Origin of the sequence: Mariniphaga anaerophila (assembly GCF_900129025.1) — a bacterium.
GTDB classification, from domain to species: domain Bacteria; phylum Bacteroidota; class Bacteroidia; order Bacteroidales; family Prolixibacteraceae; genus Mariniphaga; species Mariniphaga anaerophila.
The window spans coordinates 1-57,671 of the sequence record NZ_FQUM01000014.1 but is presented as its reverse complement, the minus strand read 5'-3'; the positions used below and the strand labels follow the sequence as shown (position 1 = coordinate 57,671).

General features: G+C 41.8%; 43 protein-coding genes and 1 pseudogene (1 of these 44 running past the window's edge). 33 read left to right on the top strand and 11 right to left on the bottom strand.

The window, feature by feature from the left end; genetic code table 11:
* The 8 genes from topA to porK (BUB08_RS18455) all read left to right on the top strand — a co-directional run.
* Positions 1–82: the 3' end of a type I DNA topoisomerase gene (gene topA, locus BUB08_RS18490; protein ID WP_073003420.1), read on the top strand. It extends 2,270 nt beyond the left edge of the window; the window shows 82 of its 2,352 coding nt (coding positions 2,271–2,352); its start codon lies beyond the left edge, outside the window; its stop codon occupies positions 80–82.
* Between the two features lie 148 nt (positions 83–230).
* Complete coding sequence (locus BUB08_RS18485; protein ID WP_073003401.1) at positions 231–1,367, top strand: arginase family protein; 1,137 nt, start codon at positions 231–233, stop codon at positions 1,365–1,367.
* Between the two features lie 117 nt (positions 1,368–1,484).
* A complete protein-coding gene (locus BUB08_RS18480) occupies positions 1,485–2,435 on the top strand; it encodes a PorP/SprF family type IX secretion system membrane protein (RefSeq protein WP_073003400.1) in 951 nt (316 codons plus the stop codon).
* Between the two features lie 21 nt (positions 2,436–2,456).
* On the top strand, positions 2,457–3,797 hold the full coding sequence (gene porK / locus BUB08_RS18475) for a T9SS ring complex lipoprotein PorK/GldK (protein ID WP_073003399.1): 1,341 nt from the start codon (positions 2,457–2,459) through the stop codon (positions 3,795–3,797).
* Positions 3,798–3,827: 30 nt separating this feature from the next.
* Positions 3,828–4,799 (top strand): type IX secretion system motor protein PorL/GldL, encoded by a 972-nt coding sequence (gene porL, locus BUB08_RS18470; RefSeq protein WP_073003398.1) that lies wholly within the window; start codon positions 3,828–3,830, stop codon positions 4,797–4,799.
* Positions 4,800–4,819: 20 nt separating this feature from the next.
* Complete coding sequence (porM, locus tag BUB08_RS18465) at positions 4,820–6,430, top strand: type IX secretion system motor protein PorM/GldM (protein ID WP_073003397.1); 1,611 nt, start codon at positions 4,820–4,822, stop codon at positions 6,428–6,430.
* Positions 6,431–6,432: 2 nt separating this feature from the next.
* Positions 6,433–7,284 carry a type IX secretion system ring subunit PorN/GldN gene (gene porN, locus BUB08_RS18460; protein ID WP_073003396.1) on the top strand — a complete coding sequence of 284 codons (852 nt, stop codon included), beginning with the start codon at positions 6,433–6,435 and terminating at the stop codon, positions 7,282–7,284.
* 113 nt (positions 7,285–7,397) lie between these two features.
* A complete protein-coding gene (gene porK / locus BUB08_RS18455) occupies positions 7,398–8,750 on the top strand; it encodes a T9SS ring complex lipoprotein PorK/GldK (RefSeq protein WP_073003395.1) in 1,353 nt (450 codons plus the stop codon).
* Between the two features lie 15 nt (positions 8,751–8,765).
* Here the strand turns inward: porK (BUB08_RS18455) and BUB08_RS18450 are convergent, their stop codons facing one another.
* The 4 genes from BUB08_RS18450 to BUB08_RS18435 form a co-directional block, all read right to left on the bottom strand.
* Positions 8,766–9,839, bottom strand: a complete 1,074-nt coding sequence (locus tag BUB08_RS18450; protein ID WP_083570864.1) for a sugar phosphate isomerase/epimerase family protein — start codon at positions 9,837–9,839, stop codon at positions 8,766–8,768.
* Between the two features lie 120 nt (positions 9,840–9,959).
* The gene (locus BUB08_RS18445) at positions 9,960–11,810 is read right to left on the bottom strand and encodes a TonB-dependent receptor (protein ID WP_073003394.1); all 1,851 of its coding nucleotides are present in this window, start codon (positions 11,808–11,810) and stop codon (positions 9,960–9,962) included.
* A 59-nt stretch (positions 11,811–11,869) separates the two neighbouring features.
* The gene (gene nikR / locus BUB08_RS18440) at positions 11,870–12,271 is read right to left on the bottom strand and encodes a nickel-responsive transcriptional regulator NikR (protein WP_073003393.1); all 402 of its coding nucleotides are present in this window, start codon (positions 12,269–12,271) and stop codon (positions 11,870–11,872) included.
* A gap of 205 nt (positions 12,272–12,476) precedes the next feature.
* A complete protein-coding gene (locus BUB08_RS18435) occupies positions 12,477–13,457 on the bottom strand; it encodes an ROK family protein (RefSeq protein ID WP_245820223.1) in 981 nt (326 codons plus the stop codon).
* Positions 13,458–13,637: 180 nt separating this feature from the next.
* Between BUB08_RS18435 and yidD the strand changes: the two genes are divergently transcribed.
* The 4 genes from yidD to BUB08_RS18415 are packed head-to-tail and all read left to right on the top strand — an operon-like array spanning position 13,638 to position 16,398.
* Positions 13,638–13,916: a membrane protein insertion efficiency factor YidD gene (gene yidD / locus BUB08_RS18430; protein ID WP_073003392.1), complete on the top strand. Its 279-nt coding sequence runs from the start codon at positions 13,638–13,640 to the stop codon at positions 13,914–13,916.
* Between the two features lie 53 nt (positions 13,917–13,969).
* Positions 13,970–14,854 carry a metal ABC transporter solute-binding protein, Zn/Mn family gene (locus tag BUB08_RS18425; protein ID WP_073003417.1) on the top strand — a complete coding sequence of 295 codons (885 nt, stop codon included), beginning with the start codon at positions 13,970–13,972 and terminating at the stop codon, positions 14,852–14,854.
* Positions 14,838–15,587, top strand: a complete 750-nt coding sequence (locus BUB08_RS18420) for a metal ABC transporter ATP-binding protein (RefSeq protein ID WP_073003391.1) — start codon at positions 14,838–14,840, stop codon at positions 15,585–15,587. Before BUB08_RS18425 ends, BUB08_RS18420 begins: the two co-directional genes overlap by 17 nt.
* A 1-nt stretch (position 15,588) precedes the next feature.
* Positions 15,589–16,398 carry a metal ABC transporter permease gene (locus tag BUB08_RS18415; RefSeq protein WP_217651660.1) on the top strand — a complete coding sequence of 270 codons (810 nt, stop codon included), beginning with the start codon at positions 15,589–15,591 and terminating at the stop codon, positions 16,396–16,398.
* 197 nt (positions 16,399–16,595) lie between these two features.
* Here BUB08_RS18415 and nagB read toward each other — a convergent pair whose 3' ends face one another.
* From nagB to BUB08_RS18395, 3 genes are read right to left on the bottom strand one after another with little or no spacing between them, the layout of a single operon-like run.
* A complete protein-coding gene (nagB, locus tag BUB08_RS18405; protein WP_073003389.1) occupies positions 16,596–17,375 on the bottom strand; it encodes a glucosamine-6-phosphate deaminase in 780 nt (259 codons plus the stop codon).
* 18 nt (positions 17,376–17,393) lie between these two features.
* Positions 17,394–19,700 (bottom strand): glucosamine-6-phosphate isomerase, encoded by a 2,307-nt coding sequence (locus tag BUB08_RS18400; RefSeq protein WP_073003388.1) that lies wholly within the window; start codon positions 19,698–19,700, stop codon positions 17,394–17,396.
* 41 nt (positions 19,701–19,741) lie between these two features.
* Positions 19,742–20,959 carry an ROK family transcriptional regulator gene (locus BUB08_RS18395; protein WP_073003387.1) on the bottom strand — a complete coding sequence of 406 codons (1,218 nt, stop codon included), beginning with the start codon at positions 20,957–20,959 and terminating at the stop codon, positions 19,742–19,744.
* Positions 20,960–21,152: 193 nt separating this feature from the next.
* Here BUB08_RS18395 and BUB08_RS18390 point away from each other — a divergent pair, with 193 nt between their 5' ends.
* The 8 genes and pseudogenes from BUB08_RS18390 (at position 21,153) to BUB08_RS18360 (ending at position 32,628) form a co-directional block, all read left to right on the top strand.
* Complete coding sequence (locus BUB08_RS18390; protein WP_073003386.1) at positions 21,153–22,268, top strand: Sb-PDE family phosphodiesterase; 1,116 nt, start codon at positions 21,153–21,155, stop codon at positions 22,266–22,268.
* A gap of 23 nt (positions 22,269–22,291) precedes the next feature.
* Positions 22,292–22,957 (top strand): ferredoxin--NADP reductase, encoded by a 666-nt coding sequence (locus BUB08_RS18385; RefSeq protein ID WP_073003385.1) that lies wholly within the window; start codon positions 22,292–22,294, stop codon positions 22,955–22,957.
* Positions 22,958–23,050: 93 nt separating this feature from the next.
* Positions 23,051–23,761: an outer membrane lipoprotein-sorting protein gene (locus BUB08_RS18380; protein WP_139249795.1), complete on the top strand. Its 711-nt coding sequence runs from the start codon at positions 23,051–23,053 to the stop codon at positions 23,759–23,761.
* 422 nt (positions 23,762–24,183) lie between these two features.
* Positions 24,184–24,551, top strand: a pseudogene (locus tag BUB08_RS20810) (IS982 family transposase); the annotation flags it as partial.
* Between the two features lie 569 nt (positions 24,552–25,120).
* Positions 25,121–26,473, top strand: coding sequence for an IPT/TIG domain-containing protein (locus BUB08_RS18375; protein ID WP_217651659.1), 1,353 nt, complete (start codon positions 25,121–25,123; stop codon positions 26,471–26,473).
* Between the two features lie 14 nt (positions 26,474–26,487).
* On the top strand, positions 26,488–29,613 hold the full coding sequence (locus BUB08_RS18370; protein WP_073003383.1) for a SusC/RagA family TonB-linked outer membrane protein: 3,126 nt from the start codon (positions 26,488–26,490) through the stop codon (positions 29,611–29,613).
* A gap of 84 nt (positions 29,614–29,697) precedes the next feature.
* Entirely contained in the window at positions 29,698–31,695 is a 1,998-nt protein-coding gene (locus tag BUB08_RS18365; protein ID WP_217651658.1) for a RagB/SusD family nutrient uptake outer membrane protein, read from the top strand.
* A 33-nt stretch (positions 31,696–31,728) separates the two neighbouring features.
* Positions 31,729–32,628, top strand: coding sequence for a BT_3044 domain-containing protein (locus BUB08_RS18360; RefSeq protein WP_073003381.1), 900 nt, complete (start codon positions 31,729–31,731; stop codon positions 32,626–32,628).
* Between the two features lie 410 nt (positions 32,629–33,038).
* On the opposite strand, the gene BUB08_RS18355 is transcribed toward BUB08_RS18360, so the two are convergent.
* Positions 33,039–34,457 (bottom strand): PQQ-dependent sugar dehydrogenase, encoded by a 1,419-nt coding sequence (locus tag BUB08_RS18355; RefSeq protein ID WP_073003380.1) that lies wholly within the window; start codon positions 34,455–34,457, stop codon positions 33,039–33,041.
* 88 nt (positions 34,458–34,545) lie between these two features.
* Entirely contained in the window at positions 34,546–35,670 is a 1,125-nt protein-coding gene (locus BUB08_RS18350; RefSeq protein WP_073003414.1) for a glycosyltransferase family 4 protein, read from the bottom strand.
* 149 nt (positions 35,671–35,819) lie between these two features.
* Between BUB08_RS18350 and BUB08_RS18345 the strand changes: the two genes are divergently transcribed.
* Together BUB08_RS18345 and BUB08_RS18340 are read left to right on the top strand one after the other, a co-directional pair.
* The gene (locus tag BUB08_RS18345) at positions 35,820–37,211 is read left to right on the top strand and encodes an oligosaccharide flippase family protein (RefSeq protein ID WP_073003379.1); all 1,392 of its coding nucleotides are present in this window, start codon (positions 35,820–35,822) and stop codon (positions 37,209–37,211) included.
* 3 nt (positions 37,212–37,214) lie between these two features.
* Positions 37,215–37,847, top strand: coding sequence for a DUF3267 domain-containing protein (locus tag BUB08_RS18340; RefSeq protein ID WP_073003378.1), 633 nt, complete (start codon positions 37,215–37,217; stop codon positions 37,845–37,847).
* Here BUB08_RS18340 and BUB08_RS18335 read toward each other — a convergent pair.
* Together BUB08_RS18335 and BUB08_RS18330 are read right to left on the bottom strand one after the other, a co-directional pair.
* The gene (locus BUB08_RS18335; protein ID WP_073003377.1) at positions 37,844–39,184 is read right to left on the bottom strand and encodes a sensor histidine kinase; all 1,341 of its coding nucleotides are present in this window, start codon (positions 39,182–39,184) and stop codon (positions 37,844–37,846) included. The two genes, BUB08_RS18340 and BUB08_RS18335, sit on opposite strands and share 4 nt — an antisense overlap.
* A 1-nt stretch (position 39,185) precedes the next feature.
* On the bottom strand, positions 39,186–40,553 hold the full coding sequence (locus BUB08_RS18330; protein ID WP_073003376.1) for a sigma-54-dependent transcriptional regulator: 1,368 nt from the start codon (positions 40,551–40,553) through the stop codon (positions 39,186–39,188).
* Positions 40,554–40,814: 261 nt separating this feature from the next.
* Here BUB08_RS18330 and BUB08_RS18320 point away from each other — a divergent pair, with 261 nt between their 5' ends.
* From BUB08_RS18320 to BUB08_RS18270, 11 genes are all read left to right on the top strand, one after another.
* Positions 40,815–42,164 carry a TolC family protein gene (locus tag BUB08_RS18320; RefSeq protein ID WP_083570862.1) on the top strand — a complete coding sequence of 450 codons (1,350 nt, stop codon included), beginning with the start codon at positions 40,815–40,817 and terminating at the stop codon, positions 42,162–42,164.
* Between the two features lie 32 nt (positions 42,165–42,196).
* Positions 42,197–43,447 carry an efflux RND transporter periplasmic adaptor subunit gene (locus tag BUB08_RS18315; RefSeq protein ID WP_073003413.1) on the top strand — a complete coding sequence of 417 codons (1,251 nt, stop codon included), beginning with the start codon at positions 42,197–42,199 and terminating at the stop codon, positions 43,445–43,447.
* A gap of 206 nt (positions 43,448–43,653) precedes the next feature.
* Positions 43,654–44,022 carry a four helix bundle protein gene (locus BUB08_RS18310; RefSeq protein WP_073003373.1) on the top strand — a complete coding sequence of 123 codons (369 nt, stop codon included), beginning with the start codon at positions 43,654–43,656 and terminating at the stop codon, positions 44,020–44,022.
* Positions 44,023–44,085: 63 nt separating this feature from the next.
* On the top strand, positions 44,086–44,781 hold the full coding sequence (locus BUB08_RS18305; protein WP_073003372.1) for an ABC transporter ATP-binding protein: 696 nt from the start codon (positions 44,086–44,088) through the stop codon (positions 44,779–44,781).
* Positions 44,782–44,878: 97 nt separating this feature from the next.
* Positions 44,879–47,269, top strand: coding sequence for an ABC transporter permease (locus tag BUB08_RS18300; protein ID WP_139249793.1), 2,391 nt, complete (start codon positions 44,879–44,881; stop codon positions 47,267–47,269).
* Between the two features lie 74 nt (positions 47,270–47,343).
* Complete coding sequence (locus BUB08_RS18295; protein WP_073003370.1) at positions 47,344–48,930, top strand: ABC transporter permease; 1,587 nt, start codon at positions 47,344–47,346, stop codon at positions 48,928–48,930.
* Positions 48,931–49,002: 72 nt separating this feature from the next.
* Positions 49,003–49,656, top strand: a complete 654-nt coding sequence (locus BUB08_RS18290; RefSeq protein WP_073003369.1) for an ABC transporter permease — start codon at positions 49,003–49,005, stop codon at positions 49,654–49,656.
* Between the two features lie 85 nt (positions 49,657–49,741).
* Positions 49,742–52,159, top strand: a complete 2,418-nt coding sequence (locus tag BUB08_RS18285; protein WP_073003368.1) for an ABC transporter permease — start codon at positions 49,742–49,744, stop codon at positions 52,157–52,159.
* 25 nt (positions 52,160–52,184) lie between these two features.
* The gene (locus tag BUB08_RS18280) at positions 52,185–52,508 is read left to right on the top strand and encodes a four helix bundle protein (RefSeq protein ID WP_217651657.1); all 324 of its coding nucleotides are present in this window, start codon (positions 52,185–52,187) and stop codon (positions 52,506–52,508) included.
* 86 nt (positions 52,509–52,594) lie between these two features.
* A complete protein-coding gene (locus BUB08_RS18275; RefSeq protein ID WP_073003367.1) occupies positions 52,595–54,928 on the top strand; it encodes an ABC transporter permease in 2,334 nt (777 codons plus the stop codon).
* Positions 54,929–55,195: 267 nt separating this feature from the next.
* Positions 55,196–57,556, top strand: coding sequence for an ABC transporter permease (locus BUB08_RS18270; RefSeq protein WP_073003412.1), 2,361 nt, complete (start codon positions 55,196–55,198; stop codon positions 57,554–57,556).
* The last annotated feature ends 115 nt before the right edge of the window (positions 57,557–57,671 follow it).

Sequence of the window (57,671 nt, the reverse complement as noted above, 5' to 3'; positions counted from 1 at the left end):
AGAGCTTACGTTGGAAGATTGCAGAAAAATTATTGAGGAGGCGCCTGAACCCAAGGGCAGAAGAACAAGAAAAAAGAAATAAGCAGGAGTAAAGGCAGATGATTCACCATTTGCCTTTATTTTTGCAGAAACTTTATTTCGCTTGAAACGCGTTTGGCAAAAATACGCCAGCAGTCAGATTAGAAATTGAGTTGCAAGAGTTCCCGTAATCAATAAACAACGTTAAACGAATGAAATTGCACGACTATTTCGAACCGGTTGATTTTTCACGATATGCAGCCACAGGCCCGCTGGGCAAATTTGCGTTGGGGCCGGCAATAGAAAAAAGCAATGCAAAATATGCGCAGTTAAACCCTGCCGGACTCGATGTTGCCATTATAGGAGTGCCGGTTGAAAACGGAGAGCGCAAAAGAAATGCTGCCACCGACAGCATCAGGAGCGCATTGTATCAACTGGCGGCTTTAAACAAAAACCTGAAAATCGCCGATTTCGGAAACCTGAAATCTGCCAAAAGCCCCAAAGGAACAATGCTGGCACTGAGGGATGTTATTGATTATCTCAGAGAGTTAAATGTTGCCACAGTCGTTTTGGGCGGCAGCCAGGATTTAACCACAGGCATTTGTGATGCTTTTATTAATGATCGTTTTTTTTCATTGGCTACTGTTGATTCCACATTCGACATAAAAAAAGGAGTTGAACCGTTCAATTCGACCAACTACCTGACCCGCATTTTTAAGCGACTTCCCAACCTGTTTCATTTCAGCCTCATCGGGTACCAGACCCATCTGGCTGGCGAAAAGCTGATTGGTCAGGCTAAAAATTTTGGAGAATATGTTCGGCTCGGGCAGCTACGCGACGATTTTTCTTATGCCGAATTACTGCTCAGAAATTCAAACGTGTTATCGTTTGATGTGGGTGCAATAAAATATTCCGAAGCACCGTCAACAACTCAGAAAAATCCCAACGGTCTGTATGGTGCCGAAGCCTGTCAACTGGCCAGGTACGCAGGGCTGAGCACAAACTTAAATGCATTTGGGCTGTTCAATGTCATCAAAGATAAAAGCACCGAAAGCGAAATAACCACCAAACTTGCAGCAGAAATCGTCTGGTATTTTCTCGAAGGAATTTCAGGAAGAAAAACACCCAGCGAGCGCACTGTTTACAAAGTGGAAATTGAAGGGTTGGAGTACCCCATCGTTTTCAGGCACGAACAAGAGACCGATCGCTGGTGGTTTGAAGTGCGATCCATCTCGGGCGAAAAGCTCGAAATTGCCTGCACCGAATACGACTACAGAGAGGCTGCAGAGAACGAAATACCCGGCAGGTGGCTCGCATTCATTCAAAAAATGGATAGTTTATCAAAATAATACAAAAATGACAGCGTTCTTTGCATACCAGGATACCAGAAGTTTGTTACAAACAACAATTTTTTATTTCTTTATCCTGCGTTGAAAAATTTATTTACGCCGCATCCAAAAAGGAGTATGAAAAAAATTTTTTCTTTTTTATATTTGCTGTTAATAATAAAATTGGTGGCTTGGGGCCAGATAGATCCACAGTTTACAAACAACATGCATTATAAGTTGGGGGTAAATCCGGGATATGCCGGTGCTGAAAATGCCATAAATGGACTAATATTGAACCGTTATCAATGGGAAGGAATGCCAGGTGCTCCTAAAACACTTGTTTTTAGTGCTGATGCAGCAATCAATACTTTTGGTGCCCCTGGAGGGGTTGGACTAAATTTCGTTAGAGATCAGTTGGGTTTTGCAAAAAACATATTGATAAATGCCAATTATGCCTACAGGGCCGATCTCGGCTTTGGAAAACTGGGTATTGGGGTGTCTTTTGGAGTTTACAGCCAGAGTATAAACGGCGAGTGGAAAATTCCTGAGGACAGTTATGGTATTTACACACCTCCCAACTCCGATACGGGAATTCCGCAGGGAGAATCCAGCCAGGCAGTGTTCGATGTCGGCAGCGGATTATATCTCTCATCCAACAGATATTACCTGGGAGTATCGGTAACACATATTAACCAGGCAACCATTGAATACGACGAAACCGCCCGTTCCTATTTAACGAGGCACTATTATTTGTCGGGTGGATACAATATAAAACTTAGCGATCCGTTATTTGAGTTGCGCCCGTCGTTTTTATTTAAAACCGATGCAGCCTCGTGGCAGTTGGATATGAATGCAAATATTGTATACGACGACAGGTTTTGGGGTGGGTTGTCTTACAGAGTTGACGATGCAGTTGCCCTTTTAATGGGGTTGGAACTGGCCAATGGATTAAAAGTAGGGTACTCTTTTGATTTGGTCACTTCAGCCATTGGTTATTACGGATTTGCGTCGCACGAAATATTTATAGGTTATTCTATTAATTTGGAACGAAACCGTAACCAGAAATATAAAAGTATTCGATTTTTATAAAGAAAGCCATATATTTGAGCTATGAAAAAACTTCTTTTAATTGCAGTTGTACTCTTGTCTCTGTTCAGTTTTACCGGCTGTAACCCATCGGGTAACGGCGAACTGATTGGAGTACAAGGAAGGCCGAAATGGCGCGAAACACAACCTTACGGAATGGTATACGTTCAAAGGGGAAGTTTCAATATTGGTCCAAGCGATCAGGATCCTGCAATGGCAGGCATTCCAACCAAAACAGTATCGCAGGAAGCTTTTTGGATGGACGACACAGAAATTACCAACAACGAATACCGCCAGTTTGTGAGCTGGGTTAAAGACTCCACCGCCCGCAGGCTACTCGGCGACCAGTATCCTGAATTCCTGATTACAGAAGACAGTAACGGAACCCCAATTGATCCGCCACGCATTAACTGGCGAGAAAAAATTGACTGGGGCGATCCCGATTATCAAATGGCAATGGAAGATCTTTTCATTCCTGAAAACGAACGTTTTTTCGGGAAGAAGGAAATTGACACCCGTAAATTGGTTTACGAATACTGGTGGATTGACCTCCAACAGGCTGCAAAACGCTCAAACAGCTACAATTTTCAGACTCAACGTTACGAAGGAAATGTGTACGACAGTCAGGGGGGGCTCAAACCCATTGAAAACAGGTCGGCATTCATCATGAATGACCAGGTGCACGTTTATCCCGATACGCTTACTTGGATCAGGGACTTTACCTATTCTTACAACGAACCCTGGGCAACCCGTTACTTCTGGCACCCCGGATTCGACGAATACCCGGTTGTGGGTGTGACCTGGAAACAGGCGCTTGCATTTTGTAACTGGCGCACAAAAATTCAGTCGGACTACCTCACTACAAAGAAACAACCTACGCTCCAGGCATATCGCCTTCCTACCGAAGTAGAATGGGAATATGCAGCACGGGGTGGAAAAGACTTTTCAATGTATCCGTGGGGCGGTTACTATTCCCGCGATGAAGACGGTGTTTTCCTGGCCAACTTTAAACCACTGCGTGGAAATTATGTTGAAGACGGAGGTATTTCAACAATGAAAGTTGGTAGCTACGAACCGAACGAATATGGAATATACGATATGTCGGGCAACGTCGCAGAATGGACTGAAACAGCATACGACGAAGCCGGGTACAGTTACTTTAGCGATCTGAACCCTACTTTTACATATAACGCCCGTCCGGACGATCCTCCTGTAATGAAACGAAAAGTTGTACGGGGCGGCTCATGGAAAGACATTGCATACTTCACCCAGGTTTCTACCCGAAGCTTTGAATACCAGGACTCCACCAAATCATTTCTCGGATTTAGGTGTGTCCGGTCAACTTTTGGTGAAGAATTTAAATAGAATGAGTTACAAATCATTTACCTGAATAAAATGAATATCGGAGAGATTTTTAAAACAAAACGATGGAAAACATTCATGGGTTATGTATATGGATGGGGTGCGTCAATTGTAATGATAGGAGCACTGTTTAAACTCCAGCACTGGCAGTATTCAGGTCTTCTCCTCACCATTGGTTTGATGACCGAGGCATTCATTTTCTTTTTGTCGGCATTTGAGCCGCCTCTTGAAATGCCTGAATGGGCAAAAGTTTATCCGGAGTTACGTGACGATTACGAAATGATGGAACTGGAGGAATACAATAAAAAAGGAAAAGGTGGTTTCGATCAGCTGCTCGCTTCAAGCGATGTGTCTCCAGAATTACTTTCCAAAGTAGGTAAAAGCCTTAACGATTTAACAACGGCGGCACGCGAAATCAGTGATATTTCAACAGCTACTCTGGCTACCGATATGTACGTGAAAAACCTGAGTTCGGCATCCGAATCCATGCATTCATTTGCAGAGATTAACAAAAAAGCAAACGAAACGGTAAATGCATCTGTAGATAAATTGGTTCACTCCTACTCGTTTGCATCGCAACAATTGAGTGAAACAGGCAAAACAGCTATTGAAAAATTACACAGCAGCAGCGAAGAATTTTCAGTGAAGCTCTCGGAAACCGGAAAAAAATTATCGGAAACCGTTGACGGCGCTTCAAGTTCATTTACGTCTGACTTGAAAAACATTGGGGATAACTCAAAAGTCTATTCACAAAACCTCGAGAAACTGAATAATAATATTAATGCGCTCAACGAAAATTTTGAGAACCAGCTTCAGGGGACAAAATCGCAGTTTGAAGCGAGCCAAAAATTCAGCAAAGACATTTCACAAATGAATGAAATACTGGCCTCTTCAGTTTCTGAATTGCAGAAATACAAAGAAAACGCTGAACAGTTAAACAAACATTTGGAAGCACTTAACACCATCTATGGAAATATGTTGGGTGCGCTGAGTTACAAAAAGTAGTAATTTGAAGTAACTAGATTATGGGTGCAAAAAATTGTCCGGAAACACCGAGGCAAAAAATGATAAACATGATGTACATTGTACTCACCGCGATGTTAGCATTAAACGTTGCGGCAGAGGTACTCGAAGCATTTAAGGTGGTTGATATCAGCCTGCTTCAGACCCTTGAGACAGTGGACATGAAAAATGCCCAGGTTTACGCCCGGTTTGAACAGGCATTTGCCGAAAACGAAACCCGGGTGAAAGAATGGAAAGAGAAAGCGGACATTGTAAAAGAAAAAACTGACAGCTTAATTTTATTCATCGGCGCAATAAAAAAGGAGATGGCTATCAAATCCGGAGCCACTCAGGTCACCGAAGCACAGCCTCTTGCGTCCAACGATTTTTTTCTTGCCACAGCCGATGGAGATACCCTGAAAATATCAAAGGCTGACGATTTAAATGTGCCGTCTGAGTTTATGATTACCCAGAAAAAAGCTACCGAATTAAAAGAAAGAGTTGAAGAATACCGTGCTACGCTCATTTCACTCATCGATGATTCTGACGAAGAATTGAGAAACACAATTATGAGTGCACTGCACACTTCAGATCCAAAAGCAAACATTAAAGAAGGCGGTGAAAGCAAATCATGGGAGACAGAGCGTTTCCTTGACAAACCGCTGGTAGCAGTGCTCACACTTCTTTCTAAAATACAAATTGATGTAAAAAACTCAGAAGCCAACCTCATCAATTACCTGTACTCACAAATTGATGCAGGCTCGTTTTTGTTCAACAAACTTGGCGCACGAGTAATTCCAAACTCAAGCATGATTTTGCAGGGCGACGAGTATGTGGCTGAAGTATTTCTGGCAGCAGAAGATACTACCCAGCAACCCGAAATTCTGATAAATGGCAGATCTGTTCCGGTTCACGACGGGAAAGCAACTTACCGGATTAAAACATCGGAACCCGGCGTTTTTAGCTGGAGTGGCCTGATAAAATATAAAACTCCGGCCGGCATTATTAAAAACTATTCGTTTAAACAGGAATACCAGGTTACCCAGCCGAGTGTAACCATGTCGGCAACTCGCATGAACGTTTTTTACCGGGGATTGAATAACCCATTTGACGTTAGCGGCGGCGGAATACCTCGCGAGAACCTTGAGGTTACCATGACCAACGGTACTGTTTCCAGAAGTGGCGATGCATTTATTATTAAGCCAAACGAACTGGATGAACCGGGAAGAAGAACAACCGTATCTGTTCATGCAAACATCGGAGGTGAAAGGCGATTGCTCGGAACTTCCAACTGGCGTGTAAAACGAGTTCCCGATCCGGTGGCTCATGTTGCCGGCCAGGCAGGAGGTACCATTCGCAAAGAGCGCCTTTTGGTAGAAGACGGCGTTTTGGCGGTTCTCGAAGATTTTGACTTCGATTTTAAATACACCGTTACCCAGTTCAGGGTTGAAATTTCGTCTGCCGGCGGTTATGTCAACTTCTTTGAAAGTAACTCAAACCGTTTTACTCCGGAACAAAAAGACCAGTTCAGAAGGCTCAACCCTAACAGTTTAATTTATATTGCAAATATTAAAGCAGTTGGCGACGATGGCACAACACGAGACATCGCCCCGATATCGTTTAAAATACAGTAGAAATGAAAAAGTTATTTGTTAAAATAGGAATCGCGGTTTTTATTTTCTCCCTTGCCGGGGCGAAAGCAAATGCTCAGATTATTAACGGAGCATATCAGAAATCCGATATGTCCCAGAAAAAGCCAATGCCCCTGCCAACAGTAAGGGAAGCAGATGTATTCTGGTCGAAACAAGTATGGCGGATAATTGATCTGAGGGAAAAAATGAACCTCCCTCTGTATTACCCGACTGCTGATATTGACGGAAGAACCAACTTGATAAATCTACTGTTAAAAGGCATTGAGAGTGGTCAGATAACTCCCTACGATGCCAGGCTCGACGACGACTTTAAAGTACCGTTGACTTACGAACAGGTACAAGAAGCTTTTGGCGCAGAAGAAAGCACGGAAGAAACTATTGATTTTGATACCGGCGAACGAAAAACAGTAACCATTCAGGGCGAAATCAGGCCAGGAGAAATCAAACAATACATGATTAAAGAAGAATGGTATTTCGACAAACAATCCTCTTCTTTAAATGTAAGAATAGTTGGCATTTGCCCGATCCGCGAATTTGTACGCGAAAGCGAAGGCATGAACCAGGTGCAGCGCCAGAAAGTATTTTGGGTATATTATCCTGAAGTAAGAAACCTGTTGGCCACTAACCTTGTGCTCAATCAGTACAACCAGGCCCAGTCAATGTCGTACGACGATCTTTTCATTAAAAGGTTTTTCAACAGCTACATTGTAAAAGAATCGAACGTATACAATAACCGCGACATCAGCGCTTACCTGACCGGCAAAGAAGCCATGCTGGAGTCAAAACGTATCGAAAGCGAGATTTTCAATTTTGAACAAGATTTGTGGGAATATTAATTTAAGCTGAAGCAAACTTTTGGGGATGTCCTGAAACCGACTTCAGAACATCCCCATTTTTTGATTCCATTCAAAAAGCTTTCGCAAAAAATATAAAAACTATTTATCAGAAAATGAGAAAAGCGACAATCTATATCATCCTGTTGGCCGGATCGCTTTTCCATTCCTGCAAAAACGAAATCGTACAGTATCTTCCCGGGGGCGAGCGTAACTCCAAAGACTGGTTTGAACCGTCGCCATACGGAATGGCACATATTCCGCGCGGTTCGTATGTTATTGGGCCGTCTGACGACGAGGTAAAAACTGCCGGAGAAAAATCCAGAAGGGTTTCTGTAGAATCCTTTTGGATGGATGACACAGAGATTACCAACAACGAATACCGCCAGTTTGTGTACTGGGTGCGCGATTCCATAGCCCGCAAATTGCTGGGACAAACATATCCGGAATACTTAAATACTGAAAACGCCAACGGAGTTCCCCTGGACGAACCAACAATTAACTGGAGAGAAAAAATTGAATGGAAAGACCCGGATTACAGAATGGCGATGAACGAACTTTACATCCCGGAAGAAGAACGACTGGCTTTCCGAACTGAAGTTGATTCCAGAAAACTTATTTTCGAATACTACTGGGTTGACTACAAACAAGCAGCCAGCCGTAAAAACAGCTATAATTTTGAAACCAAAAAATACGACGGAAACATCGTAAATATCAAAGGGGAAACTCTTCCGATCTCCAACAGAAGTGATTTCCTGATGCGGGAAATGGTGCCTGTTTATCCGGACACGCTGTGCTGGATAAGAGACTTCACCTACACTTACAACGAACCGTTTACCTTAAAATATTTTTCGCACGTTGCTTTTGACGATTATCCGATTGTTGGAGTGACCTGGAAACAGGCTCGTGCTTTTTGCTACTGGCGTACCAAAATTCAGGAAGAATTTTCAACCCGGTTAAATGAAGCGCCGGCACACGACTACCGGCTGCCAACCGAAACAGAGTGGGAACTGGCGGCACGCGGCGGCTTAAACAACGCTATTTACCCGTGGGGAAGTTATTACACCAGAACAGACAAAGGCTGTTTCGTGGCCAACTTTAAACCCCTTCGCGGAAATTATGTGTCTGACAGCCCGTCAACAACAATTGCCATGAAAACAGGCCAGTTTGATCCCAACAACTACGGTTTGTACGACATGGCGGGAAACGTGGCTGAGTGGACCAGCAGCGCCTATTATGAAGCCGCGTACGATGTAATTAGCGACTTGAATCCCGAAATGGAATACGATGCCAAACCGGATGATCCGCCGGTAATGAAACGAAAAGTAATACGGGGCGGTTCCTGGAAAGACATCTCCTACTTCATTCGCACATCTACCCGGACTTTCGAATACCAGGATACTGCAAAATCCTACGTCGGTTTTCGTTGTGTCAGAACTTCGTTTAAAAACGATCTGCACAACAGGTAGGCACAAAACGCAAGACTACAAACCAAATTCCCGAAACTGATTCTTCATAAATATCAAATCCCTTTCTAACCAGGTCGAAATTTCATTCAACGGCATTTCCGGATTTCTGCTGCCGTGCTCGGCTCCGCCCAAATTGTATTCGTAATGAATGGAAACCGGTCCTTCAAATTTCAGTGATTTGTACAACTCAAAATAGGCCTCAAAATTGACCATGCCTTCTCCCAGCGGCACATTTTTAATCGCCCATTTCCCACTTTCATTTTTACTCCACACAAAATCTTTGATATCCACAGTGCGAATCCAGGGAGCCAGCAGTTTCATCCCGAGAGGCCACGAAGCACCGCCTTCAATGGTGGCGTGCCTCACATCGTACTGAACTCCCACGAACTCCGGATCACGATCCTTCAATATCAGAAACAAATCCCAAACCGGCCCTCCTACCCTTCTTCCCGAATGATTTTGATATCCACCATGAACTCCGTATTCCCTGTTTAGTTTTTCAAACTTTTCAAAGGTAAATCTATACGCGTCAATATTTTCGGTTATCGATTTTGAATTGTCGTAATCCAAATATCCCATTCTATAAAATCCAATGCCCAACTCTGCCATTGTTTTCAGGATAAGACGCGTAAACTCATCGTCAGGGCTTTTTATGGAAGTTGTTATCATGCGGGAATCAACTCCGGCATTTCGAAGGGATTTCAACGCTTTGGGCAAATCTGTTTCCACATTTCCGGGCAACACTTGTCCTCCCGGACGAACAGCCAAATCAGCACCTGCAAATCCGAGCTTAGTAATCAGCGCTGCCATTTCATCGTAGTTCATAAACTGTAAGCATTTTGTAAAAACGTGCAGCGGACGCACCCTGTTAACGTCGTTTTCTAAAAGCCGAGAAGCGAGTGAGACCCCGGGCACCGAAACCGCACTCAAAGCCGCTGCGCCCGTTCTAATAAAACGTCTCCTTCCAATGCTTTTTTCAGCACCAAAAAACCGGTTGTCAGTTGGTACCGGATCAGGTGCTTTTTCAAAGGCAGTTCTTTTTTCGATTTTGGAGGGAGCATTCATTTTACGGCAGGCTTTCTCTTTCATTTTAACTGGTTTTTACTGTGCTCCAATTTAAAAAAAGAAAACCAAAAAAAATCAATGTTCCCGCAAACAAGATGGGAAACTCAATAAATGCTCCTCCTAACTTTGCGGAAGCTGTGTTCTTCAGAAAACAATATTCAATCCCGAAAATACAGTAGTGCCCGGCATCGTGTAATAGCGATTAACCGCATACTTTTCGTTCGTCAGATTCTCGCCACTCAAATACAATTTCAGGTTGCGGGTAATATTGTACACCGCTTTTGCTTTCAGCAAAGTATAATTTTCGTTTGAAACAACAGACGAAGCGTCACTGTCGAGGTTACCAATATGCTGAACGCTTCCCATAAATTGCAACTTCTTCCATTTGTAATTTGCACTGAAATAGAGATGATGCTCCGGAGTTGCATATACCGGTTCTTCCATATTAACGTAACTGTATGTCGCCTCCAGTTTTAAATTATTTACCGGCTGAATATTTACAAGAAACTCGATTCCTTTATTGTTTATTTCCCCTGCATTGCGCAACCCTTCCATGGGAACAGTTATTATCAGATTATCTCCTTTCACTGAGAAAAAGGTAATTTCCGCATTCAATTTCCGTTCGAAAAAAGAGTTAGAGAACCCTGTTTCATAGCTTATTATTGACTCCGGACTCAACTTCGGATTCGGCCCCCATAAAAACAGTTCGCGAATGGTAGGGCTGCGAAACCCCTTAGACACATTTCCTTTCCAGGTAGCAGAACCAAAAAACTGCCAGGCAAACCCGGCCGCAGGGATCCATTGGTCGCCATAAACACTGTGATTTTGATACCGAAGACCTGCATTCAAAATAAAATTTTCGAAAAGCGATTGTTGCACAAAGCCGTAGACGCCGGTTTCAACTACCGAAGTATCTGCAAAAACAATCCCGTTCCCGTTCATGGCAAGCAGGTTTTCCGCAATTCCACCGTAATTCATATAATCCACACCAAGCGTAACATTATTCCCCTTAAACAATTGGAGCGACTCGTAAAAATTCAATCCGTAATTATGGTCTTTAGAATGAAACCCGTCTGTAATGTTATGTTCGCCAAAATTGTAAAACACTTTCAGCGCGCCTGAAGCTTTTCCAAAATCATTCAGAAAAGTAGAAGACCAGTACCCGCGTGTAATGTCAATACGCTCACCGGGACTGGCCTTCAATGTGTCCGGGCCGGGATCTGCTGCTTCAAATGCAGCCAGACTGAAGTCAGTACTTAAATTAAAATGAGAATTTATATCCCATCCTAATTTAACATAGCCATTATTTATTTTGAAATCGGAATTATCGCGATGCCCGTTTGTATTGTCGTGGTTGCCCGAAACAAAAACGCTGAATTTATCTTTTTTGTACCCCAGCGATCCCATGTATTTCTGCGTGTTAAACGAACCGTAAGAGAGCCGTGCGTTTCCGTGCAGCCCATCGTTTTCCTGCTTTTTTGTGATAATATTAATTACGCCCCCCATTGCGTTTGACCCGTACAGAATGGATGCCGGCCCCCGAATTACCTCCACACGCTCAGCATCAGATGCCACGTAGGAGTCAGGAAGCGGATGCCCCATAATTCCCATAAACTGAGGGTGCCCGTCGATGAGCATTAACACGCCGGTAGTGGGAGATCCTCCTACTCCGCGAATTGAAATTTGCCCGGCAGAACCGGTAGCAACGCCAAATCCGGTAATTCCCCGTTCCGTAACAAACAGCCCCGGAACTTTTCCATTCAGAACAGGAAGTAAAGCCGATTCGTCAGTCTCTTCAATCTGCGCCCTGTCAATTACAGAAACAGCCATAGGAACACTATTGCGATTTACTTTCACAGGAGTTCCTGTTACTACAACCTCCTCTATTTTTATGGTATCTGCAATATTAAAAGAGGCTTGCGCCATGCCTGCAACGGGAATAAAGAGTTGGATTAAAAAACTGATTGCAATCAGATAAATTCCGGGTTTTTTCATTTCAATTTCAGTTAGTGTTACTATTTTAAAAAATCGTGTTACTATATAGACAAAAAAAATTATTCGGCTTTGCTCATTACCAGCTTTCCATGCTGAATTCCTTTTATACTGATGAGTTTGTCTGAAATCTCGGTCAACGTTTTGGAGGGGCCTTTTACAGCAATAATCTCAAGGTAATTCTGCTGATTCAAATAAAACCCCTGCGATGACAGCACCACATCCCGATATTCGAACTGAATCTCTGAAGATTTTTTCAGGATGTCTGTTTTCTCATGGCTGAACACCAACACAACGGCACCTGCTACAATGTTGTCGCATTTCCATTTTTTCTCCACCAAGTTCCGCTCAATCAGATGCCTGATTGCCTGAGAACGGTTCGAAAAATGGTTCTCTGCAACATATTCGTCGAGTGCCTGTAATAATTCTTCGTCGAGCGAAACGCCAAATCGGGAAACAGCCATAGTGTCACCAATAATAAAATTAGTAACACGAAAGTAAGAAAATAGGCTGAAAGAAAACTGATCAACTCAAAAAAAAGTAGATTTTGTTATGTTAAAACAAATTTGTGTTCATATTAGTTTCTACTAAACAGGCAACGTCACTTGAATCCACAAAAAAAGCGGATCTCAAATGAAATCCGCTCTCGTATCGTTATTTGCTTAAACTCTACTTATCCAGTTCTTTCCAAACCAAAGCACTGGCACCTACAATTGCAGCGTCGCCCGGTTTCAGTTTAGAAGGAAGAATTTTGATTTTTTCTTTGAAAATAGGAAGCAGGTGTTTTTCCATATTTTCCTTTGTTGGTTTGAAAATGAAATCGCCGGCAGCAGTTGGTCCGCCAAACAGGAAAATCGCTTCAGGGCTGAGGTAATGAACTGTATCAGCAAGTCCCTGACCTAACCAGGCACCAGTTTTTTCAAATACTTCCAGCGCAATTTTGTCGCCTTTAACAGCGGCATCGTAAATCATTTTTGCATCCAATTCGTTGTACGATTTGTTTGCCAGCAAGCTATCAGTAGCATTGTATTGAACTATCAGCTCAAACGCAGTACGCTTCATTCCTGAAGCAGAGCAATACGCTTCGAGGTGTCCCAACGCACCGCAACCGCACCTCCGGCCACCGGGAATAAGCATTGTATGCCCGCATTCTCCGGCAAATCCGTCATGTCCGTAAACCAGGTCGCCGTTTACAACCAATCCGCTGCCTACGCCGGTACCCAGTGTGTACATCACAAAATTCTTCATGTCTTTTGCCCCGCCGTAAACCATTTCGCCAATGGCAGCAGCATTTGCATCGTTAGTCAATGCAAGCGCTTCCATTTTCGGAAAGTGGTTGCGCAACAATTCAATCAGATGAACCACTCCTTTAAACGAAAGGTTCGGAGCATATTCGATTGTTCCGCTGTAATAATTTCCGTTTGGTGCTCCAATTCCGATACCAAGAAACTCTAAATCGTTATTCAAGAGTTTAACTGATTCCATCAGCTCATTAATCGCCTGGGCCAGATCAGAAATATACTGTTCAATATTTCCGTGCGCAGGAGTGGCAATACTATTTTTTACCATAACGTTTCCTTCGGGATCTACTACCCCAATGGCAGTATTTGTCCCGCCTATGTCCACTCCAATAGCTACTCTCTTCATCATTTTTATGTTTTTTAAGTTCTAAAATTCAGTTTTGAAAAAAATTAAGAAACAAGCAAGACAAATTTAAAAATATTATGCAATTCTTTAGGAAATTCACCCCTTTTTGCCTCAATTTATTCCGAATCCAAACAACAAATATTTTTAATAACTATTTTTACGAGAATAAGCCAATTTTCAGAAATGCAAAAAATATTTCAATATCTACTAAAGGTTCTCGGATGGCTGCTTCTGCTGCCTGTCTATTTTTACAAATATGCCATTTCTCCGCTCACCCCGGCCAGTTGCCGGCATGTACCAACCTGCTCAGAATATGCTGTTCAGGCAATAAAAATTCACGGGCCGTTTAAAGGCTTTTGGCTGGCTACGCGCCGAATTGCAAAATGCAATCCGTGGGGCACCCACGGGTACGATCCGGTTCCCCCGAAAAACAAGATTAAAGTAAAAAAAATGAAAGTATAAACTAACTTTGCATTTTATTGTTTTACACTTCAAAATCAGAAAAAGGGAAAAATATGAAACAAATTTTGCTGCTGTTAGCGCTTTCAATCTCTTTGCTATCCTGCAACTCAAATAAAAAAACCGGAGAGGAAAAGCCCATTATTATTGTGACTATACTTCCACAAAAAACTTTTATTGAAAAAATTGCCGGAGACGATTTTGACGTGCAGGTACTTGTTCCTCACGGCGCCAGCCCCGAATCGTATTCTCTCCTTCCTTCCCAGTTAAAGGACATTTCGCATGCCGATGTCTGGTTCAGGCTTGGGTACATTGGGTTTGAATTGTCGTGGAAAGACAAAATTGTAGAGTTGAACAAAAACATGAAGGTAATTGACCTGTCTGAAGGACTTGACCTCATAAAAGAAAAAGAGATTCATCATGGCGACCATTCGCACCACGGCGGAATCGACCCACACATTTGGCTTTCGCCCAAACTGGTTAAGCAAATGTCGGAGCGCACAGCCGATGTACTGGCGGAAATGAACCCGGGAAAAGCCGCTGAATACAAAGCCAATTACATGAAATTTGTAAAAGAAATAGACCACCTCGACATTGAACTCAGAAATGCGTTGAAGGAATATAAAGGAAGGTCGTTTATTACGTTCCACCCAAGTTTGTCGTACTTTGCGCGCGATTACCAACTGCAACAGCACACACTGGAATCGGGAGGAAAAGAACCAACGCCGCAACACATGGCAAAAGTGGTTGAACTGGCAAAAAAAGAAAACATTGGCGTAATTTATATCCAAAGCGAATTTGACCGGGACCACGCCCGTGTTTTTGCGGAAGAAATAAAAGGTAAAGTTGTTGAAGTTTGGCCGCTGAACCCCGAGTGGGAAGATAACCTGTGGCAAATAACCAACCTGTTTATAGAAAATTTTAATGAAGCCTCTAATTAAAATAGATAACCTTACGCTTGGCTACGACAAAGAACCTGTTTTAGAAAAGGTAAATTTCGAAGTTTTCGAAGACGACTTTGTGGGAGTTATAGGGCCCAACGGCGGAGGAAAAACAACCCTGCTTAAAGCTATTTTGGGATTACTGAAACCCATGAGCGGAAAAATCACTTTCAGGGGCGACATAGACGGGCAAAAGAAACCAATTGGGTACCTTCCGCAGGTAAAGCATATCGACCGTAACTTTCCCATCACAGTTTTTGATGTGGTGCGCTCGGGGTCACTCATGCAAAACCCCAAAAAGGTTACTTCTGCCCAGATTAAACAAAAAGCAGAAGAACTCCTTTCTGAAATGGGAATATTGAATATTCGGAACAAACCAATAGGCGAGCTTTCCGGAGGACAAATGCAACGTGTTTTTTTATGCCGCGCACTGCTTAGCGACCCTAAAGTTTTAATACTGGACGAACCCGACACTTTTGTTGACAACAGATTTGAAGGAGAGTTGTACGAAAAACTGAGGCTTTTGAATGAACAGCACATGGCGATTATTCTGGTGTCTCACGACCTGGGAACCATTTCGAGTTATGTAAAAGCTATAGCCTGTGTTAACCGGGAGCTGCATTATCACCCCGACAACATAATCACTCAGGAGCAATTAAACAGCTACAACTGTCCGATACAAATAATCAGTCATGGAGAAATTCCCCATACTGTGTTAAAACATCATCATTAACATGAGCAATTTTATTGACCTTTTTGCCTACGAATTTTTCCAAAAGGCATTTTTGGCAGCCATTTTTGCTTCCATCTCGTGTGGCATTGTGGGAAGTTACATTGTTTCGAGGCGCATTGTTTTTATAAGCGGCGGAATTACTCACGCTTCTTTTGGCGGAATAGGGCTTGCCTTTTTACTTGGATTTAACCCGCTGCTGGGCGCAGTAATTTTTGCTGTGGGCTCTGCACTGGGAATACAATTTTTTACCCGGGTTGCCAAAGTACGCGAGGACTCATCGATTGCAATTTTCTGGTCGCTGGGAATGGCACTGGGGATCATTTTCGTTTTTATGACTCCCGGATATACCCCCAACCTAATGAGCTACCTCTTTGGGAATATCCTCACAGTCACCATTCCCGAACTAACCTGGATGTTTATCCTGAACATTGTTATAATATTCTTCTTCTCGTTTTACTTTCAGAAAATACTGTACATTGCTTTCGACGAAGAGTTTGCACGGGCATCCGGATTACCGGTTAACCTGTTTAATTACATCACAATTACGCTGGTTGCCTTAACGGTTGTTCTCAACATCAGGGTAGTGGGAATTATTTTAATCCTTTCGTTATTAACCATTCCGCAAGCCACGGCAAACCTGTTTACAAAAAACTTTAAAAACCTGATTATTTCCTCTTCTGTTATCGCATTTTTTGGGACGATGGCAGGCTTGTTTGTCTCCTATTTCCTGGATATCCCGTCGGGGGCAACCATCATTTTTACGCTTGTTGTAATTTTTGGGGTGGCGCGTTTATACAAACACTTTTTTTAATGTTTGGCGGCGGCCGAAAAGAAAAAATCCACACCTGTCAAAATTGTAATTTTACTTTTTTGAACACAGATGTGGATCGTTTATGTAGTAACTGTTTTGCCTGCACCGGGTGCGAAATTTACCGCTGCCCCTCGTGTGGGGAAGAGGTAGTAATAACTCCTGTTAAACGCCCGGGACAAACAGCCCGCAGATAACCGTTACCGGTTTTCCGAGAAATATTTTACGGTTCCGACTTTCAACTCCATTGTGGCTTCTTCGTCACATACAATTACACTCTGCGGATGCATTTGCAAAGCAGAAAGTGTCCACATGTGAGTAACACCGCCTTCAACAACGTTTTGCAAAGCACGGGCTTTCTTGTATCCGTTAACAACAATAACTACTTCGCGAGCATCGAGTACTGTTTGAACACCCACTGTTAAAGCATGTTTCGGAACTTTATTCACATCATTTTCGAAAAAACGGGAATTTGCCAGAATTGTATCGTAGTTCAGATTTACCAACCGGGTTCTGGAACTTAACGACGAACCGGGAATATTGAATGCGATATGCCCGTCGGCTCCCATTCCTCCCAGGAACAAATCTATACCGCCGGCTTGTTTGATTTTTTCTTCATATTCTGCACACTCTTTTTCCAAATCTGCAGCATTTCCGTCAGGAATATTGATGTTCTTTTGGTCGATATCAATATGATCGAAAAAATTAGTATGCATAAAAGTGTAGTAGCTTTCAGAATGATCTTTTGGAAGACCAACATACTCATCCATATTAAAAGTAACTACATGTTTAAATGAAACTTTACCCGATTTATTGAGTTCGATCAGCGCCTTGTAAGTTCCTATCGGAGACGAACCGGTAGGCAGACCCAAAACAAAAGGTTTGCTTTCGGTCGGCTTAAATGCGTTAATCTTGTCAGCAATATAATTGGCTGTCCAGCGGCTAATTTCTTCGTAATTTTTGTGAATAATCAGTTGCATTTCCTATAACTTTTTTAATTAAAAAATACCTTCCATTGACTTCCCCAGCTTCGATGCTTCCTGCAGGAATTCCTGTACGTTCAGGTCACGCATATACACCATTCCGTGTGTGGCCCTCAGCAGCGGCGAGCTGTTTTCGTAAAAGTAATTTTTGCCCAGCAAAAACTGTATCTGTTTGTGCTGTTCGAACCAGGTACGTTGTGCCAAATCGCTAAAAGCGCCGTCGAGTTGATAACTTGGGAACGAAGCATTTACCTGGGTAATGTAGCATTCTTTGAATGATTTTTCGTGAGTAGCCATTGAGTTCAAAGAAACCGGGACAATAACTTCCACATCCCACGGATTGTATTTGAACCATACATTACGGTATCCTACAATACGCAAATTGCTGAGGTCTTCTTCCTTATTCCATTCTTCAACTGCCTTTGCTACCGACTGCAAAACTTTGTAGTGCGTATCAGGACCACTACCCTGAGGATCCATGGCCAGACTGATTACCGTTGGTTTATATTTTCTGAAATCTTCCAGAATTGGCAGCACATCGGTTTCGAAACTTGAATTGCCGTAGTAGAACCCAAGGTGTTTGTGGTGTACATTCTTCACCATTGTTCCGTAGTGTGCCCAAACCAGTTCTTCTTCGAACTCACGAATCATTCCTTTCAGGCGGCTGATTTTTGGCGGATTAATACCTCCGTCATAAGTGCTGTCAAGATTTTCAATAATTCTTTTGACAACTTCGCGAACGTCGCTTTCACTTTTTGCATCCCAAATAGTTACCAGCGCCCTTATTGTACGGTGGCAAACGCCCCTTCTTTGTTCTTCTTTATCTTGTGCTGCAATGCTGTCGAGGTAATGGTAAATATCTTTGTCCCATTTGTATTTATACCCGTCGTCGAAGAAATTCGGGAAATTAATCATTTCAATTTTCCCCTGGTCAAGCATTTTTACGGTGTCTTCCAGCAGGTCGCGCAAAAATGTGTTGGTTACCGCATTCGAGCCGGAAGTCATCACAGCAAAGTGCATTTCGTTGGTGGCTTCGCGTGTTTGCCTGTTAATGGCCGGCATAATTCCCAGCATAATATCGTCGTGGTGCGGCCCGGTGTGATAGTAAATCTGGTTTTTGTCACGTTCCATTCCTTTTTTCAGTTTTGCCTGAATGGAATCGATAACTTCCTGAACCGTATTTTCGCTGAGGCCCGGAATCATGCTGCAATATTTATCAGCTTTCAAATCATCTAAAGTCAGCTTTCCGCCAAACTTATTGATTTTGGAACAAAGCTCTATTACTGCGCGTTCTGTTTTCTGGTGGGTCCAAGGCCCGTCTATATAATATTCTTCAACTGCATCATTCAGTTTTACGGCTGCACCATCAGTTAAATAAAACCTGGCGTTTGGCAAACGCTGAAGCGAAGTTGCCGGATAAACTACGGAAGGTTCATCTTCCAGTGAATTTTTAATGGTTTCTGCAATAGCTTCGCCGGCAGCATAAATAATGGCTTTGTTTTTCGGGTTGAAACCCAAGGTTCCCAATCCGATTGTAATAACAAGCCTGTTTCTTGAAACTTCGATACCACCTAAATCGGCTGCTGTAATAGCCTGTGTTTCGAAATTGGTTTCTTTTAAACGAGTGGAAGAGAAGTGGTCAGAACCACGGGTATTGAAAGCGATGTGTCCATCGGGGCCAATGCCGCTCAGGAAGAACCCGATGCCGCCTTTTTCCCTGATTTTATTTTCGTATTCGGTGCACCACTGGTCAATTTTAAAAATCGATGCCTGTTGCAACTTTTCAAGCTGGGTTTTTGCTTCGCGATACCGCAGGCTCAAATCGATGTTGAAGCCGGGGAATACTTCTGAAAAATGTTTGCCCTCAGCCAAATCAATTTCGTCTGAATTTATCAGTAACGCTTTGTTAATGTCCAGACCGAAACCTTCGATATAGTTTTTAAGAACAAAGTTTAAAAGACAGTTGTGCTGTTCTGAGCTGATGGGATAAAAGTCGCCCATCTGTACAAATTGCAAACCGCTTAATTCTGGTTTTTTTACATCGGCCAAACCATGTTCTTCACGAATTTTTTGCCCTTTGGGAGTGTCCCAATTTTCGAGCATTAAATGGGTGAATTGCAGAAAGTATTGTGCCGTTTTTCCGGTTGGCAAACTTACTACCCCGTTAGGATTTTCTGCTACCCACTCTAAAAAACTTAGAGCCGAAAGCAAACCAAGTTTTGGAAAACTATCCACGGCAACGTAAGGAGTGCGAGTAGTTATTTTCTGTAACTTCGATTCCTTTAAAAATGCCTGTTCTACTTTAGAAAAATTCAATTTCATACTACCTTCACCTTTCTCTAATTATTCGTTTACAATTATATTTATGCCGATGCTAACTTCTCGAGTGCATAAGCTGCAGCCCCCAGAGGTCCGGCTTTCTGTCCAAGTGTCGAAAATTTAATTTCAGTATCCTCGCTAATATCGCGATTACTAAACGTGTAAATTGCCTGCTGAATTGGCGCCATAATAAACTGGCTTGCTTCGGCAACACGCCCGCCCAGCACAATTAGTTCGGGATTAAAAATCTGTATCAGGTAAACAATTCCTTTTCCCAGCCAGTACCCCACGTCAGAAAAAATTGAAATGGCAAACTGGTCGCCGCGGTTGGCAGCTTCAATTATTACCGAGATATCAATTTTCTCAATATCATCGTTTACAAGTTCTTTTATCAACGATGATTTCCCGCTTTCAATTCCATGCCGGGCTATCCGGGCAATTGCGGTGGCGGAAACAATGGTTTCGAGGCATCCCTGCTTGCCGCAACTGCAAAGAACACCGTTGTCGACAATGGGTAAATGGCCAAACTCGCCGGAGTAGCCCGATTTACCTGCATAAAGTTTTCCGTTTATAATAATTCCGAGCCCCAAACCCCAGTCAACCTGAAGCAGCAACGCGTTCTTTTTATCTTTTGCAAGGCCAAAATGCTGTTCTGTAAATGCCCTCAGTTTCGAATCGTGGCTGATGTAAACCGGCAATCCAAATACTTTCCGCACCTCATCCGAAAGATTTGTAATTTGCGGGAAATAAGTTTTGTTAATGTCTTGCTTTTGGTTTACAAGCCCCGGCAATTCAATACCCAGCACTAAAACTTTATCCTTTTCAATCTGAGATTCAACAAGAATCCGATCCAGATTTTCACTGATTTCTGAGAATATCCCGAAATCCGACTGCATTCTCACCGGCAGATACTGAGGTTCAATCACCTCCTGATTATTACTGTTAAAAATGGAAATTATGGTGCGGTTAATATTAATGGTAATCCCCACAACATAAAAACAATCTTCAACCAAACCGTAAATATTTGGGCGCCTTCCGCCGCTGGAGTCACCACGTCCCAAATCTCTCACCAGGCCGTCTTCAATCAGCTCAACCAACAAACTGTTAATTTTCGGAGTACTCAGCTTAATAATTCTGGACAATTCAGAATTCGACATTGACCCCAAAAAATAGAGCGTCTTCAGTATCTGCTTCTTATTTGAAACCTTCTTCTGCTCTACTCCCTGACTCTGATTCCCTGTATTTTTGAAAAGTTTTTCCATTGCCTATTTTCTACAACAAAGATTGAAATTTATTTTACTCAAAACAACATCCTTTTTAATTTTTTTAAAAAGAATACGTTATTTTTGATAAATTTAACTTTTACAAATTGATAAAAAAATATTTAATCCTGACAATTGTTGTCGATTCGTGAAAAAACCAGATATTTAAAAACCAATTAAAAACCGCTTCGAAATGCAAACAAAATTACCTTTAGCGTTCCTTCTTTTTATATCAATTTCCCTCGTTACATTTGGGCAATCCCGAAAAAGAATAAACATTCCGGACATACCCGGTTACCGTACGCTTAAATGCGATTTTCATATGCATACGGTTTTCTCTGACGGAACTGTGTGGCCTACCATCAGAATTACAGAAGCCTGGCAGGAAGGGCTCGATGCGATTGCAATTACCGATCATATCGAATACCGCCCTCATTCCAAAGACATAAATGCAGACCACAACCGTTCTTTTGATATTGCCGAGCCTCTTGCAAAAAACAAAAATATCATACTGGTTAAAGGAGCAGAAATTACCCGCAGCATGCCTCCCGGGCACCTCAATGCACTTTTTATAAGGAATGCCAATCTGCTGGAACGCGACGATGTTTTTGAAGCCATTAAAGAAGCACGCGACCAGGGAGCTTTTCTAATCTGGAACCACCCGGGATGGAAGGCGCAGCAACCGGAAAACACATTGTGGTGGGAAGAACACACCCAACTGCTTCAAAAAGATATGTTGCACGGAATTGAAGTATTCAACTACAACGAGCACTACCCCGAAGCCATTGACTGGGCACGCGACAAAAACCTGACGGTATTTGCAAACACCGACATACACGAACCAATCGGGATGGCGTATGACGTGGTTTCAGGACACCGCCCAATGACTTTGGTTTTTTCCAGAAGCCGCACCGAAGGAGGAATAAAAGAAGCACTCTTTAGCAAACGGACAGTAGCCTGGTTTAACAACACACTGGTTGGGAAAGCAAACCTGCTTGAGCCCCTGTTTTTTGCATCCATAAAAATTTCAAGTCCGGCTGTAAAAGTCAGGGTTGGAGAGACAAAAAGAATTGAAATTGAGAACCTGTCTGACGTAAATTACGAACTGGAGCTGGCTCAACCGGGAGTAGGGTTTGATGCTCCGGAAAACATTACGCTAAAGCCACATCGTATTACTTCGCTGGAAATTAGCGGCAACTCGGAACAAGTGGCAGAAATGGGCGAACTCAAAGTATTTTACAAGGTGAAAAACATGATGGTAAGTTCTACCGACAATCTCGTAGTAACGTTCGCGTTTCCAAATAAATAACCAAAAAATTGTATCCTCCTGCAATGGCAGAAAACAAAAAAGTTACAACATTAAAAGAACACGTAATAACCGGGAACAGCGAAATATCCCCCGGAGTGCATCTCATAACATTTGAACGCCCGTGGAATTTCACTCCCGGACAAGTAGTTAAAATTGCTTTGAATAACGAACATCCTCCCCGGATATACAGTTTGTGCAGTGGCAACAACGAAACCGAAGCGGCAGTGCTGTTCAACATTAAGGAAGACGGATTGCTAACGCCAAAGCTGTCAGGGTGCATCCCCGGAGAAAAAGTACTTGTTTCAGAACCCTACGGAAGTTTTCTGGGAACGAAAGATGCAGCGTGGTGGATTGCCACCGGAACCGGCATAGCGCCTTTTTATAGCATGTTTCGCTCGGGGCAAACAAAAAACAAAAAGTTAATTCACGGCGTAAGCTACCTAAACCAATTCTACTTTGAAGACGAACTGGAATGGAAGCTGGAAGAAAACTACGTCCGCTGCTGTTCGCGTGAATCTTCGTGCAACACATTTCCCGGCAGGGTAACCGATTACATTAATGGAATAGAAAAACTACCCGAGGTTAAATATTACCTGTGCGGAAAAGCAATTATGGTAGTTGAAATGCGCGATCTGCTTATTTCGAAAGGAGTTCCGTTTGAAAATATTCTCGCTGAAATTTACTTTTAAAAAGAAAAATTCAGCCCGACTGGTGTAACTAAAAAAACAAAACATTTACCCATCTGAAAACTAAAGTTGAAGTATCCATTTAAATTTACCACAATGAAAAAAACAATTTCTGCCTTTTTGGTCATTTTGCTGTTTGTTGCAGCAAATCACACTCAGGCTCAAAATCTGGATGAAGTTCTGAATAAACACTTCAAGGCAATCGGGCAGGAAAAACTGCTTGAAAAACAGACCTATTTCGTAACTGCCAAAATAGAGCAAATGGGAATGGAACTCCCCATGGAAATGAAGATGAAACGCCCCAATAAATTTAGAATGGAAATGGAAATGCAGGGGCAGAAAATGATTCAGGTTTACAACGGCGAAAAAGGCTGGATGGTTGCTCCATGGATCAGCCCCGAACCACAGGATTTATCTGGGCCGCAGTTAGACCAGGCGATGGAGCAGGCCAACATCGACGGCGAACTATACAACTACAAAGAAAAAGGCACTACCGCCTCCCTGCTGGGAAAAGTAAATGTAGACGGTTCTCCGATGTACAACATTAAACTTACCGATAAAGACGGCAACGTGAAAAACTATTTTATTGATGCCGACAACTATTTCATCCGGAAAGTAAAAGCCAAAATAAATGCCCAGGGACAAGAAGTGGAAGTAGAACAAAACATGAGCGATTACAAAGAATTTGACGGAATTTTTATGCCGACAAAAATCGAATCAAAATCGCCCATGGGCACAGCAAATATCATTTTCGGAGACATCGTTTTCGGCGAGAAATTTGACGATTCCATTTTCGAGAAGCCATAGGACAAAACGGAAAAATCCCGTCTAGAAACTGCATTTTTCAGAAAAAACAGCAGTATTAGCGAACATTATGTTTCGCTGTCCACATTATGTACACATCAAAACATTGTGTCTGATTTGAATTAAAGATACTTTAGTCACACTTTAAATCACTGCCAATGTTGTGTTCAATAAAAGCCAGATAATTTTGTTGAAAATTATCGAATACCATCCACCAATATCAATATTGGCAAAAATAATTTAAGGGTTTACAAATCTACACAAAAGCCAGTTTCTCCAAGACTGGCTTTTTTTAGCTGCAACTATTGGGTTGAATGTTTTCTTTAATTAACGTAAGTTCGATGCAAAAAACTCCCAAAAACACTAGAATAAAAACAAGGCTATAACCATACTTAGACAACTGAAATTTAAACACATAATCCACAATACCTTGTTTATGTACGGACTCTGAAATTACCAATTTTTTCTATCTGATTGACGAATTTTGCAAAGGATTTGAACAAGTTAATCAGGGATATACACTGACAGAAGTGAGTTCTGTTAAACAAAGAAAGCGTAAATTTACTATATCTGACAGTGAAGTGATTCCCATTGTTATCCTGTTTCATTTGAAGAAACACCGTTGCTTAAAACACTTTTACACCATGTACGTCCAGGAGCACATGCGATCTGATTTTCCAAAACTGTGGCATATAATCGTTTCGTGGAGTTGCAACAAAAGGCATTGATGCCGATGGCTGTGTTCCTCCAATTATGCTGTATGAGAAAATGTACCGGTATTTCTTTTATTGAAATCTCAAGAAGAGATAAATAAAAAACGATTCCTCAGAAGTGAATAGGTGAAATAGCAGGAGTGAGATTTCGATTTTATTTCAAATGAACATAATGGGTGTTGTTCATTTCTAGTGATTCTGATTGCTCTGATCGCAAGAGTGGGTTTCTTTAAGAGTGAAGGCCAAGAAGCAGTATAAGTAGTTGAATAGAAGCAAATATCGTTGTCATATATTTTTCTTTTGTTTTCTTTTATTTGTTTTTCCTACTTAATCTTATCGAATAATTAACAATCCAACTTAACAATAATGAAAACGATCCTTAATGCTTCTGTGACATTTATAATCGACTTTTGCGCCCCTTAAGATCGAGTCAATGCAAAACAATAAAGAAAAAATCTCTTGTACTCTTTTGTCTAAAGTTGATAAAACGAAATCTGATTTGAATAAGCATAAGTTTATAAAATATATGCAATCAGAAATTATGTATTTCAGAAGCTAGTATTTCAGTTTTATGCCACCAAACGTAAGTTTAAGTTCAATAAACGAAATTAGTTATCCTATAATATTTTAATTGTTACAATTTCTAGTTATGAAGGTGTTTAGTTTTTATCGAAAAAAAATGCTGTTGTACATTGTTACGACTTCAATGCTTTTTCTTTTTTCTCTGTCGTGTAAGGATGAACCGGAAAGTTCGCCCGGAAATCCGCACGATCCATCGAAACCTATTTTGGTGACCACTTTCTTTCCGACGAAAGGTGGTGCCAAAGACAAGATTTTATTAGATGGAGAGAACTTTGGCACTGATGCCAGCAATATTGAGGTGTATTTCAACTTAAAAAAAGCTGCCGTTATTTCGTCCAGCGGGAATCGTATTTATGCGATTGTTCCTCGCCTTCCGGGCGATAATCCTACAATTAAAGTGGTGGTGGGTGAAAACTCTGCTACTTACGATTCCACATTTCTTTATACGCCTCAGGCTCAGGTTACCACTGTTACAGGAAATGGCACAAGAAATTTTCTGGAGGGGACACTTGATCAGGCCCATGTATATGGAAAATATCTTGAGTTGGATGCCGAAGGCAATCTCTTTATGTCTTGGCGCGATGGAGGTTCTTGGGGAGTAGCCCGGATAAGTGAGAAGGAAAACATAGTTACTGCGTTAATTGAAGCCAAAACAACTGACGAACGTGTGTTGTATGCCAATGGCCTCACTGTAGATCGTGCTACCGGAATTCTTACGGCTTCTCACGAGTCTGTTCCTGAAGTGTTTTTCTCTTTTGATCCAAGGGAAGCATGGAATCCGCGTCAGCGTAATGCTAAATTTTCGGAGTCTGACTATTCTTCGATTGTGTGGAGTGACCGTTATGCAAACTTTATTACCTACTGTCCTTATGACAAAATGCTTTACACCCGGTTCAGGGATGGGAAAATAGCCAGAATTGATCCGGATACCTACGAAGCGAAGATTGTGCATCAAGGCCCTTACGGATCGCAATACGGGCAGGGAATAAACCCGTTAAGACCCTGGGAGCTTTATATCACATTGCATTCCAACGCCAATCCGGTTGAATTTAGGCAGGGGATAATGATGCTTGATTTGCGCGATCCGGATAGTGGATTTAAACGTCTGAATGCACCGGGCGGAAGTGGTTTTCGCGACGGGCCAGTGGAAGACGCATTATTTAATTATCCCAAAGACATAAAATTCGACAACGACGGGAACATGTTTATTGCGGACTATAATAACCATTGTATTCGCATGTTGTCTGCAGACGGTATTGTCTCTACAGTTGCTGGACAGCCAGGAACATCAGGTTACAAAGACGGCGGACCTGTAGTCTCTCTGTTTAAAAATCCCTGGGGTGTTGCAGTCAACGAATTGGGGGAAATTTATATTGCTGATTGGGGGAATGCAAGGATTCGCAAATTGGTTATCGAATAATTAATGTAAATAATATGAAGATCATTCGAATTATGTGCCTGCTGCTGTTATGCGTAACGCATATGGCTACTTTCGCACAGCAAAAAGAAGAACTCAAGATCGCTGGGAAAGTGGTCGATGAACAGGGAGTGCCACTTCCCGGTGTAACTGTTTATGTAAAGGATAGGCCCACTGCAGGGACATATACCTCTGCTGAGGGAGACTTTACAATAAATGTAATGTATGGCGACCGTTTGGTATTTTCTTTTATAGGCTATGACCCAATTGAACATGTTTCCGTGAAGTCAACCGATAATTTGAAGATACAATTTACTCAAAAGGGTGTAGCGCTAGACGAATTCGTTGTTGTAGGGCTCGGAGCCAAGGAACGTAAAATCAGTTCAGTAGGTGCCATTTCCACGATAGATGTCAAGGAGTTGCAGGTTCCAGCCCGATCTGTTGCCAATTTACTTGGAGGACGGGCTGCTGGGATTATCTCTCTGCAAACGAGTGGAGAACCGGGAAAGAACATTTCAGAATTTTGGGTTAGAGGTATTGGTACATTTGGTGCCAATAGTAGTGCTCTTGTTCTTATTGACGGGCTGGAAGGCGACCTAAATACAATCGATCCGGCAGATATCGAGAGTTTTTCTATTCTGAAAGATGCATCGGCTACAGCGGTATATGGAGTTAGAGGTGCCAATGGTGTAGTATTGGTTAATACCAAAAAAGGTCTTGTGGATAAGACACAAATTACGGTTAGGGCCAATACTACCTTATCCTTGATAAATCGCTTGCCTGATTATTTGGATGCTTACGAGTATGCAAAATTGGCCAATGAAGCCAACATTGTTCGAGGTGAGGCTCCTTTGTATAACGAAACTGAAATGGGCATTATCCGGGATGTTTTGGATCCGGATATGTATCCCAATGTAAACTGGCAGGATGAGATACTCAACAAGAGCTTTTGGTCTCACAGCGTTTATGTTAGCGGCCGGGGAGGTAGTGAAGTTGCCCGTTACTTCCTGAGTTTGGGTGCCAACAGCGAAAGAGCAGCATACAAGGTGGAAAAAAATAGTCCGTATGCTTCAAACGTTGGGTATAATACTTATAATTACAGGGTTAACCTGGATCTAGATTTGACCGAGAGCACCAGTGTTTACCTGGGATCAGATGGTTTCTTTTCTCAGTTAAACCAGCCGGGAGTTGCAAATACCGAGTATATATGGAATGCCCAGGCTCGTCTTACTCCATTAACTATCCCTACAGTATATTCAAATGGCTTGTACCCAGGAGTTGGCGCGGGTTCACAATCTTCGCCCTACGTGATGATTAACCAAACAGGACAGGCTTCTGATCAGGCATTCAAAGGGAAAGCTACCTTGGCTTTAAATCAGGATCTATCTTTTGTAACTGAAGGTTTAAAGTTCAAGATACAGGGAGCTTATGACATTCATAGCTTCTTTAATGAACGCAGGTCGATTCAGCCAGCTCTCTACGAAGCTACCGGAAGGAATTATGATGGCTCTCTCATCATGATTGAGCGAGTACAGGAAAAACAGGCCTCATACAACAAATCAACTTCACAGTATCGTAAGTATCACTTGGAGGCAGTTTTTAATTATGATAAGGTATTTAGTGAAGATCACCGTACTTCTGCGTTGATATATTATTACCTCAGCGATGCCAAAAATACAAATGATGCGACCAGTAACCTGGCGGCTATTCCTCTCCGTTATCAGGGGCTTTCCAGTCGGTTTACATATGGTTTCAGGGATACCTACCTACTGGATGTTAACTTTGGTTACACCGGCTCTGAAAACTTTCAGCCGGGAAGACAATATGGATTTTTTCCTTCCATGGCTCTGGGCTGGGTGCCAACCAATTATGAGTTTGTTAGAAATACAGCTCCATGGCTGGACTTCTTTAAGATTAGAGCTTCTTATGGAACAGTGGGTAACGACCGGATAACCAGTGTTCGTTTCCCTTATTTGACCAAAGTGAATGAGGGAACAGGATCGGTTTGGGGCGTACCAGGAATAGAAACGATAGGTGAAACCCGTATAGGTGCAGATAACCTTGCCTGGGAGAGGGCAATCAAGTCTAACTTAGGTTTTGAAGGTAAACTCTTTGACAATAAATTGGATTTTGTACTTGAATTTTTCAAAGACCAACGAAATGGTATTTTCCAACAGAGGGTTCAGGTTCCTTCTTATGTGGGAGTGACCTCTAACCCGTATGCTAATGTTGGGCGAATGAAGAGTACAGGAGCTGACGGTAATATTAGCTATACAACGGATATTACTCCCAATTTTGGCATTACGTTACGGGGTAATTTTACTTATTCCAAAAACATTGTGCAGAATTGGGAGCAGGCTTATTTGGAATATCCTTACCTGGAGTACAACGGATTTCCTTACGGTTCCATCCGGGGATATCAGGCTATCGGGCTTTTCAAGGATGAAGAGGATGTAAAATACAGTCCTAAACAGACGTTTGGCACAGTTATGCCCGGAGATATTAAGTACAAGGACATAAACGGTGATGGAATTATTAATACGATGGATAAAGTTCCGCTAACTCACAGTAATTATCCATTAACGATGTATGGTTTTGGTGGTGAGTTCCGGTACAAAAATCTAACGTTGGGGGTGCTGTTTAAAGGAACAGGAAAAACATCTTTCTTTTACGTTGGGCAGTCAACAACTGTAAGCGGAGATACGGAAGTAAACGGAATGGGATATATGCCATTCTTCCAGGGAAACCAAGGCAATGTTCTTACCCTGGCTGCCGATCCTGAGAACAGATGGATTCCGATGGACTATGCTCTGGAACATGGTATAGATCCGGCTTTAGCTGAAAACCCAAATGCCCGTTTCCCGCGTTTGCAATATGGAAATAACGCAAACAATAGTCAGTTATCAACCTTTTGGGAGGGAGATTCACGTTACCTACGGCTACAGGAAGTAACACTGAATTATCGGGTTGACTCCAATTTCTTGAAGCGGTTAGGCGTTTCTTCAATGGACGTACAGCTTGTGGGAACCAATCTTTATACATGGGATAAAGTGAAAATCTTTGACCCGGAACAAGCGGTCTGGAATGGTCGAAAATATCCTATTCCTCAGACCTATGCGGTACAAGTCTATTTTAACTTATAGCAATACACTAATTTTAAAAAGATGAAATCATTTTTAATTATAAAAAGAATAACCATAGCGTCTGTTGTAGGCTTGATCTGTGTGATGGCGACATCATGTCAAGATTACCTGAATATCGACGACTATTTTGACGATGAATTCAACATTGATTCAGCATTTGTCAATGCACGGTATATTGAAGCGTACATGTGGGGAGCTGCCGACATGTTCTCTGACGAAGCACAAACCGTCAGATTTGGATATACGCCGGGGCCTATGGCTGCTGATGAAGCATTTAACGGATTAACCGGAGGTGGTTCAAGCAACGTATATTATGGAATGGATTTCGCTACCGGACGGATTACTCCTGATTTTTATGGCGATTCCTCTCCCAATCTAAATCAATGGGGGAAATATTATAAGATCATTCGTAAAATGAACAATGTGATACAAAATCTTGACGTCCCCAAAGATTTTACAACTACCGACAGGCTTCGTATTGAAGGTTATACACGGTTCATTCGTGCCTATGCTTACTACAATTTATTAGTAGATTATGGTCCGCCAATTATCTTGGGAGATGAAGTTGTTAATACTAATGAATCCCTTGAATATTACGATCGTCCGAGAGCAACGTACGATGAAGCAATGGAGTATGTTTGCGGGGAATTTGAGAAAGCCGCAGAATTAATGCCAAAAGAAGTAGGTATTCTGGATTTTGGACGCCCCACAAAAGGTGCTGCCTATGCGTTGATTGCCCGGTTAAGATTGATCCATGCCAGCCCATTGTTTAATGGTGGTTCTGCAGCCAGTTCATATTTTGGTAGTTGGAAACGTTCCTCTGACGATTCACCTTATGTGTCTCAACAGTATGACGAAAGCAGATGGGCGCTGGCAGCCGCTGCCGCAAAACGAGTCATGGATCTTGGTTTGTATCAACTATATACAGTGAAAGCCGACGAGAGTACGCCGACTCTTCCTGAAGGTGTAATTTCTGATCCTGACTTCTATGGGGTTTATCCAAATGGTGCAGCAGGAATTGATGCTTTCAGGTCCTATTCAGATATATTTACAGGCGAAGCGGTGGCAGCCATTAACAAAGAATTGATATGGGGAAGAAATACATCATACCTCAATGATTATATCAATAAAGGATCTTTCCCTCCATCTCTTGGTGGTTGGGGACGTTTTTGTGTGACTCAGAAAGTAGTTGATGCCTATCTAATGGCAGATGGACGTACCAAAGAAGAAGCGCGCGGCGATACCTATTTTGAAACAGTTGCTGACCTTCCGGCAGGCGGTACCTTCGATGATTTGTTTACAGAGCAGCCCAAAACTTTCTCAGGCTATCCCATGAATGCTGGTGTGTTTAAAATGTACGACAATCGCGAAATGCGGTTTTATGCATCTGTTGGATTCAACGAAGCCATTTGGCAGGCATTGTCGAGTACTACTGTTAATATGCATACTGCCAAATATTATTACCAGGATGTAGATGGTAGGGGTGGTGTTTCAGCAACTTCACCTGACTATCCGATAACTGGCTATGTGATCAAAAAGTTTGATCATGCTTATGATGCGTTTAGTGGTACAGGGGCCCGTCGCATTCCGAAAGCATATCCAATTATCCGGTATGCAGAAATTTTGTTGTCATATGCAGAGGCACTTAATAACCTCACTGGTAGTCAAACTGTTCAGTTAGGCGATCAGCAATACACAGTCAGCAGAGATATTGACGAGATCAAAAATTCTTTTAATCTCGTGCGTTACCGTGCCGGATTGCCCGGTTTATCAGCCAATCAGCTGAACAACCCGGCTGATGTACAACAAGCCATCGAACGTGAGCGCATGGTTGAGTTTTTATATGAGAACAGACGTTTTTACGATGTACGCCGCTGGGGTATTTATGAAGAGTCTGAACGCGAACCTATCCGTGGTATGAATCCGGATGGAGCAGATCGGGAAAGTTACTACAGACGTACTATCCCAGCAACTTCATCTTATCTTACCCGTGTAGTTGATAAGAAGTTTGTTTGGGTGCCGATTCCTCGTGCTGAGTTGCGCCGGTTGCCATCTCTGGATCAGAACCCGGGTTACAATTAAGATCATGTTGAACAAGTAGGAAAAACAATACAAATGAAACGAAGATTTTTAGTAATAATGGCCTTACTGGGAACGCTGGTATCTTGTAATGACGATGCGATCTTTGAAAAGGAAATGTATAAAAACGAAGTAGCTTTGATTAGCAGCGACTATCATAATACTTTTCAGGAAATAGCAAAATTAACTGACGAAAAGGAAGTTATTGGCTACATAGCTGCTTCTGTTGGTGGAACAGATGCTCCAACAAAAGATATGGTTATTGAGTTGCAAGAAGATCCCGAACCGTTAGGATTATACAACTATTCGCTTTATGATGCAGATTCGACATTATATGCCAGACCATTGCCAAGAGATAAATATGAGATTGTAGAATACAAAATTACGGTTAAAGCGGGCGAGCGTTCGGGTAAGACAATGATACGATTGTATCCGGATGGATTATCTCCGGATTCAACCTATTTCCTTAGTTTAATGGCTACTGATATCTCAGGAGTGGAACTAAATCCCGACAAGAGTACAATCCTTTATCAGGTTTTGCTAGAAAACGAATATGCATCTCAGGCAAAAAATTCTTTTTATACCATGACCGGAATGGTTGATGGAATGGTGACTGCTGCGAACAAAGAACTTTTCCCTCTGTCGTACAATAGTGTGCGGATGATCGCTGGGAATGAAACTTTTGTCTCTGCTGTGGATAAGATCAAAGAGTCTTCCATTATTTTGGAAGTAGCAGAAGACAATAGTGTTACGATCAAACCTTATGGTTCGATTCAGGTGGTTCAGTTGGATGGTGATGACAGATATCCAAATGAGTTTATAGTCGAAGATTATTATGGACAGAAAACCAATGTATTTCTATTATCATATGAATATACAATTGATGATGTAACCAAGGTTATGAAGGAACGTATAGAAATGCAGGTAAGGGATTAATGTTATTGCTGATTACATTAATTTCTCTTTAGTACATTTGAAAAATCCACCTGTCCCCTTCAGAAATTTTAAGGTAAAAACAGGTGGATTTTTCTTCTTTCACCCTTTAGGGAAAGGTTAATAAGAAGAAAAATCGTATTTCACTATAACCTAATGAAGTAAACTAAATAAAAAGTTTAATCTCAATAATTCCCCGCAGCTTTGCCTTTCTAACAAACTTATTGTCAGAGTTAATTGTCTATTCGTTTCTGGATAAAAAGCCAAAACTTAATTTGGGTAAAATTATTGATGAAAAGCAAATATATACATTTGCTTAGGTCGAACTCACGTTAGATTAAAAATAACTAAACACCGTCCTCTTCGCAACAAACTTCTATACTTTTCTTTTGTAATTCCACAAAAAAACTTTCCTACTCGCGTGGCGTCAGCCGAACTACTTTTCCCGGATTATTGAGCACCACATAAATAGCGCCGTCCGGTCCTGTGGAAACATCCCGAACTCTGCCGGCACCTTTAAAAATAACCTGCTCGTGCACTACACGATCTTCTTCAACCTGCAGCAAACGCACTTCTTCATATTTTAGAGCGCCAACAAGCAACCGGTTTTTCCACTTCCCAAATAAATCACCGGTATAAAAATCGAGGCCGCAAACGGCAATGGAAGGTTTCCAGTACAAAACCGGCTGTTCCATTCCGGGCAAATGCGTAAGTTCAGTAATAATCGTTCCGTTGTAATTTCTGCCATAGGTAATTGTTTCCCAGCCATAATTTTTACCTGATTCAATCCGGTTCAATTCGTCGCCTCCCATCGGGCCATGTTCGGTGGTCCATAATTCTCCGGTTTCCGGATGAATGGCCATTCCCTGGATGTTCCTATTTCCCAGACTAAAAAGCGATTTCATGGCAGTTTCATCGTACAAAAACGGGTTGTCGCCGGGCACAGCGCCATCTTTAAAAATGCGGTGAACCTTTCCGTTGGGCAGCGTAAAATCCTGCGCCTGATAACCAGCGCCACGGTCGCCAACAGCAAAAAACAGGTGCCCCCATGGGTCGAAAACAATTCGGCAACCATAATGATGCCGCGTTGCCTGGTATGTTTCAGCAGGAGCCTCAAATAACACCTGCTCTTTTACCCAGGTATTATTCTCTATTTTTCCGCGCACAACGCGTGTCATTGCAGGCGGCCTGCTCTCTTTACTATTTTCAAGCGCATGACTGTATGCCAGGTAAATCCATCCGTTTTGTTCAAAGTCGGGATCCACGGCAACGTCCATTAATCCTCCCTGCCCTTCGTGCAATACCTTTGGCGTATTTTTTACCGGTTCGCTCTGAAGCACTCCGTTTTTCACCATTCTCAGCCTGCCCGGCCTTTCGGTAATCAAAGCAGTATTTCCATCCAGAAAATCAATTGCCCAGGGAATCTCCAGATTATCTGCAAAAGTTTCCACTTCCAGAAAATAATCCATGGTTTCAACCATTTGCGGCGTTGAAGGTTTTACCACTCCCTTATTCCGTTCAGTTTCCCGAATGTACTGAACAACCGCCCGAATGTCGTCATCTGACATGGTTCGCTCGTATGAAGGCATTCCCAAATGCGGGATTCCGTGTTTTATGTTCCTCCGGATGTAACCATCCTCGGCACCAAACTGCCACACTCCATCCACAAGACTTGATGCCATTCCGCCATTCAACTCAGCGCCGTGGCATTGTGCACAATACTGTTGATACAACGCCGGAGCATCGGGCTGTGCGCAAAGATTAAAGTTGAAAGCAAAAAAAACAATCAGTGGATAGAAACTGATTTTTATACTTTTACCTGAAGAGTTCATAGACAAATGATTTTTATACTGATTTTATATATAAAAACCAAAGGCTCAAAAAGTTTAACGCAGCATGGGGTTTTAATAAAAACCGCAACTATTTTAACGTTTGAAGGATGCTTTCCCACAAAAGACCGGCAGTTTTATCCCAGCTAAAGTTCATTTTTTGTTGATACCCTTTTTGAATCAGCTCATTTCGCATAGCGGAATCGCTTGCCATTTTGTGCATGGCTTCTGCAATTTGCTCCGTATTTTCGGGGTCTGCGTACAAAACGGCATCTCCCCCCACTTCGGGCATCGATGTGGTGTTGGAACATATTACCGGCACACCGGCATTCATCGCTTCCAGAATCGGAATTCCAAACCCTTCGAAAAATGGAACAAACACAAGGGAAAGCGCAGAACCGAATATCCGGGAAAGCTCCTCTGAAGAAACCCTTCCGGTAAAAATCACCTCATCTTTAAACTGCATATTTTTCCAGGTGGAAGTAATTGTTCCGGTTTTGTGCATCTGCCCGCCAACAATCAGCAGCTTTTCTGTACCTCCCAATTCCTGTTTAAACCGGTCAAAAGCTTTCAGCAGGCCTTCTACATTTTTGCGCGGGTGCAACGCTCCCACAAACAAAAAGAACGGAAAACCCTGAGTATATTTTCCCCTCATTTCTTTTTGCACCTTCTCTGCAACCGGAGTAAAATTGTCGTTACAGCCATCGTACACCACATCAATTTTAGAGTTGTCAATTTTGTATGTGGTGGCAATGTCTTTTTTCGAATATGCTGACACCGTTGCAATTCGTGCGGCCTTCCGGGCAAACTTCGGGAAAAAATAATTGTAATAAAATGCCTGCACCCGGGGCAAATCCTGCGGGCGGTGCGCAAAATTTATATCGTGGATTACAGCCAGTTGAGGAACGGAGGTGTTTAAAGAGAGGTATCCGTCGGGCGACAAAAAAAGATCGGCTTTGTATTTTTTCAGTACGCGGGGAATCTGAAATTCAAACCAAAGGTAAAAAAGCACCGGATGCCGCGCCGGTGGGCCAATTACTACCGGCGTTACATTTTTCGAAAAAATAAACTCATCGGAATACGGCCGGTCAAAAACAAAAATAAACTGATGCTCAGGATGGTTGGCAGTAATTCGCTTCAGGCTCTGAAAGGTGAACCATCCGATTCCTTCAAGCCTTCCTTTCAAAAGTAAACGGGTATTAACAACGATGACCATGCTGTGTTTATTCAATTTTGGGTAAATGTACAAAGCCTTATAAATATTTTTTACTTTTATCCTCTCAAAATATACAATAAACATTATTAGAACAGGCTTTGAAACATAAATTTGTTACCAACCTTATATTATTGATTTTCCTTAATCTGATGGTAAAACCATTCTGGATTTTCGGAATTGACCGTACGGTTCAGAACATGGTCGGCGACGAAAGTTATGGCCTTTATTTTGCCCTGTTCAGTTTTTCAATGATTTTGAATATTCTGTTGGATTTGGGAATAACCAGCTACAACAACCGGAATATTTCGCGCTACAATTTTTTACTGAAGAAACACCTTTCCAACATTGTTGGGTTGAAACTGGTTCTTGCAATAATTTATGCTGTTTTCAGCCTTATTATTGCGGCAATTATCGGCTACAACAAAATTCAGCTTCACTTACTTTTCTTTCTCATTTTCAACCAGTTTCTTATTTCATTCACACTCTATTTACGTTCAAACATTACTGCGCTGCAGTTGTTCCGCACCGAAAGTTTTCTCTCGGTGCTCGACCGCACGCTGATGATAGGAATTTGCAGCGTGCTGCTTTTCACCAACGTACTGGGACACGACTTCAACATACAGTGGTTTGTTTATGCACAAACCATTGCTTACGGATTAACCGCCCTCATCACATTTGCCATTGTTTTGCAAAAATCAGGAAAAATAAAAATTCGGTTTAACCTGAAGTTTTTTATTGTTTTCCTCCGGAAATCGTACCCGTACGCACTGCTTATTTTGCTGATGGCGTTGTACAACCGCGTTGATTCTGTTATGCTCGAAAGGCTTTTGCCGGGAGCAACAGGACACGAACAGGCCGGAATTTATGCACAAGCCTTTAGATTGCTGGATGCCGTTTCCATGTTTGGAGCATTGATTGCCGGATTACTGCTGCCCATTTTTTCGAAGATGATAAAACAGGGCGAACCGGTTGGCGAAATGGTAAAACTCTCCTACACGCTACTCATTGTTCCGGCAATTATTATTGCAGTTTCCAGCGTTTATTACGATGGCGAAATTATGTCGTTGCTCTACCATTCGAATACGGATTACTCGTCTGACATTTTGGGAATACTGATGATTGGATTTACGGGAATCGCCACCACATACATTTTCGGGACGCTTTTAACGGCAAATGGCAGTATGAAGCAGCTCAACATTATGGCGTTTGCGGGGATGATTCTGAATGTGGCGCTGAACCTGATTTTAATTCCAAAGTTGCAGGCCTACGGATCGGCTTATGCAAGTTTATCGACCCAGATTTTCACCGGGGCAACCCAGCTTATTCTTGCACTTGCAATTTTCAAACTGAAACCCAGCCTCACCTATATTGTCAGGCTTCTGGTATTTGCCGCAGTTGTTATCGTTCTTGCCATTCTTACACAAAACATGGGCAACTGGGTTTACGGGTACTTTGCAATGATTGCTGGTTCGGTTTTATTTGCTTTTATCATTCGCTTGTTCAGCATTAAAGACATGCTTAAAATAATTCTTTACAAATAGTGTATGGCCAACCCTACCAACGAAGAGTTGCAAAACAGCGAAAAGTACGAGCTTGTTGCACAATTGGAACACCGCCGGATAAAAGAGTTTGTTGTTGAACAGCTTAACACCGAAAGCAGTTTAATTAAGGGATTTATGGTTTACCAGGGAATTATGATTTTGGTGGGGCTTTTTTTTGCCACCCGCCCGCTGGTACTGGCACTTAGGGGAAACTTCGAGCCACTTTTCTGGCTGCTTGGCGCCATGGTTTTCTCCTTCTCATTATTGATAGTTATTCACGAACTCCTGCATCTGCTGGCATTTAAAATTACCGGAGCCAAAAAAGTTCGAATCGGTGGCGACCTGAAAAAATTTATTTTTTATGCCGAAGCCGACCGCCATGTGCTCAACAAAAAACAATTTTCGTTTATTGCATTAACTCCGCTGGTAGCGGTAAAAATTATGGCGCTGGCCGGAATCATTCTCACAATAAGCAGCCCCGCTGTCTATTTCTGGATTTTTGTCATGTGCGTTCACAGCCTGTTTTGCGCGGGCGATGTTGGAATGCTCTCATTTTTAAACCGATTTACCGATTCAGAAATTTATACGTTTGATGTATCGGAAGAAAAGCGAAGTTACTTCTACCGGGAAATCTAAAATTCCAGTGTTGCCACAGTCAATTTTCCCGGGCTCGAAACCATTTTTATGCTTCCGCCGTGCAACGACATAATTTGCCGCGAAAGGCTCAACCCAATTCCCGACCCCGTTTCCTTTGACGTAAAAAACGGCACAAATATTTTGTCCATTAACTCTTCGGAAATTCCCGGACCGTTATCGGCAACCATAATTTGCACACGCCCTGTTTCAGACACTTTTCCACTCAGCTTAACCCAGCCGCCCGGTTCGTTTTTCAGAGCGTCTTTCGAGTTTTTTACCAGATTAAGCAGCACCTGCGTAAGCTGTTTTTTATCGGCAAATATCTCTAAATCGCCCGGAGCGACTTCTTTGCTAAGAGAAACATTACCGGTTTCCTCGTCCATGTTATTGAGCGTAATAATACCATCGAACAGCGCTGCAATTTTCACCGCCTCTTTTTCGGGCTGCGGAATACGTGTAAGTTTCCGGTAAGTTTCCACAAAACTAATCAGCCCGGCACCACGTTCGTTTATCACTTCCAACCCTTTTATTGTATTCCTGATGATTTTCTCGTCGGGCAAATTGCCATGCAAATTTTTGTAGTAACCAAGAATGGTTTGCGACAGCGAAGTGATTGGCGCCACCGTGTTCATAATTTCATGGGTAAGTACCCGAATGAGTTTTATCCACGACTCCAGTTCCTTAATTTCCAACTCATTTTTTATATCCTGGATGGCAACCAGTTGAAAATTTTCCTGCGCTGTTTTAAAAAGTGTCGATTTTAAAGACAATTGAATAACCCCGTTTTTGCCTGAAAAACTCACCATTGTGCGGCCTCCGGGCTTCAACTCTTTTAAAGCCTTAAACAACTTCTCGTCGACACGAAGGATTTGATTTATGTGAGTCAGGTATTCGTACCCTAACATTTTTTTTGCTGCCGAGTTGGCCAGAAAAATGGTTCCTTTTTCGTTGTAGGTGATTATTCCGATGGACACATGCTCCAGAATTGCACGGAAGTACTGCTCCTGTTCGCGTAATTCAAACTTGATGTTCTTGATTAACTCGTTCACCTTATTCATGCTGGCGTTTAACTCGTTGAGCGCACCTTTTCCCGTATCAACCGGAAAATTCAATGTTGAGTCGTCGTTTTTTACTGCTTCAAAAAACCAGGCAATCTTTCGGTTCGTGCGGTTCAAAAAGTTGACCAGCTCTGCCACTTCAGCAACAAAAACCACAGCCACAAAAACCGCCAACACATACTGTTTTTCATCGAACACAAGCCAGGCCTGCAGCAGCGCAGTTGCCGCCAGAAAAATAACCCGCATTATTATATTCCGGTTCAAATTTTGGCTGACCATTTTAAAGGTTATATTTTTTCATTTTGTTGTACAATGTCTGCCGAGTAACTCCCAGTTGCCCGGCCACGGCAGAAAGGTTTGAATTGTTGCTCTTTATCGCTTTGGCTATCATTTTTCGTTCCATCTCTTCGAGTGTCCCTTCAAAAACATCATCGCCATCGTGTATTACAGGTTGAAAAAAGAAATCATCCGGAGTAAGCTCGGCCTTATCATCAGAAAGAATAACTGCTTTTTCGATGGCGTGTTGCAACTCGCGCACGTTCCCCGGCCATTTATAATGAGTTAGTTTTGCCAATCCTGCTGCCGAAATTTTCTTCACCGGCTTCCGGTATTTATTCCGGTAAACTTCCAAAAAATGAATGGCAATGGCCTCAATATCTTCTTTTCTTTCGCGCAGGGGCGGAACCTCAATGTGAATCGTATTTATCCGGTACAACAAATCCTCGCGAAACGTTCCTTCTGCAACCATTGTAGCAGGATTACGGTTGGTGGCGCAAATCAGCCGGATATCCACCGGCACCGGTTTATTGGTTCCGATTGGCGTTACCACACGATTTTGCAACACAGCCAAAAGTTTGGGTTGCAACTGAATGGGAAGATTTCCTATCTCATCCAGGAAAAGTGTTCCGTTATTTGCATTTTCAATCTTGCCGGTGCGGTCTTCGCGGGCATCGGTAAAAGCGCCTTTTTTATGTCCAAACAGTTCGCTTTCAAACAGTGTTTCGCTGATGGCGCCCATATCAACGCTCACCATAATTTCGTTTGAACGTTTGGAATGCCGGTGCAGCTCGCGGGCAATCAATTCCTTTCCGGTTCCATTATCTCCGGTAATCAGCACATTCGCATCGGTTTGCGCCACTTTTCGCACAAGGTTCAAAATATCTAGCATTTGTGGAGAGCGCGCAATAATAAAATGTTGATTCCGATCCATCTCACTGCGCAATGCCTGCGTTTTCTGTTTGAGTTGCTTAATCTCCTTTTTGGATTGTTGCAGCTTGTACACATTATTTAAAGTAGCCCGGAGTTTCTCGTTGTCCCAGGGTTTCAGCACAAAGTCTGCCGCCCCTTTTTTCAGTGCTTTTACGGCCAGTTCCACATCGCCATAAGCCGTAAACAAAACCACCTCCATGTCGGGCCTCAGCTCCTGAATTCTTGAAAGCCAGTACAACCCTTCATTCCCGGTATTTACGCCGGCGGAAAAATTCATGTCAAGCAGCACCAAATCAAACTCTCCGTTTTCAATCAGCGAAGGAAGTTGATTGGGATTTGAGATGGTTTTTATTTCTTCAAAATCGTCTTGCAACAGCAATTCCAGCGCGCTCAAAATGCTTTTATTATCGTCAACTGCCAAAAGTTTTCCTTTTGTCATCTCTTCACAATTTTTAATGTGTTGAAGTTTCTGTTTTCCCTTGGCTTTATTTCTGCCGCAGGAAAAATTTCATTATCAAAATTACAGTTACCAAAAATCAATTCAAACACAGTGTCTAAAAACTTTACACTTTTTGTCTATTTTTTTTACACTTCTTGTCGCATTTCCTTCAGAAATAAACTACAAAACACTGATTTAAAACAACATAAAAATCAAGGCACTTTTTTTGGCATTCATTTTCAGCAAAAACAATTTTAGACAATGAGATTATATCTAATACTAATTACAGGATTGCTTTTCCTTTCCGAGGTGTCCGAAGCCCAAGACAAATGGACGCTGGAGCAATGCATCCGGTATGCGGTTTCCAACAACCTCGACCTGAAAATCACTTCCATTGAAAATGAAATAAAAAAAGAGGATCTGAGCCAGTCGAAACGCAACATCTTGCCCAGTGTTTCATTAAGCTCCGGAGGAAACAACTCTTTTGGCCGCTCGCTGGATTACACGTCTTACCAATATGTAAATACCAGCCAGTTTTACTCCAGCCTGAACATTTCCGGAGGGATGGATATTTTCAGGGGGTTCATCAGGCAAAACACAATTTCGCTTCGAAAAATGGCGCTTCTCGCAGGAATCGAAGATGAAAAGCAATTGCAATACGACATCGCGTTTGTGGTAATGGGAGCTTATTACAATACGCTTTACTACAACGGACTTGCAGAAATTGCAGCAGAGCAAAAAGAGCTGTCGGAACTCAACCTGAAACAAACGAAAAAACAGGCCGAACTGGGATTGAAAGCAAAATCGGATTTGCTGGAAATGGAATCGAGACTGGCCGCAGAAGAGTTGTCTCTGATTCAGGCACAAAACCATTTCAAAACAGAACTACTGAGGCTCAGGCAGGCGATGAACATCGAAAACACCGGAGAATTCGAAATCGATCTTCAAACGCCCGAAGTAGAAATTACGGCCGGACAGGCAACAACTCCTTCTGAAATTTTTGAAACAGCAACCCATTTTTACCCGGCACTAAAAGCAACAGAAATGAGACGAAACGTTGCAGAAAAAAACATTTCACTGGCAAAGGGGCAACTGTGGCCGCGGTTATCGTTGTCGGGGGCATACGCAACTAATTATGCGTCGCTGAAAGGACAAGAGAATACCGCTTCTTTTCAAAAACAGTTTAAAAACAATGCTTACCAATACGTTGGAGTTTCTCTAACCATTCCTGTTTTCGAACAACTGGGATTGCGCTCCGGAGTAAAAAAAGCACGATTAAACTATTTGCAGGCAGAAACAGAACTGGAAAAAAAGTCGCAATTACTATACAACGAAATCGACCAGAATTATCAACAGTTGGAATCGAGCCTGGCCGAATACAATCAACTGGTTAAGCAGGTTCGTTTTGCCCAGACAGCATACGAGGCAGCAGAGAAAAAGCTTGCGCAGGGACTCATCAGCATTATTGAATTATACGACTCGAAAAATGTGCTGGGGCAGGCAAAAACCGACTTGCTAAAAACAAAACTTCAATATGCAATCAGAAAAAAAACACTGGATTTCTATTTAGGAAAGCCGGTTTTCGAAGTCGAAACATCAAACGCTCAGTAGCATTTACCTGTAAAAAACAGAACAACATGGGAATGGATAGAAAAATAGAAAAGAAAAAAGGCATCAGGCTAAAACACATTATCTATGTTCTTGCCGGCATTGCATTTATACTTTTAGTGCTAAAAATTGCAAAGGATTCGAATGTGTCCAGCCTGAAAGTGGATAAAGAAAAAATTACCATCGAAGAGGTCAGCCAGGGCTATTTCGACGATTTTATACGCACCAACGGAAATGTGCAACCCATTTCCACCATTTATCTTGATGCCGAAGAGGGTGGCCGCGTGAAAGAACGGCTCATCGAGGAAGGTGCAATAGTTAAGAAAGGCGATGTGATTCTGGTTCTGGAAAACCGCACTGTTTACATGGATATCATGAACAGTGAATCGAACCTGGCACAAAAACAGAACTACCTGCGGCAAACCCGAATCAACTTCGAAAATGCGCTGATCGAATCGAAACGTCTACTGCTGAATTCAGATTTCGACATCATAAAAAAAGAAAGAAGTTACAAACAACAAAAAGCGTTGTACCAGGATGAGCTGGTTCCGAAAGAGCAGTATCTTCAGGCAAAAGAAGAGTACGAATATGCGGTTCAGTTGCAGGAGATCAATAAAATGAAGATGCAAAACGACTCGATAATTCGTGTTACTGAAATGAACCAGCTGGAGAAAGAGCTGGAGAAAATGACCGAAACGCTCAATCTTGTGCGCGAGCGGCTGGACAACCTAAATGTAAAAGCCCCGGTTGACGGGCAACTGGGAATGCTCGATGCCGAAATCGGACAAAGCATTGGCAAAGGCACCCGCATCGGGCAGATTAATGTACTTACCGATTACAAAATTGAAGCATTTATTGATGAGCACTACATCGACCGGGTGCGCCGCGAGCTGCCGGCAACCATTGAAAGGCAGGGACAGATGTTTCATCTCGCCGTAAAAAAAGTGTATCCGGAGGTGCGGAACTCACAGTTTAAAATCGACCTGGTTTTTACCGGCGAACGCCCGGAAAACATCAGAACCGGACAAACCTATTACATTAACCTGCAACTGGGACAACCACAACAGGCTATTCTGGTGCCACTGGGCGGATTTTTCAACAGTACGGGCGGCCAGTGGATTTATGTTGTTGACCCCACAGGGGAGTTTGCAACAAAACACGGAATCAGAATAGGACGAAAAAACCCCAAAAACTACGAAGTAATGGAAGGACTAAAACCCGGCGAGAAAGTGATAACTTCGGGGTACGATTTGTTTGGAGATAATGACCGGCTGATTCTTCGCTGAGAGGGAAGAGCAGAGAGCGAAGGGAGAAAAGCAGAGAGCGAAGGGCTAAGAGCATTGGGCTAAGAGCATAGGGAAAGAAGCAACGACACAATAAACATAGAGAATACGAAAAAAGCTAAAAACGAGTATTAATCAATTGGGGAATTATGAAGTAAAGTGCTTTCCTTTTTGCCCTTTGCTCCAGCCCCCTGGCAAAAATTAAAATTATGGCACATTTCAGATTTATGGATTTGGATATTTGGAAAAAGTCAATTGAGATCAACGACCGTTTATTTGATTTGGCCGACAAATTTAGTGATGCCAAGAGCTTTCGTGTAGCAGAGCAATTACGGGGAGCTTCTTTGAGTATTTCAAACAACATTGCCGAGGGCTCAGGATCATTTTCAGATAAAGATTTCGCTAATTTCCTTAACATTGCCAGAAGATCAGTTTTTGAAACCGCAAATATTTCTTTTGTTGCTTTTAAAAGGAATTTTATTGATAAAAAAGAATTAGATCAAATATTGGACGATTTAGATTTATTAAGTCGAAAAATCACAAATTTCAGAAAAACAGTTTTAAAAAATAATAACTAAATGCAAAGCACAAAAGGCTCTTTGCTCATTGCCCTTTGCCCTTTGCTTACAAAATCTTAAAATATGATACAAACAAATAAACTCACAAAAATTTTTCGCACGGAAGACGTTGAAACTTACGCCCTGAATGAAGTTTCCATGGAGGTAAAAAGAGGCGAGTTTGTTGCCATAATGGGGCCATCGGGTTGTGGCAAATCAACTTTGCTGAATATTATCGGCCTGCTCGACAATCCCAGTGGCGGCGAATACTATTTCGATGGCACCGAGGTTGGTTCGTACAAAGAACGCCAGCGCACCATGATGCGAAAAGGGAACATCGGTTTCGTGTTTCAAAGTTTTAACCTGATTGACGAACTTACGGTTTACGAGAACGTGGAACTGCCCTTGATCTACCTGAAAAAGAAGGCCAGCGAACGCAAAGAAATGGTAACTGCTGTTTTGGAACGCATGAAAATAGGACACCGTGCAAAGCACTTTCCGCAACAGCTTTCCGGAGGTCAGCAACAGCGTGTGGCCATTGGCCGTGCGGTAGTGGCCAACCCAAAACTAATTTTGGCGGATGAGCCAACCGGTAATCTTGATTCAAAAAACGGCCTCGAAGTCATGAATCTTTTAACCGAATTGAACCGCGAGGGGACAACCATTATTATGGTAACCCACTCCATGCACGATGCCGGTTTTGCTCACCGCGTAATTAACCTGTTCGATGGCGAAATACTCACCGAAAACGTAAACGAAAAAATGGCAGACATACTTTAACGATCTTTATTAAACCGTTTTATATCGGGAAAACTATTCATTGCATCGCGCAACAATAAATTCTGAAGGGCATACAAATAGAGAAAACAGAAGCAACATGCTATTTCAATACATATTTAGAAACATAAAAAAAAGGCCATTCCTCAATTTCATAAAAGTGTTGGGGCTTGCACTCGGATTAAGCGGAGTACTGTTTATCTCGCTGTTTCTGAAAAACGAGCTGACCTACGACTCTTTTCACAACAAAGCCGATCGCATTTACCGTTTAACGTATACAAACCCGGGTATTTTCGGGAACAATCATTTTGCCCGGATTTACAATTCGGAACAAGTTCCTGATTTGGCAGCTCATTTTCCCGAAATTGAAAACTATGCGCGGCTGGCTCCCCTCCGTGGTGGAGTTATGATGCACAACGAACGATACTATTCCATTAACGAAGCATTTGTGTGCGACAGTTCTTTTTTCCGGGTTTTTGATACCGAACTGCTGGTGGGCAACAAACACACGGTGCTGGAAGCGCCCGGCTCGATGGTGGTTTCTGAAGCCTTTGCACAAAAAGTATTCGGAGATGAAAGTGCTGTAGGTAAAATTATTTCGTTGCCGGCAGGCCAGTTTTATGCCCGGCAGACCGATTTCACGGTAAAAGGAGTAATGGAAAACTTTCCGCAGAACAGCCATTTTCATCCTGACCTGATTGCAACCCCGGCACAAGACGAAATTAGCTGGTGGGCTTATACATATCTGCTGCTAAAGGAACACGCCAATCCTGAAAATATTACTGCTGGCTATTCTCAATTTACGGCTCTGAAGGCTGAAGAATTTGGCGGCGAATCTGAAACGAAAGCGTATTTGCAACCAATCACCGATATTCATTTGCATTCTGACAAGTTACGCGAAATAGAAGCGAATAGTAACATGACAAACATCTACGTACTGTCTGTTGCAGCATTTATTTTATTGTTGATATCCATGAGTAATTACGCCAGTCTGAATCTTGGAATGGCAGGTTTCAACAACAAGTTTGTAACCATTAACCGTATTCTTGGCTCAACCCGAAACATGAACCTGAAGTATTTTTTTGCCGAAAGCCTTTTCATTGTTTTGGTGTCCACGCTCGTTGCATTGGCAATAGGAGTCCTTGTAAATTCGCTTATTGCCCATCATTTTGGTATTCATCTTTTTCGCGGAAACAGCTCGTTTATTGCGCTGGTCGTTTCCTTTTTTGGTTTACTGGGAATACTGTCCGGACTTCAACCTGTTCTGAAGCAACGTGTCGGGCAAATTCAACAAGGAAAGCAATCTCTTATAAAAAGCAACAAAATTAAAGTGAGCCAGGGAATTATTATTTCGCAGTACATTTTTGCCATTGGGCTGATTGTTGCCGTGATTATTATTTCCCGACAGAACCGTTTTGTTCTTGAAAACTCATTGGGCGCGGGGCATAAAAATATTATTTGCTTTGAATCGGTTCATGCCAACGTTCAGCAAAAATTCGAAATTTTTAAATCCGAACTTCTGAAACACAGTTCCATCGAATCGGTTTCGGCAATGCTGGAGCCTCCCGGAGGTGAAGCCAACGATATGTTTCCTTTCGAGATGGAAGGGTATTCCAAAGCAGAAAAGGAGCGACCAAACATGATTGGCGTTTTCCCGTGCGATTACTCGTTTGCAGAACTTTTTAACCTCGATTTTTTGAGTGGAAATAACTTCTCGCAAAACAACAGCGACACAGAAGGCTCGGGTGAATTTCTCATCAACGAAACGGCAATGCAGTTTTTAAACTACAACAATCCGCAGGAAATAATTGGAAAGGAATTCCGGCTAATTTCCCCGAATCCCGAAGTTACAGTTCCCCAAGGAAAAATAGTTGGTGTAGTGAAAGATTTCCACTTGTCGAGCTTAAAAAAAAGAGTGGAGCCGCTGGTGCTTTTCAAACGGGATAAGCTATGGCTGCTCAATTTTGTTGTTTCATTCAAACCCGGAATGCGCCAGACTGCATTAAGCGATATTTCATCGCTATGGCAGGAACTGTTCCCTGCTTATCCTTTCATTTATGAAGATGTAGATGTTCTGTATAAAAAAGTGTATAAAACAGAATTGTTACAGGCACGTTTACTCAGCATTTTTACGTTCATCTCCATTTTTATTAGTTCAATGGGGTTGTTGGGAATATCGCTCCTGGTTTCTCAACAACAAACCAAAGAAATCGGCATCCGCAAAGTAAACGGTGCCAAAGTATCAGAAATACTTGCCATGCTCAACAAAGACTTTATAAAATGGGTAGTAATCGCGTTTGTTATAGCTACGCCAATTGCGTACTACGCCATGAATAAGTGGCTCGAAAATTTCGCTTACAAAACCACTTTAAGCTGGTGGGTTTTTGCATTGTCCGGAATGCTGGCGCTGGGAATTGCTCTGCTGACGGTGAGTTGGCAAAGCTGGCGGGCAGCGACAAGAAACCCGGTGGAGGCGTTGAGGTATGAATAATTAAACTAAGAACTATGATAAAGTATGATTTTCTTTTTGCATTACGGAACTTCCGAAAACAAAGATTGTTCTCGATGGTAAATTTGTTTGGGCTTAGTTTGGCGATTGTATCTGTATGCCTGATACTGATTTACGTGCAAAATGAACTAAGTTATGACCGGTTCAACAAAAATATTGATCAGATCTATCGTGTTTACAATTCTTTTGTCAGGGAAGGGAAATCGCAAGACTGGGTTCAAACGGCGGCACCGCTGGCGGCTTTTATTAAAGATAAAGTTCCTGAAATAGAAAACACGGTAAGGGTTGCAAAAATCCCGAAAGGATTGGTCGGTTACGGAGAAAATCATTTTTTCGAAAATAATATGGTTCTGGCCGATGCGTCAATATTCGATGTTTTTACTTTTCCCCTTCTCATTGGAAACTCCCGTTCTGTTCTAGAGAACCCCAATTCAGTAGTAATTTCTAAAAAGATTGCAGAGAAATACTTTGGAAAAGAAAATCCTCTTGGAAAAACAATCAGCTATAACCGCAGTATCAATCTGACCGTGAGTGGTATTATGAAAGATATACCGGGGAACACGCACCTCCCGTGTGAAATGATTGTTTCCATGGCTACGGCAAAGGCTTTCTTCGGAGAATATTTCCTTACTAACCAGATGAATACGACTGTTTTTACATATTTACTTATTCATAAAGGGACAGAATTACCCCGACTTAAAAAGGCTTTTGGTGACATAGTTGCTGATTATCATGGGGCAGATTTTGACGATACATTCCATGTTCAATCACTTTCATCCATACATCTTAACTCTAATAAGGGAGGAGAATATCAGCCTAACGGCGATATTCGCACAGTGTATATTTTTAGCGCTATTGCCGTGCTGATCCTGCTCATTGCCTGTATCAATTATATCAATCTTTCACTTTCGCTGAATAAAAAACGATATGCGGAGCTTGGTGTGCGAAAAGTAATGGGAGCAGGAGCTGCACAGTTAATCAAACTGTTTTTATCAAATGCCTTTTTCTTTGCCACAATCTCAGTATTGGCTTCTATTGTTATAATTTGGTTTTTACTTCCCTGGTTTAGCCATTTATCGGGCGTAATGTTCAAGTTCAATAAATTAAGTGTTCAGTTTTACCTGGGATTATTCCTGGTTTTTTTATTGATTGTTTTAACAACAGGTCTCTCTTCGGGCTGGATGGCTGCACGTTTAAAGCCGGTAGCTACCTTAAAGAAATCAGGGAAATGCAAAAAACGAAATATTGAAATACACGGAATAATGGTATTGTTCCAATTCTCGATATCTATTGTTCTGATAGTAGCAACGCTACTGGTAAACCAGCAAATGAATTTGTTGAAGAGCAAGAACCTGGGCTTTTCAAAAGAGCAATTATTTGTTATTCCGGTTAACGATCAAAATATTCGGTCAAAGATTCAATCGTTTAAGCATGATTTATTAACCAATCCAAACATCCTTTCAGCAAGTGCTACTTCCGATCTCCCGGGGAAAATGCTGTGGGTTACCTCTATAAATTACGAAGGTGAAAGTGAACAAAGCCCCCAAACGATGACTTACCTGGAGGTTGATAAAGATTTTATATCGACGTATGGAGTGAATTTGAAAGACGGATATTTACCCGGCGACACAGCTTGCCCGTAAAATAATGGTACTCAGTATTTACTAAATGAAACAGCAGTAAAAACACTGGGATGGAAAAATCCGCTTGGTGAAATGTTTTCTTGTTACAATGGGAAACAAGGCCATATTGTTGGGATTGTGCATGATTTCAATTTCAAGTCGCTGCACGAAACTGTTGAACCCTTGTTTTTATACATGAAAGAAGGTGTAAATAACTACCTGACTTTAAAGCTGGATACACGAAATGTAACAAATACAGTATCGTTTGTCGGGCAGCAATGGAGCAAATTTTCCCCTGAAAGCCCGTTTGAATATTTCTTTTATAATGATTTCTACAACCAGTTGTATAAAAGCGAGGCCCGCTTTAGCCAGATCATCCTTATTTTTTCTTGTATAGCTATTCTTATTGCCTGCCTGGGGATTTTTGGACTGGCCTCTTTCCTGTCAGAAGCCCGAACCAAAGAAATCGGCATCCGCAAAGTAAACGGTGCCAAAGTATCAGAAATACTTGCCATGCTCAACAAAGACTTTGTAAAATGGGTAGTAATCGCGTTTGTTATAGCTACGCTAATTGCATATTACGCTATGAATAAGTGGCTTGAGAATTTTGCTTACAAAACCAGTTTAAGTTGGTGGATATTTGCCCTGGCCGGAGTACTGGCTTTGGGAATTGCGTTGCTGACGGTGAGTTGGCAAAGCTGGCGGGCAGCAACAAGAAACCCGGTGGAAGCGCTACGTTATGAATGAATAATATGTAATGAATAATTGAAAAACTCACATCGCAATAGATGACTCCGCTTTGAGTGAAATCTTTACTGAAAAAATTAAACAGATGAACTACTACATCAAAATCGCAGTTAGAAACTTGATTCGGGAAAAAAAGTATTCTCTTTTTCTGCTCTTATCAGTTTGCATCGGTTTAATCACTTTTATACTGGTTTCGGGCTATGTTTTTTACGAAAAGGGGTTCGACCGCGTTTTTCCCGATAACAAAAATATTTACCGGATTACAACCGACATCTACAGCGAAAATAAATTAAGCCTTTCTATCCCGGAATGCGAACGGGGTATTTCAACCTCAATTAACGAAAAATACCCAAATGTTTTAGCAGCAGGTTTTATTACCAAAACAAATAATCCACAGTATAAAATTGGTGAGGAAATTTTCACCAATAAGCATATTTACCATGCATCGTATGGATTTCTGGATGTCTTTTCCATTCCACTTGTTCGGGGAAATAAAACACAGGTTTTAACCCGGCCTTACACCGCGATTATCTCGGAAAGTACTGCCAAAAAATATTTTGGCGCAATCGACCCGGTCGGGCAGGTTTTGTTTAAATACCCGGTGCATGAATATACCATCGAAGGCGTTTTTCGAGATATTCCAAAGCAAGCGCATTTTTCTGCTGATGTTTTGCTTTCGTTTCACGACGATATGCACCTGCCACCACCGGCAAAAGCACAGTGGGGCGAAACCGGCTTCTACACTTACCTCAAATTGAAGGAGAATACAGACCTCAACCACTTGGAAGCCGGAATTAACAACCTTGTTGCAGAAAATAAAAAAAGCACATTCGAAAAAAACAATATTCAACACAAATATCATTTGCAGCCGCTGAACAGCATTCATCTGCACTCCGCGTTAAAAAACGAGCTTGAACCCAATTCCCGGGCCGGGTATGTTTACCTCATTTTTATGGTTGGGCTTTTAATTCTTGCGGCTTCCGGTTTTAACTACATCCAGTTTTCGTTTTCACGATTAATAAATTCGGCCAAACAAACAGGAATAAAAAAAATAAATGGCGCTACATCATCAGAAATTATTTCGGCTTCACTGGCTGAATCTCTTATAATTCATCTGGTTGCATTGATTGTTTCGCTTGCTGTTGTTCGAATGTTGTTCCCGGTTATGCGAAACGAATTTGGAATTTTGCTTGAGCCGGTTTTTGCACAACCCCTGTTCCTTGAAGTTCTTTCCGGCATTCTTGCAGTAAGCATTTTCGTAAACGGAGTTCTGCCAGCTCTGTTGATTAGCCGTTTTAATAGCCTTGAGTTGTTAACGTTGAAATATAAACCTGTTGCGAATGGAATCTCCTTCCGGCAGGTGATTGTAATTGCACAGTTTGTAATTATTATCGCCATTGTTTCAGGAATTTCAGGAATGAATAAACAGGTGAATTTTCTGATTGATAAAGACAAAGGCTTGGAATTAACCAATACTGTTGTGGTAAAAGTTCCTTCAAATCTTCGGAAAACCTCGCAACGCATTAACAACCTGCAGGCCTTTGAACACGATTTAACCAGTCACAGCTCTATTCTCGGAATCTCAAGTTCAAATGCAATTCCGGGAGATTTGCCTGCTTACAATTTCAATTTTAACGAAAAGCAATCGCAAAAAGGAGGCAAAGCCGCATTAGTTGTGGCTGACAGCAGTTACATAACGAATTACAAAATCGACTTAATTGCCGGAAATAACTTTTTTACAAATAGTGAAGGGAATAACCAATGTATAATTAACCGGGCGTGTTTGGCGGTTTTGGGCTTTAACAATCCCGACGAGATTATTGGGAAGGTGTTGAAAATGCGTGATGAAAGCGGATTGCAGAATTTTGACACCCAAATAGTAGGGGTGACAGAAAATACTGATTTCAGTAATGCCAAAGAAAAACACGACCCCATCATTTTAATTGACTGGACACAAAATATGATTTGGGGAAATTATTCCATAAAAACAGCAACTGCCAATTATGCATCAATTCTTCCGTTTATACGCGAAAAATTTCATGCTACATTTCCTAACTATCCATTTGAATATGTGGTACTGACCGACTATTACAATTCCCAGTTTAATGCAGAAAACCAATTGATAAAAATATTCAAGATGTTTATTCTGGTTGCCGTTTTAATTAGTGTAATCAATCTGTTTTCTATTTCGTGGTTGCTTATATCGGCACGGGTAAAAGAAATTGGCATCCGCAAAGTAAACGGCGCCAAGGTATCGGAAGTATTGACCATGCTGAACAAAGACTTTATAAAATGGGTAGCCATTGCTTTTGTAATTGCTACGCCGGTTGCTTACTATGCTATGAATAAATGGCTCGAAAATTTTGCCTATAAAACTACTTTAAGCTGGTGGATTTTTGCGTTGGCAGGGCTGCTGGCGCTGGGAATTGCACTGCTAACGGTGAGCTGGCAAAGCTGGAGAGCAGCTACGCGAAATCCTGTGGAAGCTTTGAGGTATGAATGAGTTAATAACGAATAATTGAAAGATAATGAGTGATCATGAAAATATAGTGCTTGACAAATCTTATCGATTTGCTATCAGAATTGTAAAAATGTACCAGCATTTGTCTTCCGAAAAAAAAGAATACGTTTTCAGCAAACAGGTTTTGCGGAGCGGAACTTCAACAGGAGAAAATGCAGAAGAAGCAGTCGGCGGTATTTCGAAAGCTGACTTTAGAGCTAAAATGAGCATTGCGTATAAAAAAGCGCGGGAGACTGAATATTGGCTGAGGCTATTGCACAACACAGGATGCAGTTGTATCGATTACAACAGACCTCAAAGAATTATTGAAAATTTTGTTTTCGATTATTAAAACAGCAGGAAAGTAACACCTCAAAAATTATCAATTATTCATTATTAATTGAAATAGTATAAATCACACCAAAATAAATTTGAAAAATGATCCGATTTAAAATAAAACTTGCCCTTCGTAATTTACTGAAGAACAAACTGTATTCAGCTTTAATTATTGGCGGATTTGCTATTGGATTTACGGCCTGTATTCTTATTGCTCTGTTTTACAATGCCGAGAACAATGTAAATACACATTTTCCTCAGCACGAAAATATTTTTCGGTTGTACGATGCCAAACAAAATAAGTCGGGGCTCGACTATAAACTAAATGCTATACTCGCCGAAAACTACCCTGGCATTGACGAAACCTGTCCGCTTGGGTATTCGTATTTTCCCATTACGCTTAAAGATCCCGAGACAAAAGACTACACGCGGGTAACTTATGTGATTTCTACAAACAACAATTTTTTTGATATTTTTTCTACTGAAATAGTTTCAAGTCTGGGAAGTAAACCATTTATCCAAAATAATTCGGCAGTAATCACCGAGTCGGTAGCGAAAAACCTTTTTGGCGACAAAAACCCTTTGGGGCGCACTGTGCAGGAAGGATATTTTACCGCCACTGTTACTGCGATTATAAAAGACCTTCCCAAAAATTCGAGTTTTAAGGCAGAATTACTTTTAAACAGCGAAAACGAAGACTTTCAGATGGCGCAGGAGTGCGACCATGGGGTTTGCATTTATCCGGTCGATCATTTTCTTCTGCTAAACCCAGACGTTGACCCGGCCCGGCTTTCTGAAAAGCTTAATGCCACAATCGGGCAATTCAACACTAGCACCGACAGTCTGGCATTACAAAACATATCCGACATTTATCTTTCATCGTTAAACCTGGGGTGGACAGACGAGCACACCAAGGGCAATTCTAAAGTGCTGCTTATTTTTCTGGCCATTGCCATTCTGATTATTCTTTTGTCCAGCATCAATTACCTCAACTACACCGTTTCGATGCAATATGCAAAAATGAAGGAAATCGGGATCAACAAAACCAACGGCGCGGGAAAAATGCACTTGCTTGTCGATTCGCTTATTGAAGTATCGCTGGGCATTTTTATTGCACTTTCCATTTCGCTCATACTGGTTTCGTTTCTGCTTCCGTCGACCAGTATCCTGTTCGGAAGAGAAATTCATTTTTCCGATGTCAATTTTCGCCAGTTGCTGCCGGTTTTTGCAGCAACAATTACCGGCATAGTATTACTGAATAGCCTGGCTCCCATCTACGTTCTTTCCCGGTTTAACATTACCGATTTTCTTTCGGGAGGCAGAAAAAAAACCGGAAGGCAAATTGGGAAGCAGGTTATGCTTACTTTCCAGCTTACCGTTTCAATCGCTCTCATTGCCGTAGTCATCCTCATCTTCAAACAACTTCAGTATGTAAAACACTACGACTTAGGATTTAACGAAGAGCATCTTTTACGAGTAGAACTACCCACTTTGTTTGAAAACAGAAAAGCCCTGCAAAACGAAATTACAAAGCTGCCGTTTGTGTCAGAAAGCACGTTTAGCAGAGGCTACCCCGGACACATTAATTTGTCGATGGGAAGTGGTGTGGATGGCGATGAGTTTCTGGTAAACTGCATTTATATTTCCGATAATTTTTTGGAAACCATGGGAATTCAGTTGCTCGAAGGACGGACATTCATGGACGGGGATAAAAATCAGGCCTGTATGATGAACGAGGCTGCGGTGAAACGTTATGGCTGGGAAAACATTGACGACAAAAAATATAAAAACGGACGGGAGGGCGGCTACAAAGTAATTGGCAAGGTGAATAATTTTAATGTGGAGTCATTACATTCAAACCTGACCCCCGTGGCACTGCTTTATGACCCCGACCACGAATTCAATTCACTTTCGTTGCGTTTAACTCCAGGGAATGTGGGGCAACAAGTGGACGAGCTTCGGAAAACCTGGCAAAGAATTTTGCCCGACGACCCCATGGAATTTACTTTTTACAACGACCAGTTTCAGGCAATGTACGTAAAAGAGGAAAGGCTGGCAAAATCCATCACCTTCTTTTCGCTTATCGCCATTGCGCTTACCTGCATGGGAATCCTCGGACAAATTTTTATGGTTAGCCTGAACCGCACCAAAGAAATTGGAATCCGCAAAGTAAACGGCGCCAGAATATCTGAAATTCTAACCTTGCTAAACAAGGACTTTGTAAAATGGACAACCGTTGCCTTTGTTATCGCTACGCCAATCTCGTGGTACACCATGCATAAATGGCTCGAAAACTTTGCCTACAAAACCACCCTCAGCTGGTGGATATTTGCGCTGGCAGGTTTGCTGGCACTGGGAATTGCGCTGCTAACGGTGAGTTGGCAAAGCTGGCGGGCAGCAACAAGGAATCCGGTGGAAGCGCTGCGGTATGAATGAGTTAATAATGAATAATTGGAAATGTGTAATGAATAATTTAAGAAATGAACAACGTTGTAATCAATCGTTTACTGATTAAGAAAGCTGCATCTCCGGAATTAATAATTGTTCATTACTCATTACTAATTAAAAAATTAAGTTTTTATTATGAACCGAACATGAATTTTCTTCATTCAGAACTAACAAACAGGAGTGATTAAAATTTATGTAAGTTCCTGAATGTCTTCCAATTTTTTAAACATTCAGAAATCAAAAAAATTTGTACAGATGAAACGTTTTTTTTATTCCATAATTAGAAATATAAAACGAAATCCGTTTTATTCAGCCATAAATATTTTTGGACTCGTTTTAGGTTTTTTAAGTGTATTCCTCATATCTGCCTGGATTAAGTATGAACTGAGTTACGATTCCTTTCATACAAACAGTAAGAATATTTACAGGGTTCACCGGTATTTTTACGACCCGGACGGAGCAGAAAACCTTCATTTACAATATGTAGCCCCGACTATTGCGCCGTTACTAAAAAACGAAATTCCGGAAATTCAGCATATTGCAAGAGTTAGTCATACCGGACTGGTTTTTAGGGCTGGCGATAAAAAAATACTGGAAAACAATACTTGCTTTGCAGAACCAGAAATCCTCAATATTTTCGATTTTAAGGGCCTACCCAATAATGAAAACTTACTAAAGCAACCGCTTACTTTAATCATCTCGGAAAAAGCAGCTCAACGTTTTTTTCAAACTGCTAATGCTGTTGGAAAATCGTTGGATGTAAAAGATGACTCGGGGAAAAAATACAGCTTTGTTGTTCAGGGCGTATTTCAAAACTGGGGGCAAAACAGTCATTTCAAACCAGAAGTCTATATATCGTTCAGCACTTATGAATCAATTGTAGGGCAGGAAGAATTGAAAAACTGGGGAAGCAATAATTATGAGACATTTGCACTAATTCCGCATATGCCCAAAAATATAAATTCCAAACTGGATGGCTTTATAAACAAACAATTCGAAAACGGAACTGAATGGACAAAAATTAGACTGGAAAGCCTCACCGATATTCATTTTAACTGGTACAGCAGCCGTTCATTTATTTACATCCTTGCTTCGGTGGCGTTATTGATTCTGATTGTTGGCAGCATTAATTACATGAATTTAAATGTTGCCATGTACACAAAACGATTGAAAGAGATTAAAGTAAAAAAGGTAGTTGGGGCATCAAAAAAACATCTCACGCTGCAATTAATATCCGAGTCTGTTTTCTTTTGTTTCAGCTCAGTTTTAATTGCGCTGGGTGTTATTTCCCTTTTCGCTTCTAGCATTGATGAGATTATCGGAAACGGGTTTCATCTGAGTATGATTGAAAACACAGATTTAATTGCAGGTGTTGTTATTCTTTCTGTTGTTACCGGTGTTCTGTCAGTTCTTTATCCGGTTCTGATTGTTTCGTCGTTTAAGCCGGTAATTTCAGGCGGAAAAGAAAAAATCGCCGCGGGAAATAATGCATTTCGGGGCGGCCTGGTAACATTTCAGTTTACAGTATCAATTGCTCTAGTAATTTCTTTTCTATTTGTATTCAAGCAAACAAACTACCTGCACGAAAAAAACCTGGGACTCGACAAAGAAAACATTGTTGTAATTCCATCTACTCAGCAGCTCAACGAAAAATTAGATGTATTAAAACAGCAACTGGCTCAAAACCCGAATATTATCTCCGCTTCTGCATCGAAAAGAACACCTTCGCAAGGGCTGTGGGATTCCGGTTCTGCAACAGTAATTTCCGACGGAAGTTCTAAACCGCTCGATTTCAGGCTGGCCAACATCAACATTGATGAGAGTTTTCTTTCCACATACAAAATTGAGCTTGCAGCAGGCAAAAATTTCGAAAAATTTAGCGAATCAAATGCCGGTTATCTGATAAATGAAACTGCGGCAAAAAAAATCGGTTGGGATTCTCCTGAGGATGCAATCGGAAACCAAATCAACTATAGCGGGCAGGTAGGAAGAATAATTGGGGTGACAAAAGATTTTCATTATGAATCGTTACACATACAACTTGCTCCGGTTATTATGATGTGCCGCCCGGAAAACTTCAATTCTTTATCCATCAGAATTACACCATTCGACAAAACCAAAACGCTGGCTTTTATCGAAAATGTATGGCAGCAATACAATTTGCAAGACAATATTTTTTCGTATGAATTTATGGATGACCGTTTTAACCGCCTTTACACCGCTGAAGAAAACATTAAACAGCTTTTAAACTATTTTATGATTATTGCTCTTTCGATTGCCATTCTCGGATTAATAGGATTATCGATGTTTATTATCCAACGGCGGGTAAAAGAAATCGGCATCCGCAAAGTAAACGGGGCAAAAATATCTGAAGTTATGACTTTGCTTAACAAAGACTTCATCAGATGGGTAGCCATTGCGTTTTTAATAGCCACACCAATTGCCTGGTACGGCATGCATAGCTGGATGCAAAGTTTTGCCTACAAAACCACTTTAAGCTGGTGGATTTTCGCATTAGCCGGGGTATTGGCACTGGGAATTGCATTGCTCACCGTTAGTTGGCAAAGTTGGCGGGCAGCTACACGAAATCCGGTGGAGGCGCTGAGGTATGAATGAGTTAATAATTAATAATTGGATATTACTGATGCAATAAATTTTTTACTCTTAAAATAAACTAAGTTCATTGACATTTTGATTTTGATCGAGTAGGTCGTCAACTGGCTGTTCCAGC

Coding starts and splice junctions, on each gene's coding strand:
- BUB08_RS18290 (WP_073003369.1), top strand. CDS start 49,003: ATGTTTTCTTGTTACAATGGGAAACAAGGCCATATTGTTGGGATTGTG.
- BUB08_RS18425 (WP_073003417.1), top strand. CDS start 13,970: ATGAAACAAATTTTGCTGCTGTTAGCGCTTTCAATCTCTTTGCTATCC.
- yidD (WP_073003392.1), top strand. CDS start 13,638: ATGCAAAAAATATTTCAATATCTACTAAAGGTTCTCGGATGGCTGCTT.
- nikR (WP_073003393.1), bottom strand. CDS start 12,271: ATGGCTGTTTCCCGATTTGGCGTTTCGCTCGACGAAGAATTATTACAG.
- BUB08_RS18400 (WP_073003388.1), bottom strand. CDS start 19,700: ATGAAATTGAATTTTTCTAAAGTAGAACAGGCATTTTTAAAGGAATCG.
- BUB08_RS18375 (WP_217651659.1), top strand. CDS start 25,121: ATGAAGGTGTTTAGTTTTTATCGAAAAAAAATGCTGTTGTACATTGTT.
- BUB08_RS18450 (WP_083570864.1), bottom strand. CDS start 9,839: ATGAAAGAGAAAGCCTGCCGTAAAATGAATGCTCCCTCCAAAATCGAA.
- BUB08_RS18285 (WP_073003368.1), top strand. CDS start 49,742: ATGAACTACTACATCAAAATCGCAGTTAGAAACTTGATTCGGGAAAAA.
- BUB08_RS18395 (WP_073003387.1), bottom strand. CDS start 20,959: ATGGAAAAACTTTTCAAAAATACAGGGAATCAGAGTCAGGGAGTAGAG.
- BUB08_RS18320 (WP_083570862.1), top strand. CDS start 40,815: ATGAGATTATATCTAATACTAATTACAGGATTGCTTTTCCTTTCCGAG.
- porK (WP_073003395.1), top strand. CDS start 7,398: ATGAGAAAAGCGACAATCTATATCATCCTGTTGGCCGGATCGCTTTTC.
- BUB08_RS18350 (WP_073003414.1), bottom strand. CDS start 35,670: ATGGTCATCGTTGTTAATACCCGTTTACTTTTGAAAGGAAGGCTTGAA.
- BUB08_RS18305 (WP_073003372.1), top strand. CDS start 44,086: ATGATACAAACAAATAAACTCACAAAAATTTTTCGCACGGAAGACGTT.
- BUB08_RS18380 (WP_139249795.1), top strand. CDS start 23,051: ATGAAAAAAACAATTTCTGCCTTTTTGGTCATTTTGCTGTTTGTTGCA.
- BUB08_RS18445 (WP_073003394.1), bottom strand. CDS start 11,810: ATGAAAAAACCCGGAATTTATCTGATTGCAATCAGTTTTTTAATCCAA.
- porK (WP_073003399.1), top strand. CDS start 2,457: ATGAAAAAACTTCTTTTAATTGCAGTTGTACTCTTGTCTCTGTTCAGT.
- BUB08_RS18365 (WP_217651658.1), top strand. CDS start 29,698: ATGGCGACATCATGTCAAGATTACCTGAATATCGACGACTATTTTGAC.
- nagB (WP_073003389.1), bottom strand. CDS start 17,375: ATGCAACTGATTATTCACAAAAATTACGAAGAAATTAGCCGCTGGACA.
- BUB08_RS18420 (WP_073003391.1), top strand. CDS start 14,838: ATGAAGCCTCTAATTAAAATAGATAACCTTACGCTTGGCTACGACAAA.
- BUB08_RS18280 (WP_217651657.1), top strand. CDS start 52,185: ATGAGTGATCATGAAAATATAGTGCTTGACAAATCTTATCGATTTGCT.
- BUB08_RS18360 (WP_073003381.1), top strand. CDS start 31,729: ATGAAACGAAGATTTTTAGTAATAATGGCCTTACTGGGAACGCTGGTA.
- BUB08_RS18330 (WP_073003376.1), bottom strand. CDS start 40,553: ATGACAAAAGGAAAACTTTTGGCAGTTGACGATAATAAAAGCATTTTG.
- BUB08_RS18295 (WP_073003370.1), top strand. CDS start 47,344: ATGGTAAATTTGTTTGGGCTTAGTTTGGCGATTGTATCTGTATGCCTG.
- BUB08_RS18485 (WP_073003401.1), top strand. CDS start 231: ATGAAATTGCACGACTATTTCGAACCGGTTGATTTTTCACGATATGCA.
- BUB08_RS18275 (WP_073003367.1), top strand. CDS start 52,595: ATGATCCGATTTAAAATAAAACTTGCCCTTCGTAATTTACTGAAGAAC.
- BUB08_RS18355 (WP_073003380.1), bottom strand. CDS start 34,457: ATGAACTCTTCAGGTAAAAGTATAAAAATCAGTTTCTATCCACTGATT.
- BUB08_RS18340 (WP_073003378.1), top strand. CDS start 37,215: ATGGCCAACCCTACCAACGAAGAGTTGCAAAACAGCGAAAAGTACGAG.
- BUB08_RS18390 (WP_073003386.1), top strand. CDS start 21,153: ATGCAAACAAAATTACCTTTAGCGTTCCTTCTTTTTATATCAATTTCC.
- porL (WP_073003398.1), top strand. CDS start 3,828: ATGAATATCGGAGAGATTTTTAAAACAAAACGATGGAAAACATTCATG.
- BUB08_RS18300 (WP_139249793.1), top strand. CDS start 44,879: ATGCTATTTCAATACATATTTAGAAACATAAAAAAAAGGCCATTCCTC.
- porM (WP_073003397.1), top strand. CDS start 4,820: ATGGGTGCAAAAAATTGTCCGGAAACACCGAGGCAAAAAATGATAAAC.
- BUB08_RS18480 (WP_073003400.1), top strand. CDS start 1,485: ATGAAAAAAATTTTTTCTTTTTTATATTTGCTGTTAATAATAAAATTG.
- BUB08_RS18310 (WP_073003373.1), top strand. CDS start 43,654: ATGGCACATTTCAGATTTATGGATTTGGATATTTGGAAAAAGTCAATT.
- BUB08_RS18315 (WP_073003413.1), top strand. CDS start 42,197: ATGGATAGAAAAATAGAAAAGAAAAAAGGCATCAGGCTAAAACACATT.
- BUB08_RS18370 (WP_073003383.1), top strand. CDS start 26,488: ATGAAGATCATTCGAATTATGTGCCTGCTGCTGTTATGCGTAACGCAT.
- BUB08_RS18345 (WP_073003379.1), top strand. CDS start 35,820: ATGGTAAAACCATTCTGGATTTTCGGAATTGACCGTACGGTTCAGAAC.
- BUB08_RS18385 (WP_073003385.1), top strand. CDS start 22,292: ATGGCAGAAAACAAAAAAGTTACAACATTAAAAGAACACGTAATAACC.
- BUB08_RS18270 (WP_073003412.1), top strand. CDS start 55,196: ATGAAACGTTTTTTTTATTCCATAATTAGAAATATAAAACGAAATCCG.
- BUB08_RS18415 (WP_217651660.1), top strand. CDS start 15,589: ATGAGCAATTTTATTGACCTTTTTGCCTACGAATTTTTCCAAAAGGCA.
- porN (WP_073003396.1), top strand. CDS start 6,433: ATGAAAAAGTTATTTGTTAAAATAGGAATCGCGGTTTTTATTTTCTCC.
- BUB08_RS18335 (WP_073003377.1), bottom strand. CDS start 39,184: ATGGTCAGCCAAAATTTGAACCGGAATATAATAATGCGGGTTATTTTT.
- BUB08_RS18435 (WP_245820223.1), bottom strand. CDS start 13,457: ATGATGAAGAGAGTAGCTATTGGAGTGGACATAGGCGGGACAAATACT.